This window comes from Streptomyces sp. NPDC001492 (assembly GCF_053597275.1).
This window is the reverse complement of the sequence record NZ_JBSFHW010000023.1, coordinates 55,037-102,921: the sequence shown is the minus strand read 5'-3', so window position 1 is coordinate 102,921 and position 47,885 is coordinate 55,037. Positions and strand designations below refer to the sequence as shown.

General features: G+C 69.5%; 84 protein-coding genes and 1 pseudogene (2 of these 85 running past the window's edge). 15 read left to right on the top strand and 70 right to left on the bottom strand.

All coding sequences use genetic code 11. The features are described 5' to 3' along the window. The 12 genes from ACWC1K_RS27915 to ACWC1K_RS27860 all read right to left on the bottom strand — a co-directional run. On the bottom strand, nt 1–78 hold the start of the coding sequence (locus ACWC1K_RS27915; protein WP_450835263.1) for a hypothetical protein. The gene continues 351 nt to the left of window position 1, outside the view; the window shows 78 of its 429 coding nt (coding positions 1–78); the start codon lies at nt 76–78; its stop codon lies beyond the left edge, outside the window. A 200-nt stretch (nt 79–278) separates the two neighbouring features. Then, entirely contained in the window at nt 279–2,456 is a 2,178-nt protein-coding gene (locus tag ACWC1K_RS27910) for a hypothetical protein (protein ID WP_450835261.1), read from the bottom strand. A 51-nt stretch (nt 2,457–2,507) separates the two neighbouring features. Continuing rightward, nucleotides 2,508–3,107, bottom strand: a complete 600-nt coding sequence (locus tag ACWC1K_RS27905) for a hypothetical protein (RefSeq protein WP_450835259.1) — start codon at nt 3,105–3,107, stop codon at nt 2,508–2,510. A 23-nt stretch (nt 3,108–3,130) separates the two neighbouring features. After that, the gene (locus ACWC1K_RS27900; protein WP_450835257.1) at nt 3,131–4,423 is read right to left on the bottom strand and encodes a hypothetical protein; all 1,293 of its coding nucleotides are present in this window, start codon (nt 4,421–4,423) and stop codon (nt 3,131–3,133) included. A gap of 56 nt (nt 4,424–4,479) precedes the next feature. Then, nucleotides 4,480–4,650, bottom strand: coding sequence for a hypothetical protein (locus tag ACWC1K_RS27895; RefSeq protein ID WP_450835255.1), 171 nt, complete (start codon nt 4,648–4,650; stop codon nt 4,480–4,482). Between the two features lie 5 nt (nt 4,651–4,655). Continuing rightward, nucleotides 4,656–4,841, bottom strand: a complete 186-nt coding sequence (locus ACWC1K_RS27890; protein WP_450835253.1) for a hypothetical protein — start codon at nt 4,839–4,841, stop codon at nt 4,656–4,658. Then, nucleotides 4,841–5,008 carry a hypothetical protein gene (locus ACWC1K_RS27885; protein ID WP_450835251.1) on the bottom strand — a complete coding sequence of 56 codons (168 nt, stop codon included), beginning with the start codon at nt 5,006–5,008 and terminating at the stop codon, nt 4,841–4,843. Before ACWC1K_RS27885 ends, ACWC1K_RS27890 begins: the two co-directional genes overlap by 1 nt. A gap of 33 nt (nt 5,009–5,041) precedes the next feature. Then, nucleotides 5,042–5,236 (bottom strand): pRL2-8, encoded by a 195-nt coding sequence (locus ACWC1K_RS27880; protein WP_450835249.1) that lies wholly within the window; start codon nt 5,234–5,236, stop codon nt 5,042–5,044. Further along, nucleotides 5,236–5,415 (bottom strand): hypothetical protein, encoded by a 180-nt coding sequence (locus tag ACWC1K_RS27875; protein ID WP_450835247.1) that lies wholly within the window; start codon nt 5,413–5,415, stop codon nt 5,236–5,238. Before ACWC1K_RS27875 ends, ACWC1K_RS27880 begins: the two co-directional genes overlap by 1 nt. Nucleotides 5,416–5,550: 135 nt before the next feature. Continuing rightward, nucleotides 5,551–5,763, bottom strand: coding sequence for a hypothetical protein (locus ACWC1K_RS27870; RefSeq protein WP_450835246.1), 213 nt, complete (start codon nt 5,761–5,763; stop codon nt 5,551–5,553). Nucleotides 5,764–5,941: 178 nt separating this feature from the next. Beyond that, entirely contained in the window at nt 5,942–6,193 is a 252-nt protein-coding gene (locus ACWC1K_RS27865; RefSeq protein ID WP_450835388.1) for a hypothetical protein, read from the bottom strand. Beyond that, the gene (locus ACWC1K_RS27860; protein ID WP_450835244.1) at nt 6,190–6,459 is read right to left on the bottom strand and encodes a hypothetical protein; all 270 of its coding nucleotides are present in this window, start codon (nt 6,457–6,459) and stop codon (nt 6,190–6,192) included. The genes ACWC1K_RS27865 and ACWC1K_RS27860 overlap by 4 nt, the downstream gene beginning before the upstream one ends. Nucleotides 6,460–6,738: 279 nt before the next feature. Between ACWC1K_RS27860 and ACWC1K_RS27855 the strand changes: the two genes are divergently transcribed. From ACWC1K_RS27855 to ACWC1K_RS27830, 6 genes are all read left to right on the top strand, one after another. After that, entirely contained in the window at nt 6,739–6,993 is a 255-nt protein-coding gene (locus ACWC1K_RS27855; protein ID WP_450835242.1) for a hypothetical protein, read from the top strand. Between the two features lie 150 nt (nt 6,994–7,143). Then, a complete protein-coding gene (locus tag ACWC1K_RS27850) occupies nt 7,144–7,782 on the top strand; it encodes an NUDIX domain-containing protein (protein WP_450835241.1) in 639 nt (212 codons plus the stop codon). Further along, the gene (locus tag ACWC1K_RS27845) at nt 7,779–8,189 is read left to right on the top strand and encodes an NUDIX hydrolase (protein WP_450835239.1); all 411 of its coding nucleotides are present in this window, start codon (nt 7,779–7,781) and stop codon (nt 8,187–8,189) included. Before ACWC1K_RS27850 ends, ACWC1K_RS27845 begins: the two co-directional genes overlap by 4 nt. 277 nt (nt 8,190–8,466) lie before the next feature. After that, nucleotides 8,467–8,769 carry a hypothetical protein gene (locus ACWC1K_RS27840; RefSeq protein ID WP_450835238.1) on the top strand — a complete coding sequence of 101 codons (303 nt, stop codon included), beginning with the start codon at nt 8,467–8,469 and terminating at the stop codon, nt 8,767–8,769. A gap of 208 nt (nt 8,770–8,977) precedes the next feature. Further along, nucleotides 8,978–9,364, top strand: a complete 387-nt coding sequence (locus tag ACWC1K_RS27835; protein WP_450835237.1) for a hypothetical protein — start codon at nt 8,978–8,980, stop codon at nt 9,362–9,364. A 241-nt stretch (nt 9,365–9,605) separates the two neighbouring features. Continuing rightward, nucleotides 9,606–9,851 (top strand): hypothetical protein, encoded by a 246-nt coding sequence (locus ACWC1K_RS27830; protein ID WP_450835236.1) that lies wholly within the window; start codon nt 9,606–9,608, stop codon nt 9,849–9,851. 47 nt (nt 9,852–9,898) lie between these two features. Here the strand turns inward: ACWC1K_RS27830 and ACWC1K_RS27825 are convergent, their stop codons facing one another. From ACWC1K_RS27825 to ACWC1K_RS27690, 28 genes are all read right to left on the bottom strand, one after another. Continuing rightward, nucleotides 9,899–10,228, bottom strand: a complete 330-nt coding sequence (locus tag ACWC1K_RS27825) for a hypothetical protein (RefSeq protein ID WP_450835234.1) — start codon at nt 10,226–10,228, stop codon at nt 9,899–9,901. Beyond that, nucleotides 10,228–10,719: a hypothetical protein gene (locus ACWC1K_RS27820; RefSeq protein WP_450835232.1), complete on the bottom strand. Its 492-nt coding sequence runs from the start codon at nt 10,717–10,719 to the stop codon at nt 10,228–10,230. Before ACWC1K_RS27820 ends, ACWC1K_RS27825 begins: the two co-directional genes overlap by 1 nt. After that, nucleotides 10,716–11,219: a hypothetical protein gene (locus ACWC1K_RS27815; RefSeq protein ID WP_450835230.1), complete on the bottom strand. Its 504-nt coding sequence runs from the start codon at nt 11,217–11,219 to the stop codon at nt 10,716–10,718. The genes ACWC1K_RS27820 and ACWC1K_RS27815 overlap by 4 nt, the downstream gene beginning before the upstream one ends. After that, nucleotides 11,216–11,521 (bottom strand): hypothetical protein, encoded by a 306-nt coding sequence (locus ACWC1K_RS27810; protein WP_450835228.1) that lies wholly within the window; start codon nt 11,519–11,521, stop codon nt 11,216–11,218. The genes ACWC1K_RS27815 and ACWC1K_RS27810 overlap by 4 nt, the downstream gene beginning before the upstream one ends. Continuing rightward, entirely contained in the window at nt 11,518–11,775 is a 258-nt protein-coding gene (locus ACWC1K_RS27805) for a hypothetical protein (protein WP_450835226.1), read from the bottom strand. The genes ACWC1K_RS27810 and ACWC1K_RS27805 overlap by 4 nt, the downstream gene beginning before the upstream one ends. Continuing rightward, nucleotides 11,772–12,092 (bottom strand): hypothetical protein, encoded by a 321-nt coding sequence (locus ACWC1K_RS27800; RefSeq protein ID WP_450835224.1) that lies wholly within the window; start codon nt 12,090–12,092, stop codon nt 11,772–11,774. The genes ACWC1K_RS27805 and ACWC1K_RS27800 overlap by 4 nt, the downstream gene beginning before the upstream one ends. Next, nucleotides 12,089–12,238: a hypothetical protein gene (locus tag ACWC1K_RS27795; protein ID WP_450835222.1), complete on the bottom strand. Its 150-nt coding sequence runs from the start codon at nt 12,236–12,238 to the stop codon at nt 12,089–12,091. The genes ACWC1K_RS27800 and ACWC1K_RS27795 overlap by 4 nt, the downstream gene beginning before the upstream one ends. Further along, the gene (locus tag ACWC1K_RS27790) at nt 12,235–12,378 is read right to left on the bottom strand and encodes a hypothetical protein (RefSeq protein WP_450835220.1); all 144 of its coding nucleotides are present in this window, start codon (nt 12,376–12,378) and stop codon (nt 12,235–12,237) included. The genes ACWC1K_RS27795 and ACWC1K_RS27790 overlap by 4 nt, the downstream gene beginning before the upstream one ends. A 51-nt stretch (nt 12,379–12,429) precedes the next feature. Then, complete coding sequence (locus tag ACWC1K_RS27785; protein ID WP_450835218.1) at nt 12,430–12,696, bottom strand: hypothetical protein; 267 nt, start codon at nt 12,694–12,696, stop codon at nt 12,430–12,432. Next, a complete protein-coding gene (locus tag ACWC1K_RS27780; protein ID WP_450835216.1) occupies nt 12,696–13,037 on the bottom strand; it encodes a hypothetical protein in 342 nt (113 codons plus the stop codon). The genes ACWC1K_RS27785 and ACWC1K_RS27780 overlap by 1 nt, the downstream gene beginning before the upstream one ends. Nucleotides 13,038–13,065: 28 nt before the next feature. Continuing rightward, complete coding sequence (locus ACWC1K_RS27775; RefSeq protein ID WP_450835214.1) at nt 13,066–13,368, bottom strand: hypothetical protein; 303 nt, start codon at nt 13,366–13,368, stop codon at nt 13,066–13,068. Then, nucleotides 13,365–13,685 carry a hypothetical protein gene (locus ACWC1K_RS27770; protein ID WP_450835212.1) on the bottom strand — a complete coding sequence of 107 codons (321 nt, stop codon included), beginning with the start codon at nt 13,683–13,685 and terminating at the stop codon, nt 13,365–13,367. The genes ACWC1K_RS27775 and ACWC1K_RS27770 overlap by 4 nt, the downstream gene beginning before the upstream one ends. Before the next feature lie 249 nt (nt 13,686–13,934). Continuing rightward, nucleotides 13,935–14,174: a hypothetical protein gene (locus ACWC1K_RS27765; RefSeq protein WP_450835210.1), complete on the bottom strand. Its 240-nt coding sequence runs from the start codon at nt 14,172–14,174 to the stop codon at nt 13,935–13,937. A gap of 3 nt (nt 14,175–14,177) precedes the next feature. Beyond that, nucleotides 14,178–15,092: a hypothetical protein gene (locus ACWC1K_RS27760; protein ID WP_450835209.1), complete on the bottom strand. Its 915-nt coding sequence runs from the start codon at nt 15,090–15,092 to the stop codon at nt 14,178–14,180. Nucleotides 15,093–15,094: 2 nt separating this feature from the next. After that, on the bottom strand, nt 15,095–15,277 hold the full coding sequence (locus ACWC1K_RS27755; RefSeq protein ID WP_450835207.1) for a hypothetical protein: 183 nt from the start codon (nt 15,275–15,277) through the stop codon (nt 15,095–15,097). A 76-nt stretch (nt 15,278–15,353) separates the two neighbouring features. Beyond that, complete coding sequence (locus tag ACWC1K_RS27750; RefSeq protein ID WP_450835205.1) at nt 15,354–15,614, bottom strand: hypothetical protein; 261 nt, start codon at nt 15,612–15,614, stop codon at nt 15,354–15,356. Between the two features lie 5 nt (nt 15,615–15,619). Continuing rightward, nucleotides 15,620–16,078, bottom strand: a complete 459-nt coding sequence (locus ACWC1K_RS27745) for a hypothetical protein (protein ID WP_450835203.1) — start codon at nt 16,076–16,078, stop codon at nt 15,620–15,622. Between the two features lie 140 nt (nt 16,079–16,218). Then, nucleotides 16,219–16,698 (bottom strand): ATP-binding protein, encoded by a 480-nt coding sequence (locus tag ACWC1K_RS27740; protein ID WP_450835202.1) that lies wholly within the window; start codon nt 16,696–16,698, stop codon nt 16,219–16,221. Then, nucleotides 16,685–17,416: a hypothetical protein gene (locus ACWC1K_RS27735; protein WP_450835201.1), complete on the bottom strand. Its 732-nt coding sequence runs from the start codon at nt 17,414–17,416 to the stop codon at nt 16,685–16,687. Before ACWC1K_RS27735 ends, ACWC1K_RS27740 begins: the two co-directional genes overlap by 14 nt. Nucleotides 17,417–17,539: 123 nt before the next feature. Then, nucleotides 17,540–18,091: a hypothetical protein gene (locus ACWC1K_RS27730; protein WP_450835199.1), complete on the bottom strand. Its 552-nt coding sequence runs from the start codon at nt 18,089–18,091 to the stop codon at nt 17,540–17,542. Continuing rightward, nucleotides 18,088–18,324, bottom strand: a complete 237-nt coding sequence (locus tag ACWC1K_RS27725) for a hypothetical protein (RefSeq protein ID WP_450835198.1) — start codon at nt 18,322–18,324, stop codon at nt 18,088–18,090. The genes ACWC1K_RS27730 and ACWC1K_RS27725 overlap by 4 nt, the downstream gene beginning before the upstream one ends. Next, entirely contained in the window at nt 18,321–18,614 is a 294-nt protein-coding gene (locus ACWC1K_RS27720; protein ID WP_450835196.1) for a hypothetical protein, read from the bottom strand. The genes ACWC1K_RS27725 and ACWC1K_RS27720 overlap by 4 nt, the downstream gene beginning before the upstream one ends. After that, nucleotides 18,611–18,994: a hypothetical protein gene (locus ACWC1K_RS27715; protein ID WP_450835194.1), complete on the bottom strand. Its 384-nt coding sequence runs from the start codon at nt 18,992–18,994 to the stop codon at nt 18,611–18,613. The genes ACWC1K_RS27720 and ACWC1K_RS27715 overlap by 4 nt, the downstream gene beginning before the upstream one ends. Further along, nucleotides 18,991–19,161 (bottom strand): hypothetical protein, encoded by a 171-nt coding sequence (locus tag ACWC1K_RS27710; RefSeq protein WP_450835192.1) that lies wholly within the window; start codon nt 19,159–19,161, stop codon nt 18,991–18,993. The genes ACWC1K_RS27715 and ACWC1K_RS27710 overlap by 4 nt, the downstream gene beginning before the upstream one ends. 26 nt (nt 19,162–19,187) lie before the next feature. Next, a complete protein-coding gene (dnaB, locus tag ACWC1K_RS27705; protein ID WP_450835190.1) occupies nt 19,188–20,549 on the bottom strand; it encodes a replicative DNA helicase in 1,362 nt (453 codons plus the stop codon). Further along, entirely contained in the window at nt 20,546–21,130 is a 585-nt protein-coding gene (locus tag ACWC1K_RS27700; protein WP_450835189.1) for an ATP-binding protein, read from the bottom strand. Before ACWC1K_RS27700 ends, dnaB begins: the two co-directional genes overlap by 4 nt. Continuing rightward, the gene (locus ACWC1K_RS27695) at nt 21,130–22,080 is read right to left on the bottom strand and encodes a mucin-2 (RefSeq protein ID WP_450835188.1); all 951 of its coding nucleotides are present in this window, start codon (nt 22,078–22,080) and stop codon (nt 21,130–21,132) included. The genes ACWC1K_RS27700 and ACWC1K_RS27695 overlap by 1 nt, the downstream gene beginning before the upstream one ends. Beyond that, nucleotides 22,080–23,402, bottom strand: coding sequence for an HNH endonuclease (locus ACWC1K_RS27690; protein WP_450835186.1), 1,323 nt, complete (start codon nt 23,400–23,402; stop codon nt 22,080–22,082). The genes ACWC1K_RS27695 and ACWC1K_RS27690 overlap by 1 nt, the downstream gene beginning before the upstream one ends. A 168-nt stretch (nt 23,403–23,570) precedes the next feature. Between ACWC1K_RS27690 and ACWC1K_RS27685 the strand changes: the two genes are divergently transcribed. Further along, a complete protein-coding gene (locus ACWC1K_RS27685) occupies nt 23,571–23,753 on the top strand; it encodes a hypothetical protein (protein ID WP_450835185.1) in 183 nt (60 codons plus the stop codon). A gap of 77 nt (nt 23,754–23,830) precedes the next feature. Here the strand turns inward: ACWC1K_RS27685 and ACWC1K_RS27680 are convergent, their stop codons facing one another. The 21 genes from ACWC1K_RS27680 to ACWC1K_RS27580 form a co-directional block, all read right to left on the bottom strand. Beyond that, nucleotides 23,831–24,145 carry a hypothetical protein gene (locus tag ACWC1K_RS27680; RefSeq protein ID WP_450835183.1) on the bottom strand — a complete coding sequence of 105 codons (315 nt, stop codon included), beginning with the start codon at nt 24,143–24,145 and terminating at the stop codon, nt 23,831–23,833. 28 nt (nt 24,146–24,173) lie between these two features. Next, entirely contained in the window at nt 24,174–25,025 is an 852-nt protein-coding gene (locus tag ACWC1K_RS27675; protein ID WP_450835182.1) for a hypothetical protein, read from the bottom strand. Further along, the gene (locus ACWC1K_RS27670; protein ID WP_450835180.1) at nt 25,022–25,246 is read right to left on the bottom strand and encodes a hypothetical protein; all 225 of its coding nucleotides are present in this window, start codon (nt 25,244–25,246) and stop codon (nt 25,022–25,024) included. Before ACWC1K_RS27670 ends, ACWC1K_RS27675 begins: the two co-directional genes overlap by 4 nt. Before the next feature lie 100 nt (nt 25,247–25,346). Continuing rightward, on the bottom strand, nt 25,347–26,099 hold the full coding sequence (locus ACWC1K_RS27665; RefSeq protein WP_450835384.1) for a DNA-methyltransferase: 753 nt from the start codon (nt 26,097–26,099) through the stop codon (nt 25,347–25,349). Next, on the bottom strand, nt 26,099–26,485 hold the full coding sequence (locus ACWC1K_RS27660; RefSeq protein WP_450835178.1) for a hypothetical protein: 387 nt from the start codon (nt 26,483–26,485) through the stop codon (nt 26,099–26,101). The genes ACWC1K_RS27665 and ACWC1K_RS27660 overlap by 1 nt, the downstream gene beginning before the upstream one ends. Further along, nucleotides 26,482–27,243, bottom strand: a complete 762-nt coding sequence (locus tag ACWC1K_RS27655) for a hypothetical protein (protein ID WP_450835176.1) — start codon at nt 27,241–27,243, stop codon at nt 26,482–26,484. The genes ACWC1K_RS27660 and ACWC1K_RS27655 overlap by 4 nt, the downstream gene beginning before the upstream one ends. Nucleotides 27,244–27,311: 68 nt before the next feature. Further along, complete coding sequence (locus ACWC1K_RS27650) at nt 27,312–28,100, bottom strand: ATP-binding protein (RefSeq protein ID WP_450835172.1); 789 nt, start codon at nt 28,098–28,100, stop codon at nt 27,312–27,314. 10 nt (nt 28,101–28,110) lie between these two features. Further along, the gene (locus tag ACWC1K_RS27645; RefSeq protein WP_450835170.1) at nt 28,111–28,953 is read right to left on the bottom strand and encodes a PD-(D/E)XK nuclease-like domain-containing protein; all 843 of its coding nucleotides are present in this window, start codon (nt 28,951–28,953) and stop codon (nt 28,111–28,113) included. Then, nucleotides 28,950–29,639: a 3'-5' exonuclease gene (locus ACWC1K_RS27640; RefSeq protein ID WP_450835168.1), complete on the bottom strand. Its 690-nt coding sequence runs from the start codon at nt 29,637–29,639 to the stop codon at nt 28,950–28,952. Before ACWC1K_RS27640 ends, ACWC1K_RS27645 begins: the two co-directional genes overlap by 4 nt. A gap of 175 nt (nt 29,640–29,814) precedes the next feature. Next, nucleotides 29,815–30,270 carry a hypothetical protein gene (locus tag ACWC1K_RS27635; protein WP_450835166.1) on the bottom strand — a complete coding sequence of 152 codons (456 nt, stop codon included), beginning with the start codon at nt 30,268–30,270 and terminating at the stop codon, nt 29,815–29,817. After that, nucleotides 30,267–30,521 (bottom strand): hypothetical protein, encoded by a 255-nt coding sequence (locus ACWC1K_RS27630; RefSeq protein ID WP_450835164.1) that lies wholly within the window; start codon nt 30,519–30,521, stop codon nt 30,267–30,269. Before ACWC1K_RS27630 ends, ACWC1K_RS27635 begins: the two co-directional genes overlap by 4 nt. Beyond that, complete coding sequence (locus ACWC1K_RS27625) at nt 30,514–30,735, bottom strand: hypothetical protein (RefSeq protein WP_450835162.1); 222 nt, start codon at nt 30,733–30,735, stop codon at nt 30,514–30,516. Before ACWC1K_RS27625 ends, ACWC1K_RS27630 begins: the two co-directional genes overlap by 8 nt. Then, nucleotides 30,732–31,031, bottom strand: a complete 300-nt coding sequence (locus ACWC1K_RS27620; protein ID WP_450835160.1) for a hypothetical protein — start codon at nt 31,029–31,031, stop codon at nt 30,732–30,734. Before ACWC1K_RS27620 ends, ACWC1K_RS27625 begins: the two co-directional genes overlap by 4 nt. Beyond that, the gene (locus tag ACWC1K_RS27615; protein ID WP_450835158.1) at nt 31,031–31,231 is read right to left on the bottom strand and encodes a hypothetical protein; all 201 of its coding nucleotides are present in this window, start codon (nt 31,229–31,231) and stop codon (nt 31,031–31,033) included. Before ACWC1K_RS27615 ends, ACWC1K_RS27620 begins: the two co-directional genes overlap by 1 nt. Next, nucleotides 31,231–31,548 (bottom strand): hypothetical protein, encoded by a 318-nt coding sequence (locus tag ACWC1K_RS27610; RefSeq protein WP_450835156.1) that lies wholly within the window; start codon nt 31,546–31,548, stop codon nt 31,231–31,233. The genes ACWC1K_RS27615 and ACWC1K_RS27610 overlap by 1 nt, the downstream gene beginning before the upstream one ends. Continuing rightward, nucleotides 31,545–31,778, bottom strand: a complete 234-nt coding sequence (locus ACWC1K_RS27605; protein ID WP_450835154.1) for a hypothetical protein — start codon at nt 31,776–31,778, stop codon at nt 31,545–31,547. The genes ACWC1K_RS27610 and ACWC1K_RS27605 overlap by 4 nt, the downstream gene beginning before the upstream one ends. Next, nucleotides 31,775–32,140 carry a hypothetical protein gene (locus ACWC1K_RS27600; RefSeq protein ID WP_450835152.1) on the bottom strand — a complete coding sequence of 122 codons (366 nt, stop codon included), beginning with the start codon at nt 32,138–32,140 and terminating at the stop codon, nt 31,775–31,777. The genes ACWC1K_RS27605 and ACWC1K_RS27600 overlap by 4 nt, the downstream gene beginning before the upstream one ends. Next, nucleotides 32,137–32,730, bottom strand: a complete 594-nt coding sequence (locus ACWC1K_RS27595; protein ID WP_450835150.1) for a hypothetical protein — start codon at nt 32,728–32,730, stop codon at nt 32,137–32,139. The genes ACWC1K_RS27600 and ACWC1K_RS27595 overlap by 4 nt, the downstream gene beginning before the upstream one ends. Next, complete coding sequence (locus tag ACWC1K_RS27590) at nt 32,727–32,975, bottom strand: hypothetical protein (protein WP_450835148.1); 249 nt, start codon at nt 32,973–32,975, stop codon at nt 32,727–32,729. Before ACWC1K_RS27590 ends, ACWC1K_RS27595 begins: the two co-directional genes overlap by 4 nt. 255 nt (nt 32,976–33,230) lie before the next feature. After that, complete coding sequence (locus ACWC1K_RS27585) at nt 33,231–33,515, bottom strand: hypothetical protein (RefSeq protein WP_450835146.1); 285 nt, start codon at nt 33,513–33,515, stop codon at nt 33,231–33,233. A gap of 2 nt (nt 33,516–33,517) precedes the next feature. Continuing rightward, nucleotides 33,518–33,760 (bottom strand): helix-turn-helix domain-containing protein, encoded by a 243-nt coding sequence (locus ACWC1K_RS27580; RefSeq protein ID WP_450835144.1) that lies wholly within the window; start codon nt 33,758–33,760, stop codon nt 33,518–33,520. A gap of 176 nt (nt 33,761–33,936) precedes the next feature. Here ACWC1K_RS27580 and ACWC1K_RS27575 point away from each other — a divergent pair, with 176 nt between their 5' ends. The 4 genes and pseudogenes from ACWC1K_RS27575 (at nt 33,937) to ACWC1K_RS27560 (ending at nt 36,678) form a co-directional block, all read left to right on the top strand. Continuing rightward, complete coding sequence (locus ACWC1K_RS27575) at nt 33,937–34,380, top strand: hypothetical protein (RefSeq protein ID WP_450835142.1); 444 nt, start codon at nt 33,937–33,939, stop codon at nt 34,378–34,380. A 426-nt stretch (nt 34,381–34,806) separates the two neighbouring features. Continuing rightward, nucleotides 34,807–36,201, top strand: coding sequence for an integrase (locus ACWC1K_RS27570; protein ID WP_450835140.1), 1,395 nt, complete (start codon nt 34,807–34,809; stop codon nt 36,199–36,201). A 5-nt stretch (nt 36,202–36,206) separates the two neighbouring features. Beyond that, nucleotides 36,207–36,338 (top strand): annotated as a pseudogene (locus ACWC1K_RS27565) (undecaprenyl-diphosphatase); the annotation flags it as partial. 160 nt (nt 36,339–36,498) lie between these two features. Continuing rightward, the gene (locus ACWC1K_RS27560; protein ID WP_099927297.1) at nt 36,499–36,678 is read left to right on the top strand and encodes a hypothetical protein; all 180 of its coding nucleotides are present in this window, start codon (nt 36,499–36,501) and stop codon (nt 36,676–36,678) included. 24 nt (nt 36,679–36,702) lie between these two features. Here ACWC1K_RS27560 and ACWC1K_RS27555 read toward each other — a convergent pair whose 3' ends face one another. Then, the gene (locus ACWC1K_RS27555) at nt 36,703–37,683 is read right to left on the bottom strand and encodes an LLM class flavin-dependent oxidoreductase (protein WP_450835138.1); all 981 of its coding nucleotides are present in this window, start codon (nt 37,681–37,683) and stop codon (nt 36,703–36,705) included. Between the two features lie 155 nt (nt 37,684–37,838). On the opposite strand from ACWC1K_RS27555, the gene ACWC1K_RS27550 reads away from it, so the two are divergent. Then, nucleotides 37,839–38,324: a nuclear transport factor 2 family protein gene (locus ACWC1K_RS27550; protein ID WP_450835136.1), complete on the top strand. Its 486-nt coding sequence runs from the start codon at nt 37,839–37,841 to the stop codon at nt 38,322–38,324. A gap of 70 nt (nt 38,325–38,394) precedes the next feature. Continuing rightward, on the top strand, nt 38,395–39,984 hold the full coding sequence (gene lnt / locus ACWC1K_RS27545; RefSeq protein WP_450835134.1) for an apolipoprotein N-acyltransferase: 1,590 nt from the start codon (nt 38,395–38,397) through the stop codon (nt 39,982–39,984). Here lnt and ACWC1K_RS27540 read toward each other — a convergent pair. Continuing rightward, entirely contained in the window at nt 39,902–40,813 is a 912-nt protein-coding gene (locus tag ACWC1K_RS27540; protein WP_450835132.1) for a Gfo/Idh/MocA family protein, read from the bottom strand. The two genes, lnt and ACWC1K_RS27540, sit on opposite strands and share 83 nt — an antisense overlap. A gap of 351 nt (nt 40,814–41,164) precedes the next feature. On the opposite strand from ACWC1K_RS27540, the gene ACWC1K_RS27535 reads away from it, so the two are divergent. Continuing rightward, nucleotides 41,165–41,677 carry a DinB family protein gene (locus ACWC1K_RS27535; RefSeq protein ID WP_450835131.1) on the top strand — a complete coding sequence of 171 codons (513 nt, stop codon included), beginning with the start codon at nt 41,165–41,167 and terminating at the stop codon, nt 41,675–41,677. A gap of 112 nt (nt 41,678–41,789) precedes the next feature. Further along, on the top strand, nt 41,790–42,260 hold the full coding sequence (locus tag ACWC1K_RS27530; RefSeq protein ID WP_450835129.1) for a hypothetical protein: 471 nt from the start codon (nt 41,790–41,792) through the stop codon (nt 42,258–42,260). 27 nt (nt 42,261–42,287) lie between these two features. On the opposite strand, the gene ACWC1K_RS27525 is transcribed toward ACWC1K_RS27530, so the two are convergent. From ACWC1K_RS27525 to ACWC1K_RS27495, 7 genes are all read right to left on the bottom strand, one after another. Continuing rightward, nucleotides 42,288–42,809 (bottom strand): hypothetical protein, encoded by a 522-nt coding sequence (locus ACWC1K_RS27525; protein ID WP_450835127.1) that lies wholly within the window; start codon nt 42,807–42,809, stop codon nt 42,288–42,290. Nucleotides 42,810–42,931: 122 nt separating this feature from the next. Beyond that, a complete protein-coding gene (ung, locus tag ACWC1K_RS27520) occupies nt 42,932–43,615 on the bottom strand; it encodes a uracil-DNA glycosylase (protein WP_450835125.1) in 684 nt (227 codons plus the stop codon). 104 nt (nt 43,616–43,719) lie between these two features. Beyond that, the gene (locus tag ACWC1K_RS27515; protein WP_450835123.1) at nt 43,720–45,303 is read right to left on the bottom strand and encodes an ABC transporter substrate-binding protein; all 1,584 of its coding nucleotides are present in this window, start codon (nt 45,301–45,303) and stop codon (nt 43,720–43,722) included. A 212-nt stretch (nt 45,304–45,515) separates the two neighbouring features. Next, on the bottom strand, nt 45,516–46,277 hold the full coding sequence (locus ACWC1K_RS27510; RefSeq protein ID WP_450835121.1) for an SDR family oxidoreductase: 762 nt from the start codon (nt 46,275–46,277) through the stop codon (nt 45,516–45,518). Nucleotides 46,278–46,290: 13 nt separating this feature from the next. Then, entirely contained in the window at nt 46,291–47,052 is a 762-nt protein-coding gene (gene fabG / locus ACWC1K_RS27505) for a 3-oxoacyl-ACP reductase FabG (RefSeq protein WP_450835119.1), read from the bottom strand. Nucleotides 47,053–47,208: 156 nt separating this feature from the next. Continuing rightward, complete coding sequence (locus ACWC1K_RS27500) at nt 47,209–47,658, bottom strand: DUF3037 domain-containing protein (RefSeq protein ID WP_450835117.1); 450 nt, start codon at nt 47,656–47,658, stop codon at nt 47,209–47,211. After that, nucleotides 47,655–47,885: the 3' portion of a HipA family kinase gene (locus ACWC1K_RS27495; RefSeq protein WP_450835116.1), read on the bottom strand. It continues 534 nt past the right edge of the window; the window shows 231 of its 765 coding nt (coding positions 535–765); its start codon lies beyond the right edge, outside the window; the stop codon is at nt 47,655–47,657. Before ACWC1K_RS27495 ends, ACWC1K_RS27500 begins: the two co-directional genes overlap by 4 nt.

The window sequence follows — 47,885 nt, the reverse complement described above, 5'->3', positions numbered from 1 at the left end:
GCCCTTGCCGCCGTTCTGTGTGATCCAGCGGTTGAGGTCGCGGGCGCCGCTCCTGCCGGGCTGCCAGGTCTGAGGCATGAGGTGATCTCCAATTCTGGTTTGTTGTGGCTTGTAAGGGTGGACATGGGATGGTTTGCCCCGGACTGCGCCCCTGGACAGGCTGGACGGGGGTTGGACATCGTCCGGACGGTGTCCGGGTGCCGTCCAGGCTGTCCGCCCGGACAGTCCGGGGCATTTCCGGCACTGTCCGGGCGACAGTCCTGGGCAAAGCTCACATTTCAGTTGCCTTGCAGGAGCTTCAGCGCGTCAGCGATGTCGGCTCGCTCGTAGCCGTTGACGCGCCCTCGGCCCTCGATGACGACCTTGACCACGCCACCCGCGCCGGCTGCACGCAGGAGCTCACCGAGGCGCATCGAAGTCATGCCGCCGCCGATGAACTCGGCCATCTCCTCCAGCTGGGCGACGTCGCGGTCGAAGTCGTCCATGGCCTTCAGGCAGCCGTGCAGCGCCTCCATCTGCATGCGCTGCTCGGGCGTGTGGTTGATGACGTTCCGGCCCGGGACGCCGTCACGCTTCGGCCCGCCGGCCGCCGACGACAGGCCGGTGGCGTTGAGGAGGTGCTTCTCGATCGGGTCCTCCCACTGCCCGGCCAGCCGGCCCGCCTTCTCGCGGAGGGCGGCGGCCTTGCCCAGCAGCATGGTGATCTCGTCCCGCTCGTCCTCGTCGAGGTCGAAGCTGCGGGCGAGGTCGGTGACCCCGGCGAACGGGTTGACGAGCCAGCCGAAGCCCGGCCGCGGCGGGTCGAACTTGGACGCGTCACGGCCGGCACCGGCCTGTCCGGCGCCGAGGATCGCGTTGGACTGCGTGGCGTTCTCGACCCGCATCGCCCACCGGGCGCCGCAGTTCATGGCCAGGGCCTGCGGGATGACGTCGACCTCCGGGTACTGGGTGATCAGCACCATGAGGATTCCGGCGCCCGCGGCTACGGCGGACAGCTCGATCAGGGCTTCGAGGATCTCGTCGCGCAGCGGTTTCCCGGGTCGGGTGTAGGTGGCGAGCTCATCGATGACCAGCAGCTCGATGCCGCCGACTTTCTCAATGACGGGCGCGACCATCTTGGACTTGCCGAGCGCGCCCAGGTCCCGCTCGCGGCGGTCCTTGTCTGCCAGGAGCGCCTGCAGCAGCGCCAGCAGCCGGTCCGGGCTGGGCTTGAAGTACGTGCTGGCGGCCCCGGTCTTGGCATAGGGGTCCCACTCGCCGTTGTTCTTTCCGGCGACGATCCGCAGGTTGATCCGCGGATCGAAGGACGCGCCGACGATCAGGTTGGAGGCGCCAACCCCCTTGCCGGAGCGGGTCATGCCGGCAATGACATACGACGCGTTGTTGATCGGCAGGTAGATCGCGGCGCCGCGTTTGTTCCACCCGACAGGTACGCCGTCCTTCCACGCGTCGAGCTGGCTGGGCTTCTTCAGCAGCGGGGAAGGCCGGGTGCCCTCGAACGGGTCCTGATCGGTGAGCCACAGGGAGGTGCGCACCTCGGTACCGGCCTTGTCGATGTCGACCATGGAGGCGTCGCGGCCGAGGGCGCCGGCCAGCTTGGGCAGATCCTTCTTCAGCTCGGCGACGGTGACGCGAGGGGGCAGGTCGAACACGACGGTGGTGTTGCCGTCTGCGCCGCGCTGAGGCACAGCGAGGATCTTGATTTCTTCGTCCGGCTTGATCTTGCGGATGTTGCGGAGCGCCTCCTCCAGCTCCTTAACCGTGAGCGCGGGCGGCGGCGGGGCGTTGAAGTCCCTCACCCCAGGCTGTTCCACCTTCACCATGTCGACGGGGGCGGCCAGCTGCTCCGGAATCGGGGCAGGTGCAGGCTGGCCGTCGACGAAAGGGCGCGATACGAGGTACCAGCCGTATCCGGCCGCGGTGCCGAGCACGGCGAGGATCATCGGCTGGCCGTTGAGGGTCTGCTCGATGGCTGCGCCGGTGAGCGGCAACGCGGCGAGACCACCGCCGGCGAGGGTCAGCGCACGGGCGGCCCGCTTGCCGTGCCGGGTGTTGTCGATCTCACGGTCGGTGGGCGGGAGTACGGGCTGCGCCTGCATCGACGCCAGCTTCGATTCGGCCTGGGCCACCTGCCCGGCGAGCGCCGACAGCAGACTGGTGTTGCCGTCCCGCTCACCCAGTTCGACCCGCGACTTGGCGACGTGGAGGCGAGCGTGGAGCCGGGCAACGTGCGCCTCCTGGAGAGCGAGCTGGTCGGCCCGCTTGCGCTCCTTGCGCTCGGTGGCGATCTGGATGACGTCGACGTGGTCGAGGTCGCCGCCGGCCAACCAGTCCTTGACGCGGGCGCCGGCGTGCCCAGACTGCGTCTTGAATGCGGCCTTCACGCGGTCGCCGCGGGTGGGCTCGTCTGCCGGCTGCTCGATCTCGATGACGTCAGGCTCGATCTCGGTGGCCACTGGCCTTGTCCTTTCGGTTCGGGGGGGGCCGGGATGGGCCCCGCTGCAGGGCTAGAGGCTGCCGAAGACTCCGCCGAGGGAGCCGATGAGCGAGTTGGTGATCTGGTGGCCCATCGTTCCGACGACGGTTCCGGCGAGAGAGATACCGAGGAGACCGACGAGGACGGCGTCGAGCGCCTTGATGTGGCCGTGCTTGACCTTGAAGAACACGATGATGCCGAGGACGAGGATCGCCACCACGCCAGCTGCGATGTAGCCGCCGGACGACTGGGTGGTGATCTGCTGGTTGTAGCCGGTCTGGGTGCCGTTGACGGGGCTGGTGATGGCGGCTCCGGCGCCGCCGTCGGGGGTGAGGCCGGTGCCGACGCCGCCGCCCGCGCCGGGCGGGGTGGTCGCCGTGTCGGCCCTGAAACTGGCGACGGTGGCGACGTGGTCGCGGGTGGCCCGGTGGCCGTAGCCGCTCATGCCGGTGATCCGGATGGTGCGACCGTCGGGCAGGGTGACCGGCGCGGTGACGGCGCGGTGCGCAACAGTCTGCATCTCGACGGCGGAGGCGGTCGGCGCGGACGCGACTCCGATCGCTGCGGCGCCGCCGAGGAGGGCTACGGCCGCGCTGCCCGAGACGGCAATCTGACGGAAGGTGACGCTCATGACTGATCTCTCCTGTGAGTGGGTTAGTTGTCGTTCGGGCGGTCGTTCCTGGCGGCAGCCTTGGCCGCAAGGGAGGCCTGCCGGCGGGCTGCCGCGACGTACTGCTGGGTGTCGCCTGGCTGCCTTGCCGGGGGCTTGCGCGCGGGGCCCCGCTGGGTGCGGGGCATTTGGTTTGCACGCTGCGCGTTTGTGGTCTCGCTGACGGTGTTCACGGGGGTGCCGGTGAGGGCTGATTCGGCGCGCTTCTCGGCGGTGCGGCGGGAACTGATGGACTCGATGGACTCGCCCGGATCGCAGCCCTTGATGTTGCGGTAGGCGCGCGGCCACACGGCCGGGTCTTCGGGGTCCTTCCCGAGCGCCGCACCGATCTTCACGGCCTCATCCCACACGTCCTTGAAGACGGTCTGCCGGATCCCGCGCAGCTCCAGCCGGGCGGCTTCGGCGGCCTGGTCCGCGGCCTCCTTCTCGGCGCGCTTCCGCGCCTCCTCCGCCGCCTTCACCGCAGCCGCCTTGCGTGCCTCCTTCGCTTCCGCGCGGCGCTGCCGCCACGACGTCTTGCCGTCCCGCTTGCGGATGCGGCCGTGCTCGTGGAGGTCCCACATGCCGGGGCCAGCGATCGAGGCGAGCGCGGTCCCGAACGCGGTGGCAGCGTCGTACTCGGCGAGCCCGTGCACGATGTTGATCGAGGCCGCGGTGAGCGCGCCCGCCCAGGCCACGATCCGGTAGTGCCAGTGCGGCCGACCCGCCGTCACCGCCGCGGCGGCGCCGACGAGCGCCACGAGGGCGATCACCTCGATGAACACGGGCGCGATGAGCAGGTACTTGGCGTCCGGGTTGTAGAAGGCGGCCATCTGAACCGGGAGAGCAACGGCGGCGCATAGGACGTAGAAGCTCATGGCGACGCGCCGCCACCGCTTGCTGGCCTTCTCTACGGACACGGCCTGCCGGGTCTCGGCCTGCTGCTGCTGCTCGTCATCGCGGCGGGCGCTCTTGCGGGCGCGCTCGATGTCTTCGCGCTTCTTCTCCGCTTCGGCGATCTTCGTGTTCTGTTCCGCCTGCTCGCGCTTGAAGCGCAGTGCGGCCCGTTCGTTGGCGAGGGCCTGCTTCTCGTTCTCCAGCTCAAGCGCCTTCGCCTGCTCGGCGGCCAGGATTTTCTCGGCCTCGGCCTTCGCCTGGGCTTCGATGCGCTTGGCTTCGGCGTCGGCGGCGGCGCGGGTCCGGACGGCCTCCGCTTCGGCCAGGGCGACCGGGTCGAACCGGGGCTCGGGCGAGGCCACGGAGGTGCCGTTGACCTTCTTCTCGACGGAGGTGGTCACGGTGATCGGTGTCCTTCCTGGACTAGGTGGGGGTACGGGGTGGCTTGCCGTGGGGGCTAGTCGATGGGGTCGACGGTGACGATCAGGTCGCGCGGGTCGTTCTTCGCGGCGGCGATCCGCCGGTCGAGGTCGGCTCGGTCGTAGACGGTGATCGAGTCGGACGGGGCGCCGGTGATCTCGTTGACGGGCTGCCCGGTCCGCGACGTCGCGGTGAAGATCCACGTCACGGCGGTCACCTCGTGTCGGCGCGGAAGCCGCCGCCCGCGCCACGAATCGTGAAGCCGAGCCCGGACACCTGCGCCGAAACAGCGCCCGGTGCGATCCGGGCGGCCTCGTTCAGCAAGTCGGCGATCTGGCGGCCGATCTCCTGGCTACGGCGCTCCTTCTCCCGGAGCTCGTCGGCGGAACCTGTGTGCATCACCGGCCGCCCTCCAACTCGGCGGTCAGCTGGGCCTCAGCACCCTTCAGCTCTGCGGTGCTGTACTGGCTGGCCATGCGGCGGGCGACCTCGCGCACCTCCGACTCCGGCTTACCGTTCGCACGGGCCAAGCGGATGGCGAGAACGATCTCGTCAGCGGCGCTCATGGATGGTCTCCTTTCTCGGGTGCGGTCTAGCCGTCACCACCAGTTGGCGTTCTTCTTCGGGTTGGACACCGGAACCCCACTGGGTCCCATCACGGTCGGGCAGCCGTTGATCCGGTGGTCGTCGCACCCGGGGCAGTCGGCTTCCTTGGCCAGGCCGAGCAGGTTCTTGTGGATCTCGGCGTGCTGCCAGCACTGCCGGCAATCGCCCCTCCTGGGGCCGCGGGCCATCAGTCCTCGAACTGGATGTTGGTGGCGTCCGTCTGCCACTCGTCGTAGAAGCGCTTGACGCTCTCCTCGGCCCGGGCCTTGTTCCACGTGCCCTCCTGCGTGACGTCCCCGGAAAGCCTCTGGACCTTGCCGGATTCGCGGTCGACGCCGTCGGTCGTGAACTTCTTCCTGATGGCCATGTCTGGTCCTCTCGGTTCGGGTTTCGGGTTGGTGTGCTGGTCGTGCAGGGGGCCGCACCGGTGATGCGGCCTCCAGCCAGACCGGCCGGGGTGCCGCCTCCCCGCAGGGGAGTCGAGGAGGCGGCCGACAGGGGGTCAGGCGGCGGCCGGGTAGTCGAAGCCCTCGAGCTCGGCCAGCAGCTGAGGGTCGGCGGCGAGGCGGATCTCCGCACGCCGGGCCCGGCTGGCTGCCGCGTACTCGGCGAACAGGTCGGAGATCGACAGCGGCGGCTGGACCATGGCGGCGGCGCGGGCCTTGCGGCCCAACTCGGTGGCGCCCAGGTCGGCGTCGAACAGGAACGGAGACATGACGGATCCAATCGGGATCAAGAAAGAGGGATGGGGTGGGGTGGGGATTGGATGCCGCGGGCGCGAGACGGGGGGATTGTCGGATCGCGCCCGCGGCGGCTTGTGGGGCTACTTCGGCCGGGTCTCGGAGCGCCGGTTCGCGTCAGCGACCTTGCGGCTGAGCTCGGCGCGCTGGGCGTCAGTCACGGCGCTCACCGCCCGGCACGACCACGAGGTACGCGTCGTTGGCCAGGTCCATGACCACGTCCGCGGGGATGCCCTCGCGGCGACGCTGATGCGCGAACTCCTCGGCCGGCCACGAGCCGCGCGGGCCGCCAGCCTGGAACTTCGCCAGCACGCGGCGCTGCGGCTTCGGGGCGGGAGTGGAGCGGACCGGGCCCTGCGCGGCCAGATGCGCGGCGGCATCCAAGGCTTCGATCGTCGTCGTCATGACGCCACCTCGATCAGGTCGAGGCGGCCGGCGGCCTCCAGGATCGCCAGCGACTCCAGCACGGTGTCCTGTGCGAACTCCAGCTCGTCGAACTCGGCGACCGTCAGACTGCGATAGTCCGTGATCGCGCAGAGCTCCGCCGTGGTGGCCGACGCATTCTGGTAGCGGACGACCGCCTTGCGGATCTCCAGCGGCAGGGACGCCAGGGCCTCGACGGCCGGAGCGGGAAGCGGGGCGGTGGGGGTGTGATCGACACGCTCACGCATGCCGCTAAGCTGCTGGGTAGCCACAGGGTCTCCTTGTCAGAACCTGGTGGTCAGGGCCGGCCCGCGGTGTAGGAGTCGCGGTGTCCGGCCCGTCTTCATTTGTGGGGTGCCGCCCTCGGACTGGGTCCGGTAGGAGTGGGCAGCGCTGCCGCTCTCAAGCCGGGGCTTGAGGTGGCGACTGATACGACCGTAGAGGGCCCGCTGCGGCGAGTCAAGCACCCAACTGAACTTCTCCAGCTGAGTCTTGAGCGACCGTCGGATCGCCCGTACTCTCACGTCATGGCCGACTCCCCTGACGCTCCATTCGCCCCCTACGACGAGCAGCTGCGCGCGATCCCAGACCTCCATGAGCGCTGGACCGCATTCGTCGAGCTCGCCAAGCACCTGGAGCGCGAGCTGGAGTTGTTCCGGCGCCGACACCGCCAGGAGATCGCCGTCGGATTCAAGGCGCAGGAGAAGACCTGGAAGGAGGTCGGAGAACTCATGGGCGGCGTCACGTACCAGCGAGCCCACCAATTCAGCAGGGGCGAGTGACCGGAATGTCATGGGGTCGAGTCAACGCGTGCGCGCGCACTCAGGCCATGAAGACCCCATGCAGCAACATGCAGTGATCATGCAGCGGACATGCAGGCACCATGCAGACCCGCCGCGAGAAGGCCCACGACAGCGGCGCAGGAGCCGATAGTGGCACTCGTACACCAGTGGACCGGGCAGAAAGCGGCCTGGCTCCAAGAAGCATTCGACATGACCCAAGAGGAGTTCGCGGGACGCCTCGGAGTTTCAGTGCGCAGCGTCGCCTCATGGCACGCCACACCGAACATGATTCCGCAGCGCGAAACACAACGAATCCTGGACACGGCATACGAACAGGCGGGTGAGGCGGTGCATCGACGGTTCGCGCTTCTGCTGCGCCCCGCCGAGCCGCGCATGGAAGCGCAGGCCCTGCGGGTAGCGATAGCCGTCGTGCTGCGAGGAGACGATGTGCTGTTGGTATGTCGACGCGGAGATGACGGCATCCGGTGGGGCTTCCCGGCCGGCGTGGTCAAGCCGGGCGTCACCGCTGACACCGTCGCCGTGCAGGAGACCCATGGAGAGACGGGCGTTCACTGCACGGTCCGCCAGCATCTCGGTGAGCGCATCCACCCGGTAACCGGGGTGATCGCCGAATATCACCTCTGCGATTTCCTCGCCGGTGACGCAACGAATCGCGATCCGCTGGAGAACGTAGACGTGACGTGGGTTCCCCGCGCCGCGGTCACACGCTTCATTCCGCATGACCAGATCTACCCGCCAATTCTGAGCGCCTTGGAGGCAGCAGCATGACCGAGACGACGACTGAGAAGCCGGGCATTTCCGCCGCCATCATCGTGCAGGAGCAGCGCGTTCTCATGGTCAGGCGCCGCGTCTCCGAAGGCGAATTGATGTGGCAGTTCCCGGCTGGCGCGATCGAGCCGGGCGAGGCCGCGGTGGACGCGGCGGTTCGCGAGACCGACGAGGAGACCGGCCTGACCGTGAAGGCGCTGCGCCTTCTGGGCGAGCGCGTGCACCCGAAGACGGGCCGGCTGATGTCGTACACCGCCTGCGAGGTCGTGTCCGGGGAGGCGCGGGTCGCCGACGACGAGGAGCTCGACGCGATCGCCTGGGTCGCCCTCGACGAGATCCCGAAGTACGTCCCCTACGGCCTGTACGAGCCGGTGCAGGTCTACCTGGACGAGGCGCTGACGCAGTGATTCTCGGCCAGCCCTGCGGCCGTGGCGGTTTGTCCGCGCTGAGGGGAGGGAGGCGCGACGAATCCTATCCGAACCGTCAAACCGTTCATTGCCGCAGATCAGAGAGCTTCTGGAGCATCGTCCTGATCTCTCTGCGGGCACAGCGGCTGCGACTGATTCTGGCCTAGCGTGTGCCCCACAAAGCGAACGGCCGAGGTGCGCTAACACCCCGGCCGATTCGACCAGCGAGCGCGAACTCGCTGATCAACAACCCACTCCCCGCAAAGAGAGAGGTCTCATGACCACCTTAGCGCTTGACGCCGCGATGACGCCTGCGGCTTCCGTCACGCCCGAGCTCGTCCTGGACGCGCCGCTCGACGTCCTGCTCGCCGAGACGGGCGTCGAGATCGTCGACAGCTCGATCACTGACCGCGAGTTCTTCGGCGCCGTCGTGCAGCGCAAGAGCGGCGAAACGTACCTGGCGATGCCCATCGGTCGCAGCGAACGGGAGCACGACACGATCGCCCGCTACCTGATCGCGCAGGCCTTCCGCGTCGACCTGCCGCGGCTGCCGGAGCCGTTCGAGACGACGGAGATCTAACGGTGAATTCCCAGGCGGAATAGGCCACTTCAGACACAGTGGTCAACTAGAATTGCCGGTAAACGGCGACGGCCGGAGGGGGCTCAATCCCTCCGGCCGTTTCGCTTAAGCGGGTCATCACCCCGCTGCAGTCCGTACCCATCACCAAGTAAGGCACTGCTATGACCATACCGATGACGCCGTCATGTCGCCACCTGGCGGTGGCCGCGTGCTGATAGTTGAGCGGTCGAAGCCGAAGAAGAACTTCACGCAGATCCCGAACCAGACCATCTTCGATGGGCGGCTCAGCCGACTCGCCCGCCAGGTCCTGTCCGAGCTGATCGCACGGCCACCCGGGTGGCAGGCGACGGCGGACTCGATGGCCGACGACGGGAAGAGGGAGCGCGGCCCCAGGGCGGAGAGTCGACGGGCGCTGCGTGCCGCGTTCGCCGAGCTGGAGGAGTGCGGCTACATGGTCCGCACTCGTTCCCGGATCCCCAAAGGGCAGCCGAACGGCGGCGGATTCATGACGACCCTGACCGTCTACGACGTCCCGCAAAACGGACAAAACCAGGGCGGCAGGAATGGAGGGGTTGGTCAATGGGTGGACTCGTAGCCCAGAGGGCTCGCGACAGGCGTGTCTTCTACAAGACGGGTCACTTAATACGGCTGGCAAACACTTCGGCTCCCGCCTCCTGCTAAATACGCGGGGCCGAAGGCCCGGCCTTAGTGCGTGCGCGCGAGGCTTGATCGCGGACAGTGCTGCGCGTGCGCCCCCATCTGCGCCCTTGCTGGACCGCTCGACTCCGGTGACCGTGACCTGACAGCGGGGCGGTGCTCGACGTGAGGGGGATTGCGTGGCGAGCAAGTTCGACGACGCGGCCGGCCGACTGCTGTTGCGCTGGGCGGTGTTTCTGCACCGGACGGTCGCGGGCCGGTCTGCCCGGGAGCGGCAGGTGGCCCGACGGGATGCGGCGATCCGGGCCGCGTACCGGCGCGGTGTGCCAGTCGAGCAGCTGGCGGCCCAGATGCGGTTGACGCCGAGCTGGATTCGCCAGGTGCTGAACGGGAAGCGTCCGCCGGAGGTGGAGGAGGCCGCGTAGCCGGTGCAGCAGTTCGGCGCCCACCCCATCCGGGGTGGGCGCCTTCGTCATGCGGCGGCCCGCTTGGGCAGGGTTTCGCGTAGCCACTGCGCGTGCATTTCGATGGCGGTCTCGGCTCCGGTTTCGGTTTTCTCTTCGGCTTCGTAGCCGCAGTGGCAGGTGGCGCGTCCGCGCTGTTCGTCCTCGTTCCAGCTGGGGCGGAGTTCGACCATGCCGTGGTGCTGGTCGAAGACGTCGACGAGGTGGCGGCAGGCTTCGCGCAGGGCGGCTCGCTGGCTGAAGAGGCCGATGCCGACCCAGCCGCAGTTGTCGTTGTTGCAGCGCCAGACCCACTGGCCCATGGACTTGCGGATGGTGATCGCAGGGAAGTCGAGCATCACTCGCCCTCCTGCTGCAACGGCCAGAGCCGGTCTGCCGCGGCGCATTCGGCGACGCTGGGCCCGTCGTCGTGGGCGGCCGGCTTGGGTCCGGAGGATTGGATGCGCTGCACGGCCTGCCGGTAGGCGTCACTGGCGCGGTTGCGGGCTTCCTCGTCGGTGAACTCGGCCTCGGCTGCAGCGAGTGCTTCTTCGTCGGGATGGTCGATCTGCTGAACGAACTCGGTTCCCACGTCGCTGCGAGCTCCGGACCATCCGGGCCGGTTGCTGGGCCACTTGTCGGGTTCGGCCATGAAGGCGTGCGCCCAGTCCTGCCGGTAGTCGCAGTAGGTGGCCGGGCAGTGCCAGCCGTCCTCGCGGGCTTCGAGAGTCGGATTGTTGTGGCGGTGCTTCCCGCCGCAGGTGAACGGGTGCATGCCGCCGTACTGCTGGAAGCGGTTGAGGACGGCCACCTGCTCCGGCGTCCACGGCGGACGGATCATGTCGGTCATGCGGGGTCCTTGTGTGCGGGGGCGGGCTGGGGGTTGCCGAGGCCGACGGCCCGTTCGGGGCCGCAGGCGTCGAAGAGGGCGCAGATCTTCCGCCATGCGTCGTGGGTCTTTGTCGGGTAGGCGGCGCCTTGCGGTCTGGTTTGCCGCTGCCGGGCCGCGTACAGCTCGGCGGCGTAGTCCTCGCCGCCCACGGCCTTGAGGTCGGCGTAGGCCTGTTCCAGTGCCGGGAGCGTGTCGGACGTGATGGGTTCGACGTCGGCGCCGCCCCACGCGAAGACGTCGTTGACGTTGGCGTAGAGCCTGAGCTGGCCTTCGTCGACACGCCAGAACAGGCTGGCGTCGTAGGTGTCGGCGTGCGACAGGGAGAACAGCTCCATCACGCGGATGATGAACGCGAGCTGCTGCTCGGCGCGTTCACCGTCGGCGAGGTGCTGGTTGATCGAGTCGTAGAGCGGGCGGCCCAGTTGGGCGGCGAGCGCGCTGTCGAGGAAGTCGGTCATGCGGCTGCCTCCTGTTGCTGGTTGGGGAGTTGTTCAACGAGCTCTTCGAGCCGCTGTATCTCCGCATCGGCGGCGGCCCGGTGGCGTTCCAGCGCGCGGGTGGTGGCGGCGAGGGACTGCCGGGTCTTGTCGGCGTTGCGACGTTCGGCCTGCACGTACTCGGCGAGGAGTGCGGCTTCGGGGATCGTCAACACCCCGCGGAGGGCCCGGCCGATGAGGTTGTCGATGACGGCCTGCCGGTTGGCGCGGTCGTGCTGGTTCGGCTTCGGGGCGCGGACGGCCGGCTTCGGGTGAGTGGTCACGGCTGCCTCCCGGCTTTGCGTGCGGCTCGCTGGTCGGCGGTGGCCATGCGCTTCAACGCGCGTTCGATGACGGCGGCGGGAACCTGCCCGGGGTAGTGCTGGGCGAGGATGCGTTCCGCGGCGACGGTCAGGTATTTGCGGGTGCTGCCGGAACGGCGCGGCTTCTGCGGCGGCGTGGCGGCGAGCGCGGGCGGCTTGGGCTGCTTGACGCGGCCCTGGCGGTCGAAGGTGAAACGGGTCGGCTTCTTGGTCACGGCTGACCCCCGTTGATGGCGCGGGCGACGTTCACGGCGTGGTGGCTGATCGTCCCGAACGGCTCGGCGTTGCGGGCCGTCTCGTCCAACCAGTCGGCGAGCGCGAGCCCGACAGCGGGGTGCATGGCGGCGATGTGGTCGGCGTCGGCGCGGCCCTTCTCGCTGTCCTCGGTCTCGGCAATGAACACATCCGGGGTGTCGACGCTCCAGCCGTAGTCGCCGATGCCGGACTGTCGCCATGGCCCTGGCGTGGCATCCCCGGCGAGGGTGCGCAGCTTGTCGGCGGCGGTGCGGAGTTCTTCGGCGGGCGTGGTCACAGGAGGTCTCCGTTCACGGTCACGGTGTCGGTGTTGCTGCGTTGTTCGGGGAGCAGGCCGGGGGTGGGGCGGCACCAGGGCCCGTCGTCGTCGGGGGTGGGCTCGGGGTCGCGCGAGTCGGACCAGACGGGGGCGGGGGTGGTCATCGCTGGCTCCGTCGTTCGTTGTCGGCGGCTGCTTCGAGGCGCCGTTCCGCCTCGGCGAGGCATGCGGTGTACGGCTTGCCGGTCTCGGCCTGGATCTCGCGGGCGAGCTTCTGGGCTGGTGAGCGCTTCTTCTTGGTCATTGCGGGTCCGATCGGTGCGGGCCGCCCCCGGATTGGGGGCGGCGGGGTGGGTTACGGCTTGGTGATGTGCAGTCGGCGTCGTCCGCCGCCGGGCTGCTGGTCGGGGACGACGTGGAATCCGGCGGCCTGCAGCTCCAGCCGGTAGACCTCAAGGCCGTCGACTTCGCCGGGCCCGTCGTGGAAGACGTTGACCTGACGTCGGCCGTCCTGGGCTACGCGGTAGCCGGGCTCCCAGTCGCTGCCGGTCCACTCGGACGGCTCGTAGCCGTTGTAGGCCAGCACGGCGTCGACGTCGCGGGCGCGGATGAGGCGCGGCATCAGGCAGCCTCGACCTTCGCTGCGGTACGGCGGTCGATGCACTCGATCCACGCGACAGCCACGGCTCCAACCTGGACCAACTCGGCCCGCAACTTGGCCGCGTCGGATTCGGCGAGAGCCTCACGCACCTCCTCGAAGAGGACGTGCGCCCAGTCGCCGCATCCTTCGGCGAACACCTGCTGGCACATGGCCCGCGCGTTGTCGGCGAGCTTGCGCTGCTCCGGAGAGATGCCGGTGCCGTCGGGGTGGTTCTGCTCACCCCACTTGGCGTCCTGCTGGATGCGTTCGGCGAGGACTTCCTGGAGGACGCGGTCGGTGGTGATGCTCGGGTTCGTGGTCATCGGGTTTCTCCTTGATCGGTTCGATTGGTTAGGCGGCTGCCTGCCAGCTGGGGCAGTGGGAGATCGGGAAGGTGGCGCCTGCTGGTGCGGCATCGACGTCGCAGGCCTCGGGGTATTCGCCGCACGCGCACCACTCGCCGGGATTGCAGTACTCCTCGCTCCGCGTGGCGGGCAGGTGGTGTTCGCAGGTCTTGCAGTTCCGCAGTGCCGGGTTCTTCCAGCAGCGCGTCATGTGGTCCTCGACGGCTTTGGCGCTGGCGCGGGTGTGGCGACGGCAGAACGGGCACTGGTGGCGGGTCACGACCAGCGGGGTCGGCAAGTCGACGGTCACGACTTCCCCTCGCTGTCGGTCCGTCGGGTGTGGCAGACCGTGCAGCCGTCCGGGTCGGGCAGGCCGAGGACGGCGTGGGCGATGCGGGCGGCAACGCGCCAGGGCCGGTAGCCGCCTTCGTGGTCGCGATACGGGGCAAGCCACGCCATCTCGTTGGCGGTCTTGTCGAGCCACTCGGCGACGGGATCGGCATAGCCGCGGAGGTCGGAATGGATCTCGGGTACGACGTCTCGGAGTTGATCAGCGGCCTGCTGAAGGTGCTGGGCGGCGGGCCACTTGGAGCGGGTCGGCGGGGTGCGGTCTTCGGTGTCGGTCATTCGGGCCTCTTCTCGGCTCTGTGCGGGCGTGTGGCGGGCGTTGGGCGGTGGTGCGGGGCTCGGGAGGGTCGGGTGCGGTTGGAGGGCTCAGGCGGGCGCTCAACCGATTCGGGGTGCGCCAGGAAGCCGTAGGCGGCTCTCAGAGGCCCTGGAAGCGTCCCGGTGGCCCCGAGGGGTCCGGAACGCCTCCCAGGCCGTCCAGCAACGAATGAGAGGGCGGGAAACGGCATCGGCGGGGGCGTTGGTGCCTCACGCTGCCCGCTGCTCGGTCGCGAACTCGATGACGATCTCCTCGTCCCGCACGTGGAACCGGAGCGCGTCGTCATGCAGCGGGCGCTCGTCGGGGATCTCGAAGTGCTCCCGGTACGCGCGCTCGGCGACCGCCCACGCCTTGCCGATCTCGGCTGCTGCTGCGCCCCACGGCTCGGCAGCCGGGACGATCCAGCGGCGGATCGTGCGGGTCACCGTCTCGGACGTGAAGTCAGCCACGACTCACACCTCCTCGGTGAAGCTGAAACCAGGGCAGCCGCCGTGTGGTTCGTGGGGGCGGCTGAGGATGGCTCGGCTGCACCGGACGACACGCGCCTCCTCGCCGCTGCCGTCTGCCGCGGGCTGCACCGGGACGGCGGGCGCGTCGAGGACCTCGCACATGCCGCACTTGAACGCGGGTGATGGGGCCCCGCCTTGCGCCCACGGGCACGTCTCGCGGTGCATGTCCCGGGCACGCTTCAGCTTGTCGGTGAGCGCGGACGCCCCGTGGCCGTACTCGTCGACCATGAGGCTGAGGCGCTTCACCTGCTGCTGGGCTTCCCCGAGGGCGGCCTCGTGGCTGCACTCGATCGGGTCGGGGCAGCCGTCGGTGTCGGGCTGCTGCGCCTCGGCGGCCAGACGGCGCAGCAGCGCGGTCGGTTCGCCGCGCTCGATCCGTGCCGCGTTCAGCTCCAGCGAGCGCGCCGCGTCCTCGGTCCACGTGTCCGAGTACCTATCGCGGAGGTGCGCAGCACAGGCACGCGCGGTCGCCGCGATCACGGCGGCCCGGTCGGCGGGCGGCGGCAGCACAGCCAGCACCGGGACGGCGGCCTCGCCTGCATTGATCCTCGCGGTCTCCCAGTCCGAGAAGTTCGCGAAGTACGGCGCCAGCGCCTCGGCGATGCGGGCACGGAGGTCGGTCTGGTCCGGCGGCGGGGACGACGCCGGGACAGCGGGCGGCTGCTCGTCGCCGCCGTCCTCGATTCGCTGGATCACCGCCCGCATCTCGTCCGCCCAGTCGGCGGGCACGTGGATGGGCACGTTGTCGCTGCGGCAGGCCGTGGTGGCGAGGTGGCCGTGGTTGTCGCCGCGCCAGCACCACCAGCCGACATGCTCGAACGGGTCTTCGTCGGACTGCGGGGTCGGGTTGTCGGTCACGATCACAGTTCCCCTCGGTGCTGAAGCTCGGTTCGGAAGAGGCCGACGACGGCGGGCAGTTCGTCTCCCGGCTGCGCGGGACGGAACCGGGCGGCTTGGTCGGCGTGGGTGGCGGCGAGACCGAGGGCGGCTTGCAGCACCTCGGTGGGTTCGTCGCGGAACGGGCGGTCGGTCGGGTCGGTCATGGTCAACTCCAGTCGTTCGGTGGGACAGTGGCCGCAGACCTCGCGCCGCTACCGACGGCGCGAGGTCGCTTCGTGGTCACGGGGTGGCGGTCAGGGCGCGCGCCACAGCCAGGGCGGCGGACAGATCGCAGGTCTCCGGCGAACACCAGCTGGAGCACTCCTCGTGGCCGTCCTCCAGAGCGTTGGAGGCCACGGCATCCAGCAGCAGGGCGAGCGGCTCACGGGCCCGGACGAGCGCGGCTACAGCGGGCGTTGCGGTCATCGCCCCGCGGAACGTGGCGCCGCGCAGGAACTCGACAGCGGCCTGAAGCTCCGCGCGGGGCGTGGTGTCGGTCATGGCGGTCACTCGCTCTCGGTGGCAGCCCACGCGGCGACCGCCCGCTTCACGGCGTCGGCCTCGTGCCAGTACGGCGCGTGCCCCTCAGGCACCGGGTCACCGGCGAGGAGGGCACTCACCGTCGCCACGACCGATCCGGGGTGGGCGTAGCGGCCGAGTGCGGGCAAGAACTGCGGCTCCTCATTGCCGCCCCCGGCGCGCCGTTCGGCGTACTGCCACTGCTCGGCCGGGTGATCCCACAGCAGGAGCATTCCGTCCGGGGCGACCGCGTCGGCGATGGCGGTGTGGTCGCCGCTCCACAGGAGGACGGCGTTCAGCATCGTGGCACCGTCGTCGTCGGTGCGGTACGGGTCGGTCTCGGCGTCGGACGTCCACCAGCCGTCGGGCTCCAGGCCTGCGGCGGTCAGGGCGATGACGACGGCGCGGATGTACGGGTCGTGCGGGAGTTCACGGGTCTCGGTCATGGTCAATTCCTCCTGGTTTGCGGTGGGTTGGAACGGTACGGGGTGGCACTGACAGCGGGACTCGGTTCGGATCGCGAGGCCGCAGAACCGGCTTGAGAGGCGCTGGGAGTGTCCGGAAGCTCCCGGGCGACCCGGAACGGCTACGGGACGCTCCTAGGCGCTCTCAGGCGCCCGGACGGGGCAAGCCAGCGGCGGTGGAGGTCTCGAATCCCGTCCGCACCCACCCGGGTTGTGTCGGGCCGGGCAGCATCCCGGGCAATGCACGTCGCCAGCGGCACGGCGGTCAGGTCGTGGATCAGCAGCCGGGCGTGCGGGGCAATCACCCGCAGCCGGGCCAGGTCGCGCGGGTCGACGTTCGTCCTGTCGACGATCACGTCCCGGCCCGCGGCCAGCACCGCGGCCACCTCCGCCTCGTAGACCCGCTGCACCCGCAACCCCCGGCCCGAATGCGGATCCCACACCGGCGGGCAGTCCGGCCACACCCGGCGGCGGACGTCGTCCAGGTCGACGTGGACGGCGCCCGTCTCGGCGGCGATCAGGCGGGACAGTGTCGACTTACCGGACGCCTGCACGCCCATCGGGGCGTGGATCGTGGCCTGGCGGCCGTCAACGCGCGGCACCGGGGGCCTCCACGGCGGGCTGGCAGGCGCTGCACGGCACGGGGACCTCTCGGACGACGTCGCCGCAGTCCTCGGACTCCGCGTGCTCGGGGTCGACGCCGGAGCCCTTGCATCGGTCGCACTCGGCGGTCGCCTGGTCGGCCAGCAGATACAGCAGGTTGACCGCGTCGTCGTCGCGGTCCGTTGCCTCCAGCGTCTCGGCGGCCCGGCGCAGGACTTCGGCGTCATGCCGGGCGAGCGCGGCAGCCGCGTCGTCCTTCGGCGCCTCGACGCCGACGGTGGCCCGCGACAGGAGGAACAGCGCACCGAGCGCATTGCTGCCGGGGTCTTCGAGGTCGTAGCAGAGCGCGGCCAGCGCGGCACGGGCCTCGACCGCCGGGCCTTCCAGCTCGGCGATGCGGGCACGGAGATGGTTCAGCTCGGCCTGCTCGGCGTCGGCGAACCGCCGGGCGACCGCAGTAGCCGTGCCCGCGATGTTGCGCGGATCATCGACGACAAGGCTCGTGCCCTCGGTGCCGCAGTGCTCCCACACCGCGGCGGCGATCGCCTCCATCAGCTCGTCGTTGCCCACCCACGCCCCGGGAACGGCGTCGTGCCCGTCGGCGGGATGCGTGTCGTGGGCCCACCATCCGCCGGTCGGGGCGTCGATGTAGGCGATGGGGGTCACGCAGGTGCGGCAGAGAGTCCGCGGCTCGGATGCGGCGGTCGTGTCGGTCACAGGTGTCTCCTCGGGTCGGGTGCGGGTGGTGGCGTGGTGCGGCAGACGGGTGGGGCGGTCATGCGGCGGCTGGGTAGGGTTCGGGCAGACCCGGGCGGCTAGACCCCGCCCGGGTCGCTGCGTTCATCGGCTGCGGGCGGCGAGACGCTGCCGGCCGGCGTCGGTCACGGACACGCGCTTGCCGCCGGCGAACCCGTACTCGATGTGGATCAAGTCGGCGCCGCTCAGGGCTAGCCACGTGTCGACGGATGCGCGGTAGCCGTCGTGCGAGCCGAGGCTCCACACCCGGCGCCCGCGGCTGTCGGAGTAGATCAGCGCCGGCTCGGCGTTCTTCGCGATCTCCCGCAGTAGCCGCAGCGCCGTCGGGCCGTCCGCGTTCGGCTTCGGCCGGGCCTTCTTCGCGGCCTGCTGCGCTGTGGCTACTGCGTCCAGTTCGCCAGCGAGCTTCCGGCCGGCCTCGGTGAGGCTTAGCGGACCGTCGTCGTCGTGCTCGTCCCAGCCGGTCACGAGGTCGTTCTCGAACAGGGGCGGGAATGTGCGGCGGTTGAAGTCGATGGTGCTGCCGTCGAGGTGCCAGCGTCCGCGGCCGGCGTACCGGACGGCAACACCGTCGCCCTTGTCGTGGCGGGCGAGCTCCCGCAGGAGCTTCTGCGAGGCGGGGGTGAGGTCGGTCATCGGTTCTCCTTTGCGGGGATCGTGGCCAGCGACGACCACCAGGTCTCGCAGGTCTCGGGGTTGTCGGGTCCGGGCCGGCGACTGAAGTCCTCCGTCGCCCAGACCCGGTACTCGTAGGTGCCGTCAGGCCATGGGCCCTTGATCTCGCGGATGGTCGCGGTGCCGGCTCGGGCTGCCGGCCACTGCTGGCCGTAGTGCCGGACGCGGGCGCCGATGGGGAGCGGATGGCTCATCCGGTCACCTCCGCGGGCCATGCGAGCTGCCGGCGGTGTCGGGTGCCGGCGATCGGGGCCATGCACCAGTGGTCGCCGCCGTGGCCGCGCTCGCGTTCGCAGAGCTGGCCGGCGTGCATGTCGTCGCCGGGAAACAGGGCCGGGCAAAGCTGGTCGTCGTCGAGCTGGCTGGTGTCGCCAGGCGTGACGAGGTGCGCGCCGTCGTGGCCAGCCGGCTTGATGCAACCGGCGCCAGGAGCACGGTCCTCGCCGAAAGTGCACATGCCGTTGACGTAAGAGTCGGTGGTCATGCTGCGGTTCCTTCCTGGTGGTGGGGTTGGGTGGCCGGCTCGACGTCCGGCAGGGGCACGTCGTCGACGGCGGGCTCGGGGAAGATCGCGGCGAGTTCGGCGTCCAGCCACGCCCGGTACTCGGCGCGCGTGTACCGGCCCGCCTCAACCCAGGCGCGCTTCGCCTCGGCGATCGCGTCCTTGCGCCAGCCCGGACGGAACGGGCGCTCGAGGCGCTCCCCGCACGACCATGAATCGCCACAGCCCAAGCAGGTGACCATCGGCCCGTAGTAGGGCCCGTGATCGTGGCCGGCCATACGGCGACGGCGGCCCTCCGTCGGGCAGGCGAGGATGCGGCGGATCGGGAACGACGGCGGACGGCAGATGATCGGGGTGGTCATGCGGCGTAGTCCTCCTGTGCGGCCCATCCGCAGGTCCAGGTGTCGCCGCAGTCGGGGCAGCGATAGGTGGCGAGGAGCCCGCCGGGTCCGCTGGGGACGAGGCTGATCGGCGATATGGCGGGGCTGTCTTCGGTGAGGCAGCGGTCGCAGGTGTCGAGGTAGAGCATGTGGTTCCTCCTGTCGGATAGATGGGTCAGGTCTGGGCCATGTCGACAAACCGGGCATAGTGCCCCTGAAAAGCGACGGTGATCGTGGCGGTGGGGCCGTTGCGGTGCTTGGCGACGATCAGGTCCGCCTCGCCGGCGCGCGGGGTTTCCTTGTCGTAGGCGTCCTCGCGGTGCAGGAGGATCACGATGTCCGCGTCCTGCTCGAGGGATCCCGACTCGCGCAGGTCGGAGACCATCGGCTTCTTGTCCTGCCGCTGCTCCGGTCCACGGTTCAGCTGCGACAGGGCGATGACCGGGACCTGCAGGTCCATGGCGAGCGTCTTGAGGCCGCGGCTGATCCGGGAGACCTCCTGCTGCCGGTTGTCGTTGCGGCCCTGGGATTCGCCGCTCATCAGCTGCAGGTAGTCGATGACGATCAGGCCGAGACCGTGCTGCCGCTGCACGCGACGACAGTGCGAGCGAATCTTGGCGAGGGTGATGCCGGTATCGGCGACGATGAACAGCGGCGACGACTGCATGTCCTTGCCGGCCTCGACCAGCTTCATGACCTTGCCGTCGTCGACGGGCCCCTTGGCCTTCATCCAGTGCAGCGGGTAGGTGGCCTGCGCGGACAGGAACCGCTTCTCGAGTTCCTTGCGGCCCATCTCCAGCGAGAAGAACGCGGTGGGGATGTCGTTGCGGATCGCGGTGTAGCGGGCGAAGTCGCCGGCGAGCACGGACTTGCCCATGGCGGGCCGGGCGGCGATCAGGATGAACTGGCCGGGCTGCAGGCCGCCGGTGAGGGCGTCGAAGTCCATGAAGCCGGTGAGCAGGCCGAGCTTGGGGCCGTTCTCGCGGATGTCGACGACCTCGGCAACGGTCTCCATGATGTCGACGCCGATGGACAGGTCTTCGTCGCCGGCGTCGGTCAGGCCGGCGAGGCCTTCGAGGGTGTCGTAGGCGTTCTGGATGATCTCGTCGGGGCTGTACGCGCCGCTTCGGGCTTCCTGCGTCATGCCGCTGCCCGCGGCGAGGATCTTCCGCAGGACGGCCTTCTCGCGGACGACCCCGGCGTAGTACTCGGCGTCCGCGACGGACGGCAGGGCCTGGACGAGGGTGAACGGGTAGCCGTGACCGCCGCAGCGGGCCAGGTCGCCGTCCCGCTCAAGGCGGTTGGTGAGGGCGATCTGGTCGTGGGGGGCGCCTTCGTTGTGGAGATCAACGAGGGCCCGGTAGATCGTCTCGTGGTTGGGGCGGTAGAAGTGTCCGGGCTCGAGGATCTCGACGACTTCCTCAATCACCCGACTGGAGATGATCATTGCGCCGAGGACGGCGCGCTCGGCATCCAAGTCGATCGGCGGGATGTCCTTGAACTCGCCCTGCTCGTCGTAGTCGTGGTCGTGGGTCATGAGGCCTTCCTGAAGTCGGTGCCGGTGAAGGTGGCGAACGTGGATCCGCCATCGGCGAAGCGAGACTGAGTGCGCGGGCCGAGCGGCTCGAGCGTCGGCAGGTTGGTGGAGATCAACGTGGGCAGCTGGTTCTGCCAGCGCGCGTCGATCAGCTGGGCGATCGCGTCGACCGTCCACGGGTACAACTGCGTGGCACCCAAGTCGTCGAGGGCGATCAGCGGCGCCTCGCGCCACGTCTGCAGCCGTTCATGGTTGACGGGCCGGTCTGCGGCGGCCTTGAACTCGAAGTCGGACACCAGGTAGTAGCGGCCGAACCAGCCGCGACGGATCAGCAGTTCGCCGATCTTCCACAGATGCCAGGTCTTCCCGGTGCCGGGCTCACCCATCAGCAGCAGTGAGGCGTGCGAGCCGGCCAGGAAGTCGCTGATCCACTTCTCGATCTCGGGCCGCACCGGGTGATCCTCGGTGAAGGACTTCGGGCGGCGGGCCAGGTAGCGGTCGAGGGTCTGCGCGCGGATCTCGTTGCGGGCGGCGGCCTGCATCGCGTCATGGCGAGCACGCCGCTCTTCGGCAGAGGTCATCAGAAGGGCCTCGCGTTCTTGTAGTCATCGGCAGTGGGCGTGGGCGCAGCGGCGCCGGTGGCGGGGTGAGGGCGGTTCGGGCCGGTCCAGCCGCCAGAGACGGCACGGAGTTGAGGTCGTCCGGCCGGCTCGGGCTGAAGCGATTCCCAGCGGCCAATCCAGGCGACGACGCTGTCCGGCTCACCGCGCTGCTGTGCGGCGTTGGTGGCGGAACGGACCATGAGGTCGACCCCGAGGCGCTCGACCTGGATGCGGATGCGCTCCCAGTCGCTGAACTTCTTGATGTCCCAGGCGACGGCTCCGAGTCCGGCTGCTGCCAGCTCTTGCGCGAGGGGCTGAAGCGCGTCCGGGAATCCGTTCTTGCGGTCGGCCCAGCTAGCAGCAGTAGCTACGTCAGTAGCTACTGCTTGGGTCGGGGCGGGCCGGGACGCGCGCGCGTGAGGCGGCTCGGAGTCCCCATGGGACATAGAGTTCTGACCTGCGCCTTTACCTGAAACTGGCGAAGAAAAACCGTCGAAAAACTCAGGTTTTTCTTCAGTTTTTCCGCCGAAATCCGAGCCGTTTTGGTGCCCATTTCGCGGCGGAGGCGTCCCGTCCGGCTGTCCGCCAGCCCGCTGAGCCCGCTTCTTCTCCGCCTCCCGCTCGCGCTCGGCGAGCACCCTTGCGCGGCTCGGGTTGTAGCGGAGGTAGTCGTGCATCACGAAGTCGCCAGGCATCGGCTGGGCGCAACGACTGCAGCCGTGGCCGTGCTCGTGCCACAGGCCAGCCTTCAAGAGCTTGGCGATTTGTGTCTGAGTGCCCTCGGCCGCCGTCTCGGCGGGGACAACGCCGTCAGTGAGATAGGCGGCGGCATAGGACCCGCACATCACCCACAGGCCGATGGCGGACTTGCCGGCCCGGCGCATCTTCGGGTGCGCGTGCGCCGTGTCGTCGACCTTGAACCAGGGCATCAGCTCTCCCCGGCAAGCGGCTGCGCGGCAATTTCCAGCGCGGAAAGATGCCGGGGCAGGCAGGTAGTCAGGTCGGTGTCCTGGTAGGCCCCGGCCGTGACGGCGGCGACGAGGACGTCGTTGAGGTAGAAGTCGGCGTCGGCGGCCACGCGGTTGTAATGGGCCAGGAAGGCGGCCCGCTCTTCGGCCTCGGGCCAGCGGTTAGCGCCCGCACGGAAACTGCGCGACCACAGGTCAGCGGCTCGCTGCCGGAAAGCGTCAACTCCCGTGTGCTCGATCTCGTTCGCTCGCAGACCCTGGTGCAGCTCCGACGAGTGGTGGAAGCCGGCCAGTACAGCCGCACGCCTGATCCGCCCCAGTGCCACGCCTGCATCCGCGAGATCGTCGACCTGACTCTGGACGACGGTGTAGAGGAAGCCCTCGGGTGGCGCCGTGTACGTGGCTGCCCCATCGAGGTCGGACCACGCGTCGCACCAATCGATGACGATGTCCGCCCGTTCCTGATCGGCGGCGCCAGCCATCGCGTCTTCGATGGTTGAGAAGCCGGCGGACCCCCCGTGCGAGGCTGCGGCGATGAGTCGCTCCGGATCCACCCAGTCGGTGTTGGCCTCGATCTGCGAGAGGCTCCGCACGAATGCGGCATGTTCCTCATCTGAGGGCGCCGCTTCAAGGTCTGACGTCCAGTTGTGGACCCAGATGTCGAGCGCCGCCTGTCCGACGGAGCTGAGGACGCTGGCGGGCCTCTTGACCTGCGGGGCGACGATCTCGCGCGCCCGTTCCTGTAGGTCTTTGATCATGCGCCAGGCGATTCCGCAGGCGTAGCGGAAGGTGTTGTCGACCCTGACCGTCGGATTGGTCATGGCCTTCTCGATGATGTCGGGCAACACCTCCTTGGGTAGGCCGGCCTCATAGAAGGTGTCGAGGCTGCTCTTCCAGCTGTCCGGCAGTTCGACGCGCACGGTCTTCCAGCCGTCTTCTCGAGTCCACTTGCTCCAGGACTTTTCGAAGTGCTTGCGGTAGGCGATCTTCGGCGCCAGCGTGTCGCGCAGGTCGCCAGCGGCCTGCTTCATGGCTGCGGCCCATCGCAGGGCATCGTCTGCGACGTCGGCGACGAGCGGCGCGTCCGGACTCGTGGACGTCTTCCCGCTGTTGCAGTCGTGGCAACTGGTGGCGAGGTTGGTCGGTTCGTCGCCGCCACCAAGCGCGACCGGGGTGACGTGGTCAACGCGCAGCGGAACTTCCGGGGCGGATCGCCCGCAGTACCGGCAGGTGTACGAGTCCCGCCGGAGGATCTCGTACCGGAGGCGCTTGGAGACGGCCATGAAGTGGTGTCCTTTGATCGTTCTGTACAGCGGTGTCTGCGAGCGCGAAAAGCCGCACGGGGACTGAGAATTAACGCTCCCGTGTACGTACACGACCCTACCCCTCGTGTACGTACACGGCAACGTTCTATCTGGCGTTCGTGTGCATACACGCGCTACGCTCGGGCTATGGCAGAGAAGGAGACCCACACCCGAGCGCGCCCCGTCCGAATCCCCAAAGAGGACTGGGACGAGCTCGGCGCGCTCGTGGGTGAGCGGGAGAGGTCGCGGCTCATCCGCGAGTTCGTCTCCTGGTACCTGCGTCGGCCCAAGTCCGTTCTGCCGAAGCGGCCCGATTCGCCGAAGTCCTAGCTGCTCCACGTCCCCACTCCCTTCCGTCTCCCTGGGCCCCGCTTGGCGGGGCCCTTCTCGTGCGCCCTAGGCGCTGGTCAGCTCACGTCGGGGATGACGAGCCAGGCCGGCTCGCCCTTCGGAGTCACGCCCAACGCCTCGGCTGCGGCGGCCAGTTGGGCGTTCCACATCTGGTACTCGTCGCTGCTGGTGGCCTGCGGGTCGACGGCCTTGTAGCCGCCGAGGCGGGTCTCGGTGCACTTGGTGACGAGGAAGGTCTTGTCGCGGTCGTAGCTGCCGGCGAAGAGGTGTCCGACTTCGGTGCCGCCGGGGATGCCGCGGTCGAGGGTGTCTTCGTCGGTGTCGGGGATCTCGATGCCGTATGCGAAGTAGGCGGAATGGAAGAAGCCCATGTCGGGTGGTCCTTTCGGTAGTTGGGGCCTAGGCGGCGAGCGCTGTCTCGGTGGCGGCCGGCGCTGGGTGCCGGACGAGTTCCTGCTGCAGGTGCTGCTTGGTGACGCCGAGTCGGGCGGCGGCCTGTTCGACGGTCACGCCGTAGGCGAAGAGCTCGCGGGCGTCGGAGGCGAGGAGTTCGCCGCGGCCGACGCCGTAGAGCGGCTCGAAGTGCGGGTCGTCGATGTCGTCCATGCGGTCGGCCCAGTACTTGGGTGGCGCCCACCGGTTGGTCTTGGCCCATTCGCGGGCTTGGCGGGCTTTGTGCCGGGGGACACCGTTGCGTTCGGGCCGGAGTTCGGCGAGGCGCGGGTAGCCGGCGGTGATGCGGTCGCGGGTGAAGGCGTAGATGCGTTCGGTGCGGAGGATCTGTTCGGCCCGCTGCCGGTTCATGTCGAGTTGCCGGCCGATGTGGAGGAGGGGCCAGCCGTGGGCCACGAGGGCTTGGATGCGCCGGTGGGCGCCGGTGGCGTCGACACGGGACGGGGATGCGGCGGCCGGTTTGATGGCGAGGACTTTCGCGGCGAATTCGGCGGAGGTGCGGTGGCGCAGGCCGCGGCGGGTGCCCCGGCCCTGGATGAGGTCGGTGATGTTTTCGCGGTCGGTTCCGACGAGGTCGGCGATGCGCCACGGGGTGAGGCCGGCGGCGATAAGGCGCTGTACGTGTTCGCGGACGGGTGCGGCGTCTTCGAGGGGCTGCCAGGTTCCGGCGCGGAGGGCGTTGGCGCGCTCGCGGGCCCACGCGTTCTTGCGCTCGACGCATTCGGGGAGGCGGCAGCCGTAGTTGGTGTAGCAGGTGAGGGTGTTGTGGTGGGGGGCTTCGCGGACGGCGGTGGTCACGGCTTCTCCTTCCGGGTCTGGGCGGTTGCCGGCAGTTCGTCGGCGAGGATCTGGTCGACCTTCTTGCTGGCCTGTCGGAGCGACCGTCGGATGGACCAGGCGGCGAATGCGGCGGCGGCCACGGCGGGCACGAGCCACCCCCAGTTCCCGGCCAGCCACGCGCCGACGGGCTGCAGGTTGTCCCCGGCGGTGAGCCAGGCGCCGTACAGGTCGGGGTTCACGTCCGCCTCCCGGATGCGCGGCGGACGATGAGCGCGTACACGACGGCGGCGACGCCGACGGTGAGACCCAGGCAGGCGAGGAAGACAGCGGCGGGGGCGCTCATGCGGCGCCTCCGCCGAGAGTGAGCCGCGCGGAGTCGAGGCGTCGGGCTGCGGCTTCGGCGTAGGGCTCGTGCCGCTCGACGCCGATGGCCTTTCGCCCGGCCCGCCTGGCGGCGTCCAGGGTGCTGCCGGATCCGAAGAACGGGTCAACGACGAGGCCGCCTTCGGGGCAGCCGTAACGGATCAGCAGGTCGAGGAGTTCGACGGGCTTCTCGGTGGGGTGGCGGCGCTGGTAGCGGACGGCCCCGGTTCGTATGACGGAGCGGGCCAGGCGGGTGCCGTTGTCGACGTAGACGTGAGCGCCGATCTTCCCGGTGTGGGGGGTGCGGGAGTCTCGGCCGCGCGCCGACTTGTCGGGTCCGCTGTAGGCGGTGCGTGGAGTGTCGGCGTGGATGCTGGACCAGGGTCCGCGGTACCAGTGAGTGACGTGTTCGTGGACGCGGCGGAAGCGGTCACGGGCGAAGCCGGAGCCGTTGCTTTTCTCCCAGACGATGTCCTGGGACATCTTCCAGTCGCTGAAGTCTGCGGCACGCTCGATGAGCATGCGCATGGAGCCGAAGCACCACATGCTGCTGGCCGCGGTCGCGGCGAGGGTGGGCCAGGCGTCGGGCCAGCGGTCCCACGCGAGGCTCGTGGACTCGTAGGGCGGGTCGGCGACGATCAGGTCAGCGGTGACGCCGAGCGCGGGCAGGATCTCCCGCATGTCGCCGAGGTACAGCTGAACGGTGTCGTCCTCGTAGAAGGCCTCCATCACGCAGCCGCCTTCCGCTGCTCGATGCGGGCGGCCTGCCGGTCCTCGATGAACTTCCGTCCGGCGCGGGTGAGGAGGTAGGTGTTGACGCGCTTTCCGCGGGCCTTCTCGTTGATCGAGACTTCTTCGCCGACTTTCCGCAGCAGCTGCGGCTCGTCGGGGTGCAGGGCGTCGTGGCCGGTGAGCTCGGCGAAGTACCGGGCGGCGCTGCGGCATTCCTGCTCGGGGACGAGGAGGCGCAGGTCGTTGGAGCCGAACGGGGCCCCGGTGTCGGCGAGGTGGAGCACGGCCTGGTCGAGGACAGCTGTGGTCCAGTCGGAGACGGGGCCGAGGGCGCCGAGGATCTCGGCGATGCGGGCCCAGCCGACAAGCTGCGTGCGGATCATGAGGCGGACTCCTCGTCGGCGAAGAGGCTGGGCTGGGGGTCGTTGTTGCCGCGGGCTTCCCACTGGCGGCGGTAGCGGTCGGCTTCGCCAGAGCACTCCTGCCGGGCGTGGAAGACCGCAGAGTTTTCGGGGAGGTCGGGGCGCCACAGGTTCGGGCCAGGGAAGCGGGCGGCCTTCTGACGGCTGGTGATGTGCTCGCCGCAGCCGAGGCAGTGGCCGGGCGGGATGTCCATGAGGACGTCGGCGATTGCGGCCTGCCGGTCGGCTTCCTGTTCAGCCTGCTCGTGGCGGCAGGGCGGGAGTTCGCCGCAGGCGGCGCAGATCATGTAGTGCTCGGGCAGGACGTCCCAGGAGTGGTTGGCCGGGCCGATGAGGTGGACGGGCTTCTCGTGGGGCTTGCCGTCGGGCTGGAGGACGAACACGTAAGGGCGTCCGCTCCAGGTGGCCTTCTCGGGCCGCTCGCCGCGCTTGCCGCCGATCTCCCAGTGTTCGAGGGCGGTCGCGTACCGCATCTCGTGCTTCTCGCCCCACAGGTCGAGCGGGCGCTCGGCGAGTTCGACGATGCGGTGCGGCTGCCGGTCCCAGATGACGAGTACGCCGGGCTTGAGCTGCACGTAGTTCGCCAGGATCTGCTTGTCGTGGACGCGCTGCTCCTGGCGGCGCATTGCGGATGAGTGCTCGCCGATCCGGTTGACGGTGGTGACAGGTGGGTGGGTGCCGCCCCGCTTGTAGTGCTGGCGTGGGTACCAACGCTTCATTAGGTGTGCTCTCCTTGTCGGGTGAACGGCCGGCCGCGCTGCCCGCGGCCGGCCTTCGCGTGTGCGGGCTACTGCGGGTCGAGCTCGTTGTTGGCGTCGGCCTGCGGCTCGGCGGCCAGCCAGGCGAGGAGCGGTCCGGCGATGTCGCGTGCTCCCTGCGGGCGCTTGATGACCTGGCGGGTCAGGGCGGGGCAGCGGGACTTGAGGACTTCGAGGGTGTTGTCGATGTCCATGGAGACGGCGACGTCGAACTCGTACTCGATGCCCTTGCGCTGCTCGGGCCGGGTTCCGACCCGCTGCGGCTTGCCGTTCTCCAGCACCCACTCGGTGTAGGAGCGCATCGAGGCGACGACGTGGCCGGGGTAGGCGAGGATCGCGGCGACCATGTCGTTCTGCATGGGGGTGCCGTCTTTCCAGCCGGCGAACTTGTTGCCGCCGTACTTCGCCTTGGCCTTCTCGACCTGGTCGAGGGTTCCGTCGGTGCCCTTCCAGAAGTGCGAGAGGCTGTCGACGAACACGGTCGGGTAGCCGGCCTCCGCAGCGGCGTCGAGGGCTCGGGCGAGGTCGCGGGGGTCGTAGCGGTCCATGGCGAGCGTGTCGAACTGGATGCCACCGATCCCGGCGTACAGGCTTGCGGCGCCCTTCTCGGTGTCGATGACGGCGAACTTGCGGCCCTCGGACAGGCCGTAGGCGATGCCGAGGCCGGTCCAGGTCTTGCCGGAGCCGGACATGCCCTGGATGGACAGGCGGGCCTTACGGCCGGCCTTGCTGGCGGGGCGGAACGCGAACTGGCTGTTGCTGCCGTTCTGTTCGGCGGCAGGGCGCCCGGTGCGGACGGGAGGCGGAAGCTGGGACATTCGATCTCTCCTAGGCGTACTGGCGCTCGACCCACGAGGGCAGCGCGGTCATCGGGTTGGGCAGGTAGCCGGGCCATTCGTCGTTCTGGCGGCAGATGGCGTAGGTGTTGAGGGCGACCTCGTTGAGGTGGCGGCCGATGCTGCGGGCCATCGGGTCGCAGGTCGTGACGACGACCAGGTAGGGCGGTTCCTTCTCCTGCAGCACGAACTGGAACGGCTTCTCCGGGTCGATCAGGTCGAGGGCCATGCCGGCGTCGAGGTACCACTCCTGTTGCTGCATGTAGCCGTGTTCGTTGAAGGCCTTCTCAAGGTCTTCGCGGCGGCAGGAGCGGGCGGTCTTGTAGTCGACGATTTGGCCGTCGTGGCGCAGCCAGTCGAAGCGGGCGCGCCGCCAGACGCCGTTGTCCTCCCAGAAGGCGGACTGTTCGGCGACTCCGGAGTCGGGCTCCAGGAGGTTGGAGGCTTCCGGGTCGAGTCGGACCGCGGCGACCATGGCTTTGACTTGCCTCAGCTCGGACGGCTTGAGCGGGGTCTTGCCTTCGGCGCGGATCGCGGCGACATCAGCCTTGACGGCGTTGGTGGTCCACTTCTCCGCGTCGACGACGACCAGTTCTGGGCCGTTGCCGAGGAGGAGGGTGTGCGCGGCGGTGCCGAGCTCGAACTCCTTCTTCGGCGGCTCGGGGTGCTCCGACCAGTACTTGAACTTGGCGGGGCAGTCCTTGACGAGCTTGCGGGCGCCTGTGGAGGAGAGGCTGCCGCCGGGTATCGGATCCTGGTGGTAGGTCTCGGCGTCGATGTCGTACAGGCCCGGCTCGACCTCGGCCGGCGCCTCCACCTCCACCGCGGCGGTCATGCGGCGTCTCCGCGCATGCGCGACAGGGCCTGGCCCGCCATCTCGCCGAGCTGGTCGTCGCTGGCCGTGTAGAAGGCGTCGGGAACAGTGATGGCGTCGTACAGGTCGCGCGCCCAGCGGGCGTCGCCGAGTGCCGTGTGCGCGACGTCGGCGGCAGGGCGGGGAACGCCGACCGCCTCGGAGGCGCTGTACGACTTCCACGGGAAGCCCAGCCGGGTACGGACCTTGCCGTAGGGGGCGGCGTCGCACGTCGCGTGCGTGACCCTTTCGGCCTGCCCGTACAGATAGCCGGCGGCGAGGGTGGCGATGTCGATGGGCCGGTAGTGCCAGGGCTTGGCGTCGTCGTAGTAGCGGGCGAACAAGTTGCGGATCATGTCGGCGTCGAAGCTGGGGTTGGAGCCGATGAGGACGGCGCCGTTCAGCAGCGAGTACATGCGGGTCGCGGCGGTGTGCGGGTCGTCCCACGTCCAGCCGTCGGCGGTGGTCCGCTCGTGGTAGCGGTTGATCTCCAGTGCCTTCGGGTCGGCGTTGCCGAGGTCGGGCCGGATGCGGAAGACGTGCTCGGTGTCGTGGCCGTCGCGGCGCACGATCAGCGCGAACTCCCACGCGTCGTGCATGAACGGGTCGAGACCGGTGGTCTCCGTGTCGCCGAACACGAGGAGTGTTGTGGGGCTGTTGGTGCTCATGTTTCCTGCTTTCGGGTAGGTGGTGCCTTGGCCGCCAGCCCCGACGGGGGGTGTGCGGGGCTGGCGGCCTCGGCTGGCCGCGGATCCCGCTTGGGGGAAGGCAGGCTCTACGCGGCCGTCTATGGGTGGTGTTGGGCGCCGCTTCGGCGGGAGGGTGCACCGCCGAAGCGGCGGGCTACTGGGTGATGCGGCCGGGGTCGAGCACGGGTCCGAGGAGTCCGGCGTCGCGGGCTTCCCAGAGGGCGGTCACGTTGATCGGGCCGGTGGCCTGGTCTTCGATCGCCGTGGTGTCGCGGACCATGGGCGGCACGGTGACCGCGGTGGCGTTGGCTTCGGCGGCGATTTGGGCGCCGAACCTGGCGCGCAGCCGCAGGGCTTCCGCCATCCACTCGTCGCGTTCCATCCGCATCTGCGCCGCAGCTTCTTCGGCCTCCCCGCGCAGCTGCTTCTCCTGCTCCCAGGCGGCGTTGGTGGTGGTGACGTCGTGCAGGAGGATCGCGAAGAAGTCGTCGGCGGCCATCTGCCGGGTGAGGAGCTTGCGGTTCTCCTCGCGCAGCTCGGTGACCTTGTCGACGGCACGTCGGCTACCGGGGCCGCGGAAGGAGGAGGGGATGAGGTCGTTGAGGGTCACGACGCCTCCGCCTTGCGCACCTCGGCGGCAGTGCGGCAGAACACGTCGGTGTCGTGGGCGACGCTCGACGCACTCTCGTCGTTGAAGGTGAACCGGACGAAGTTGACCGGCGCGTAGACGCGGAGGATGCCGGTGACGGTCAGCCACTCGGTGCTGTCGGTCTCGCCGTTAGTGATGAAGCGGATCTGCCAGCCCTCACGGACACGGTGGGCGGGGCGGTACTGGCCGATCTCAGCGGCGGTCTCAGGCATGGTGGGCCTCCTCCAGAAAGCTGCGGTCGATGTATCCGGCGGCCTCGCTGTCGGCGAAGTCGCGGGCGGTGCGGAGTGCGTGGGCGGTTTCGGTTTCGATGGCGATCAGCAGCCGCAGTTCGGTGATGCGTGCCGTCAGGCGGGCGTTCAGCAGCCGGACGAGGTGGTTGAACAGGCCCGCGGTCGGCGACAGGTACGGGGCCGGGGCGGTCACCACGTCACCGTCCGAGCGGCCTCCCGCAGTGCCTTGATGACGGCGGCCTGCGTGAGACCGGCGCCCCGCTCCCACTCGCCGGCCGGGCACGCGAGGTGGGCGGAGAGGGCGTCGAAGGCTTGGAGGGTGGCGTCTTCGGCGTCGGGGGCGCCTTTGCCGGGGACGAAGCCTGCGGCCTGGTCGATGGCGCGGATGATGGGTTGGCGGAGCGGGTCCCAGCCTTCGGCTTCGACCACGGCTGCCGCGTCGGCGAGGACGCCGGCGATCCGGGAGCGGGTCACGGACAGGGCGAACATCAGGCCACCACCTGTCCGTGGCGTCGCAGCCACTCGCGGCGCATCGCGTACTGGGCGTGCACGCGGTCGACGGCGTCCAGGTACTCCGGGATCGTCTGCGGCTTCATGCCGTGCGCACGGCGCCCCCACAGGGCCTCGACGGCGAGGACGGAGTCCATCTCCAGGTCGGCGAGTGGGCGGGGTTCGATTGCGGTCGCCATCACGCCACCGCCGCGGTGACGAGGGCCAGGTTGGGGGCGTAGCCGATGAGTTCGACGTGGGCGTCGGCGACGGTCGCGGCGGCGGTGAGGACCATGGTGGTGCCGCCGGACTGTGTGTTGTGGCGGACCGCCTCCGGGGAGATCCCCAGGGCCTCGCGCCAGGCTTCGAAGCCAGCGAGGTCGCCGTGAACGGACAGGGTGAGGCGGTTGGGGTAGTGCGGCGACACGCCCAGGTGCGGGGCGGGCAGGTTCGGGTGGTCGGAGGCCAGGAGGCGCATCAGCGCCATCGAGCCGGACAGGTCAGCGATGGTGGTCACAGCGCCTCCTTGGCGTTGCGGTTGCTGGCTTCGCGGGCGGCCACCCACTCGGCGAAGCCGGGGTACGAGTCGTTGGTGGCGAGGAGTTCGGGGTGGTGGACCATGCGGGCGTCCAGGTAGAAGGCCAGCCGGTCCGACTCGTCGGTGGCGTGTGCGGCGGCCTGGCGGAGGAAGGCGTCCGCCTCGACGACGGCGAGCTGGATGTCCAGGGCAGAAAGGTCGATGGTCATCGCTCACCGGCCCGGGCCATTGCGTCCGCCAGCGCGCGAACCTCTGCCGCCGTCTTGGCGTGCGCGGTGGCACCACCCGGGTACACCAGCTGGATCAGGGCCTTCGTCCGCTGCTCCTGCTCGTCCGCCCAGGCGTTCGCGGCCTGCATCCCCTGCGCCCGAAGGAGCCGAAGCCATTCGGCATTCCACTCCTCGGCGGTTCCGGAGACGGCCACGGACGCGAGGTAGTGCCCGTAGGAGACGGGGATGCCGACGTTGCCTGTGCGGGCGTCGTCCTCGTCCATCAGGTCAGCGAGGCGGCGAAGCGTGGCCGCCTCCACGACGGCCCGCGGCACGTCCAGGCGGAACAGGTCGACGGTCATGACACCGCCTCCGCCTGCTTGTCGTCGCCGAGCGCGGCACGCTGCACCGGGGCGACCCAGTCGGGGACCGGGATGGGGTTCTCCCAGCGCATCGCGTTCCGCTGCTCGCGGTCGCAGATGTCGAGGACAGCGGAGATTCGCGCCTCGGCGCTCTCGGCCCGCTCCCGCCACCGCTGCTTGCCGTCGATGTGGTGCTGGACCGTGCGACGCAGCTCCGGGAGCGTGGCCCTCTCCAGGAAGGCGAGCGCCTCCCGCGCCTCGTCGCGTTCGGCGCGGACCGCGGACAGCTCGGCGAGGAGAGCGCGGATGTCCTCGCGAGCGTTGAGGGTGAGAGCCCGGTCCGCCCCGGCGTCCTCCCCGTCACCGAAGTTCAGGGTTCCGACACCACGCAGGTACGAGCCCTGGAGGTAGGCGTAGAAGTGCTTGCCGTACTTCGGGTACTCCTCCCACGGACCGTCAGTTGCGGCCTCGGCACGGGCGGTGATCTCGGCTTCGCGCTCCGGCGACAGGCGGTTGGTGAGCGCCGCCTCCTCCTCAACGGAGATCTCCGGGACGCCTCGGTCATCCATCGACGCGAACGACTCGCTCATCGCGCACCGCCGATCCGGGCGACGAGCCGCGGGTTCCAGGCGCCGAGCACCTTGTTCGCGGCGGCGATCTCCGCCAGCGCCCACTGCCGGGCCTCCTCGTAGCGCGGGCCACGCGACAGGCGGAAGCAGTACGCCGCGTTCTCGGCGCGCTTCTCCGCCTCCAGGACACGGGCGGGAATCTGGGAGCCGACCTGCACGGCCACCGCGTCCGGGACCGGGACCGCGGGGAGATTCAAGGCGATCACGAGGCACCGCCCTGGGTGCCGTCGTTGTCCTCGGGGCAAGGGAACGGCTCGCAGTCGCCAGAGTGCGCAGAGACACGCTGGCACTCGTAGCCGGGACCAAGGTCCTCGCCGCAGGTGCTCGACGAGCTGGAGTTGACGGTCTGGGATGATGGCATTGGTCTGCCCTTCTGTTCATGGATGGTGTGGGTGGATCGCGCGACCTTCGGGTCGCAGGGCCCCGGCTGCCGCTCGCGACGGCGGTTGGGGCTTTCGCCGCTAGGCGGCGGCGCGGGCCGGCCGGGTCATGGAGCGGCGCAGGCGGGCGATCTTGGTGCGGTCGGCGGGGACTTCGCAGAGCTTGCGGATCTCGCGCATGTTGTCCTCGCTGAGCCACTTCGAGCGGCCCATGCGGGTGTGGGGGAAGCCGTGCTGGTTCAGGCCATCGAGGAGCCAGCGGTAGCCGCAGCCCATCTCGCGGGCGGCTTCCTTGGGGTCTCGGTATCCGTCGCGGCGCATCAGTGCGCCGATGTCGACGGTCGTGGGGGTGTTGGGGGCCGACATGTTCACCTCTCTTCTGTGAGCTCTTCTGGGGGTGAGAGCTGTTCGTCTGTTGCGCTGAGGGCTGTGCGGAGCCGGATGTAGCGCGGGGGTCCCATCCGCTCCCGGGTGCCGGTTTCCAGCCGCTGGAGGTAGCTGCGGGATATGCCAGCTCGGTCGGCGGCTTCTCGGACTGAGAGGCCCAGGCTCTTGCGCTGCTTGCGGAGCGAGGGCCCGTGCACCAGGTAGGTGGCTGGGGTTCTTGCCATGCACAGAATCTACGCGTTTCTACGAGTCTCCGCTACCGATACTTAGCGGTAACATGCAGAAACACGCAAGATCTTGGTTGCTAGACCAGAGCCCGAATGGGTCCGAGGGTTAAGGTTCCGGACAGAAACAGGGGTGTTCCTAGCTGTTCCTGAGAGCTCCTGCGATGATGTGCGTCATGGCACCCCCCTTTGACGAAAGTGCACTTCAGCGACTCGCCACGCTTGTCATCCAGCGACGCTCCAGCCTCGGGATGAACAAGATCGATGTCGCCCGCGCTGCCCAAATCCAGATCAACACCTACTCAAAGGTGGAAGAGGGCAAGTCGGTGCGACCCGTGACCTACGGGAAGATCGAACCTGTCATCGGCTGGGCAAAGAGCAGCTGTCTGGAGATCCTGCGAGGAGCGGCAGGCCCGACCCTGATCGAGCCTGGCCCGGCCGGTGCCGTCTTCTCCCCCGTCCGCAGCACCGACCTCGCCGACGACATCGCCGCCGCCGTACAGGACGCGGCCGTCTCCGTCAGTGACACCCTGACGGCAGCCGAGATCCGTGAGTTGAAGCAGCGGGTAGTGGAGGAGCTCATCAAGCGAGGGAGAATCTCCGAAAATGATCGAGATTGATCACTTCAGGCGTACAACCATTTGACTTTACGGTTTCGTTATAGCTTCACCCCCTGTCACTCAGGACGAAACCGGTCACAACACTGCGTCAACGTGGCAGCATCTACGAGTACTTGGGAGGTTCCCTCTCACCCGAAAGGGGGAGCCCATGCACGAACTGCTCGCCATCGATCTGGGGCCAGACTTCAACGGCTTCCGAGGTCTGGTAGATGGGAGAATCGTGTGTGTTGCGACGCCTCGGGTTGAACACGACGTAGAAGCCAGACGCGCCGTGCGAGACCTGATCACGCGTCAAGGAGGCGACTGCGCCGCCTGCCGGGCCTGCATCATCGGCCGGCACCCGGAATAGCAGCGCAGTCGCGGCGGAGGGGCCGGCGGCAGGGGTGCCAGCCGGCCCGCCCGCAACGGCACCCAGGGGAAAACAACATGGCCTACGTCGAGTGGCGCGGAAACACCTGCCGAGTCGTGTGGAACACACGCAAGAAAGACGAGCGCGGCAAGTGGATCTATGACCAGAAGGGCGGCTTCACCGACGAGGTGGTCGCCAAGAACTATGGACTCGACCGCGAAGCCGAGATCCGCAACGACGCCTACATCTCCCGCCGCGACGGCGCCATCACCATCGGCGAGTACGCCGCAACCTGGGTCGACACCCTCGATGTCGGGCACCTGAGGGAGAAGGCCATCCGGTCCATGCTGCGGCTGCACATCCTGCCGCGCTGGGGCGAGACCGCGATCGCAGACGTGCAGCCGTCGACCTACCGGGCCTGGAAGAAGCAGCTGAAGGCGCTGCCCAACGTGGGCGACAAGTACGGGGAAGAGATCCTCACCGTCTTCTCCATGCTCATGGATGATGCTGTGGACGACGAGCTCAGGAAGTCCTCCCCCGTGCCGAAGGGGAAGAAGCAGCGCCGCGGCCGATACAAGAAGAAGCCACGTGAGCGCAAGCGGGAGATGCGCATCGAGGACGTCCACCAGTTGGCGTGCAACGCGCTCGACTTCTGGGGCCTAGACGGCTTCGTGTTCGTGTGGACGATGTCGGCCACCGGCATGCGGCCGGCCGAGCTGTACGCGCTGCGCCGCGTCTACAGCCACCCCTTCTGGCCGGCCTCCGACCCGCTTGACGACCCGGACGAAGAGGACCGCGCCGAGCGGCACACCGAAGACCTTGAGCGGTACGGGCCCGAGCTGATGCCCGCGGTCCGCGTGCAGTGGCAGCACCAGCGGGAGAAGGGCGCACTGAAGGCGTTCCCGCCCAAGTACGAGAGCAGACGCAGCCTCGTCGTGCCGGGCTTCCTGGCCGAGCTTCTGGAGCTGCTCCTGAAGAGCCACGACGGCGAGTACGTGTTCCGGGCCATCAGTGGCGGTCTGCTGGCCAACGCCAACTTCACCTACCACTATTGGCGGCCGATCGCCGATGGGCGTCCCGCCTCGCAGGAGTTCGAGCGCACGCGACTGGGCCAGCAGCAGACGGTCACCTCGCGTCGGCCCGTGCCGGAGATCCCGGCGACCGCCTACGCCGGCAAACGGCTCTACCTCCTCAGGCACGGCCACAAGGAGTGGATTGACGAGGCGGGCGGCGAGCACTCCAGGATTGCGGTGGAGACTCGCATGGGCCATGAAGTCGCGGGCGTGGAGGGCTTGTACGCGAACGTGACAACGGCGATGGAGCGGCGGATGATGGATTCGTTGCAGGAGCGCTTCGCGTGCTTCGTGCGGGAGGCGGTGTGGGAGACGGCAATAAGTTCTCCCAGTTCTCTCCCAGATGGCCTGGCCGAGTGGTGGAACCGGCAGGTCAGAGCGGCCAGGGGTGCTGACTGATGTACTGGTTCATGAAGTTCATCTCGACCAAGAGCTTCATGCCCTTCGTCTGGTACCGCATCGCGCTGGGCATCGTCATCATCGCCCTGGTCACGGCGGGCGTCCTGAGCCCGCACGCTGCGGAGTCGGCGGGCTGACCAGGGCCTGTGCGCTGCGGCGGGGGGCGGACCTCAACGCTCGGCCGCCATACGGAAGTTGCAGCTCCGGGCGGCGGCGCGAAAATCCGTGACCAAAGACATACGGCATGGGTAGCCGCCCGGTAGCGCAGTGTCAGTGCTTGCCCCTAGGCTTGGGCGCATGTCCCCCCATTCCTCAACCCCTGGTTCCGTGCGCTCCGCCGCCGAGGTCAACGAGCAGATCCGTGCGCTGTGGATGCGCGCGGGCGGCTCCCTGTCGGCCCAGGAGCGCGCGGAGTACGAGCTGTTGGTGGTCGAGTGGGCGGCGGCGATCCAGAGCGACGTCATCGAGGCGGCCTGACCGGGAGCCGTCCTCCTTCGCGCCTCACACGGCCGGGGCGGCGAGCTGCCTGACGAGTTCGTACGAACGCAGGCGCGCGGCCAACGCGTAGACCGGCGTGACCAGTATGAGTTCGTCCGCGCGGGTCACCTCCACCAGGTCCGTCAACTGCTTCGCGACGATCTCCGGTGAGCCGTGCGCCTGTTGGGCACGAAAGCCCGTCAGGGCCCGCTCCTCCTCCGCGGTGAACGAGTGGGCGGCCGCCTCTTCGGGAGTGGGGAAGGGGATGTCTCCCCGCCCCTTGAGCAGACCGGCCTTGACCACATCCATCGGGCCCGCCAGCCGGGCCGCCTCCGCTTGCGTCTCGGCGCACACCGTTTCCACGCAGACCAGCACGCGGGGGCGCTCGCACCAGCGGGACGGCGAGAAATGCGCCCGGTAGTGATCGAGTGCGGCGAGGGTGTTGTCCGGGCGGATGTGGTGGGCGAAGGCGATCGGCAGTCCGAGTTCCGCGGCGAGCGCCGCACCGGCCGTACTCGACGCAAGCAGCCACGGCTCCGGGAGCGGGCCGAGCGCCACCTCGTCCAGCAGGAGACGCAGGGTCGCCGCCACGTCGTCGCGGTACTCCTCGTCCGTCGCCGGCCCGGCCCCGCGCCGCAGGGCCCGCGCCGTCGGCTCGTCGAACGTGCCCGGACCACGGCCGATGCCCAGGTCGATCCGGCCGGAGTGCAGCGCGGCCAGCGTGCCGAACTGTTCCGCCAGCATGATCGGGGCGTGGTTCGGGGCCAGTACGCCCCCGGAACCGAGGCGTATGGACGAGGTCAGCGCGGCCGCGTGCGCGGTCAGCACAACGGGCGGGAACGCCCCGATGGCCGGGGAGTGGTGGTGCTCGGCGTACCAGAGCCGCAGGTAGCCGAGGTCTTCGATGCGCCGGGCGAACTCGGCGGTGTCCCGTAACGTGTCCGCGGCCCGGGCGCCGGACTGGACCATCGCCACTTCGAGCGCGCCGATCGGAATGGTGATCATTCGGTCAGTATAGGAATCGCGGATCGGCATCCGGACGCGCCGGACGGCGAACGGCGGGCGCAGGCGAGGAAGTTGGCGGGAGGCGTTGACAACGAACTTGTGTCTTCGCCGCACTCCCCCTTGGCCCGGCACGTCCCATGCCCAACACTTGGCCGATGACGCAGCGCGTGGAGCTCGCGACCGTGATGGACCGGCTGGCCGTCGACGAAGTGGTCACCGACTACGCGGCGGCCGTGGACGACGGTGACTGGAAGGCGTACCGGGGGCTGTTCACACCCGACGGGCGCGCGGACTACCGCTCGGCCGGCGGCATCGAGGGAGGTGCCGGGCAGGTAGCCGCCTGGCTTGCCGAGAGCATGCTGCTGTTCCCGATGCGGCAGCATCTGATCGTCAACCGGCGGGTGCGGTTCGGGATGCTGGAGCAGGACATCGGCGACACCGCGCGCGTGCGCGCCGACTATGTCAATCCGATGCGGTTCACGGCGGACGGAGGAGGAACGGCCGCGCCCGACTTCGTGTGCGGCGGCCGGTACGCCTTCGGGTTGCTGCGGACGTCCGACGGCTGGCGGCTGCGCGAGGTCGTCGTGGAGGAGAAGTGGCGGCGCCTTCCCGAGCCGCGTGTGGCGCCCGCTGCCGAGTGATCCGGGGCCCTCTGTCCACGATCACCGAAAGAACGCACACTGGAGCCATCGCCGGGTAGGGAGATGCCGTATGAAGACCTTTGGTCAATGGCTCGACTCCCCGTGGCGGCGCTCGGCGATCGCCGCGCTGGCGGGCGCCCTGCCCGTGTTCGCCTTCCCCGCCCCGTCGCTGTGGTGGTTCGCCTACGTCGCCCTGGTCCCCTGGATCGTGCTGGTCCGCTCCGCGCCCACCGGGAAACGGGCGGCCTACGACGGCTGGTGCGGCGGGTTCGGCTACATGGTGGCCGTGCACCACTGGCTGCTGCCGAGCCTGAACGTGTTCATCTTCCTCATCGCCGCCCTGCTGGGCGCGCTCTGGGCGCCGTGGGGCCTGCTCGTTCGGCGTTTCCTGGGCGGGGTGCCCGGGTCGGGGCGCGCACTGGCTGCGCTCCTCGTGCTGCCGTCCGGCTGGCTGATGGTCGAGCTGGTGCGTTCCTGGCAGGGGCTGGGCGGCCCGTGGGGCATGCTCGGCTCCAGTCAGTGGCAGGTGGAACCGGCGCTGCGGCTCGCGTCGGTCGGCGGGGTGTGGCTGCTCAGCTTCCTGGTGATGGCCGTCAATGTCGCCGTTGCCGCGCTGGTGGGCGCGTGGGTCAGCGGTAGGTCACATCCCACCGTGGTCTGGGTTCCGGCCATGGCGGGCCTGGTCGCGACCGCCGCCGCGACCTCGGCCGCCTGGGTGTGGGCACCGCGTCCGGACGTCGACGGCCGGGTGCGGGTCGCCGTCGTGCAGCCGGGCGTCATCGACGGCGCCGACAAGCGCTTCGACCGCGAGGAACAGCTCACCCGGCAGCTCGCAGGGCAGCACCCGAACCTGATCGTGTGGGGCGAGAGCAGCGTCGGGTTCGACCTCGGCCAACGCCCCGACCTGGCAAAACGCCTCGCGGTCCTCTCCCGCCTGACGGGGTCCGACATCCTGGTCAACGTGGATGCCCGGCGCTCCGACAAACCCGGCATCTACAAGAGTTCGGTGCTCGTCGGCCCGGACGGTCTGACCGGCGACCGCTACGACAAGATGCGGCTCGTGCCCTTCGGCGAGTACATCCCGTTCCGTTCCGTGCTGGGCTGGGCGACCTCCGTCGGCAAGGCGGCAGGCGAGGACCGCAGGCGCGGCTCGGAACAGGTCCTCATGAACGTCGGACACGGCCTGCGCGTCGGCCCGATGATCTGCTTCGAGTCGGCGTTCCCCGACATGAGCCGCCGTCTCACACGGGACGGCGCCGAGGTGCTGATAGCGCAGTCGGCGACCTCGACCTTCCAGCAGAGCTGGGCACCCGAGCAGCACGCCTCGCTGGCCGCACTGCGCGCCGCGGAGACCGGGCGGCCGATGGTGCACGCGACGCTGACGGGGGTGTCGGCCGTGTACGGGGCGAGCGGGCAGCGGCTGGGGTCCTGGATGGGGACGAGCTCCAGCGCGGCAGCGCTGTATGACATTCCACTGGCCCACGGCACCACCCCGTACGTCCGCTACGGCGACTGGCCGGTGCACGGCGCCCTCCTGGTCCTCGCCGTATGGTGCGCCGCCGAGGGCGTACGGGCGGTCAGGCTGAGGCGGCCCGGTCCTCAACCGCACGTACCACCCGCTCGCACAGTTCGTGAGTCGCCAGTGCGTCCCGGGCGCTGAGCACCTTCCCCGCCCGTACGGCGTCGAGGAAGGCCAGCACCGCCTGCTCGATGCCGCGCTGCCGGGCCACCGGCACCCAGTCGCCGCGCCGCCGCACGGTCGGCTGGCCCTTGTGGTCGATCACCTCGGAAAGGTTGAGGACCTGCCGCTTGGTGTCCTGGCCGGACACCTCCAGGATCTCCTCCGCCGAACCGCTGAGCCGGTTCATCACCCCGAGCGCGGTGAACCCGTCCCCGGCCAGTTGCAGCACCACATGGTGCAGCAGACCGCCCTCCACGCGCGCGCGTACCGTCACGTCGTCGACGGGCCCCGGCACCAGGAAGCGCAGCGTGTCCACGACGTGGATGAAGTCGTCGAGGATCATCGAGCGCGGCTCTTCCGGCAGCCCGATGCGGTTCTTCTGCATGAGGATCAGCTCACGCGGGTGCTCGGCGCACTGTGTGTACCCGGGTGCGAAGCGCCGGTTGAAGCCGACCGCGAGCGAGACCTCGCGCTCCTCGGCGAGCGTCACCAGCCGCTCGGAGTCGGCGAGTTCGTAGGCGAGGGGTTTGTCGACATAGGTCGGCACGCCCGCCTCCAGCAGCCGGGTCACGATCTCCGGGTGGGTGATGGTGGGCGCGTGCACGAAGGCGGCGTCGAGGCCCTGGGCGAGCAACGCGTCCAGGGTGGTGTGCCGATGGTCCACCGGGAGGTGCAGGCTGTCGCCGACCCGGTCGAGCGTCGCGGGCGTACGGGTGTGCAGATGCGGTTCGATCCCGGGGAGGCCGGCGAGCACCGGAAGATAGGCCTTCTGCGCGATGTCGCCGAGTCCGATGCAGCCGACCTTCACGGGGTGATCTCCTCTGGCGTGTGCCTGCCGGGGTCCTGCCGGAAGCATACGGCTGCCGCGGCGGCGACCGGCGGGCGACGGAAACGGCTGGGCAGGAGGAGCGGACGGCACGTCCTGACCAGGGGGGCGGTCGCGGTGTTGCGTACGGCCGTTTTGGCCGGGCTGCTCCTCGTCGGTCCACGGCGGGCAGCAGCTCGGCGAGGTGGTGCGTGCCGTGCCGCCGGACCTCCTCGGCGCCGGTGACGACGCGGATCGACCGCGGCGCACCTCGGCGGAGTGAATCCCGTCCCCGCCGCGACCGCCGCGGAAAACTCGTCGCCGGTTCGGATGCCGTTGGGAAAGGATGCCGTCATGACGACCGAGCGCCGTGAACCCGCGACCACCGCCGACGAACGCGCCATGCTGGACGGCTGGCTGGACTACCACCGTCAGACCCTGGCCTGGAAGTGCGAGGGCCTGACCGACGAGCAGCTCAGGACCACCTCCGTGGAGCCGTCCACGCTGTCCCTGATGGGGCTGGTGCGGCACATGGCCGAGGTGGAGCGCTCCTGGTACCGCAGGGTCCTCGCGGACGAGGACACGGGTCCGATCTACTACAGCGACGAGGACCCGGACGGCGAGTTCCATCTCACCGAGGCCGACACCTGGGCGGAGGCGTACGCCACCTGGCAGGCCGAGATCGAGGCCGCACGGCGCACCGCGGCCCGCTTCGCCCTGGACGACACCTCCAAGGGCAGGCACCGGCGCACCGGCGAGCGCTTCAACCTGCGCTGGATCCACACCCACATGATCGAGGAGTACGCCCGCCACAACGGCCACGCCGACCTGCTCCGCGAACGCATCGACGGCAGCACGGGCGACTGACGTCACCCGGAGCGCACGCCCGGCCCCCGTACGGGGCGGGAGATCACCCGCGCGGGGCATCCTTCGCTCATACGCCGCCCCGGGGGCCACACGACCCGACATCGTTGCGCGGGTGCATCGAACGACGACCACCGCAACGCTCCTGGTCACCGTGGCCGTCTCGGCCCTCGCCGGCTGTGTGACGATCCAGCGCCCGCCCGCGTCCGGTCCGCCGCCGGCACCGTCCCCGCCGTCGGCGCCCTACCCGGACGACCAGGGGACTCCGCAGATCGTGCAGGCGCCGGTCCGTGAGGCGCTGGAGCGGACCGCCCCGTCCGGACGGCCGGAGCGCGAGCCACCCGAGCGGCAGGGGCCGCCGGACGCGCACCCGGCGGCGCCCCCTTCGCACCCGCGGCCCCGTCCCCGGCCACCGCACCCGGATCCCGGGCACCATGGGCGGCCGCACGTCGAGATCCCCGACATGCCCAAGCCGGTCCCGAAGAACGTGAAGAACACGGGCGTGTGCGCTCTCGGCCGGACGTACGGGGGCTGGCGGCCCGACAGCCCGGAGGCGGTCATCTGCAAGCAGGCGTACGGGGGTTGAGGCGGCCGTAGTCGCTCGGCACAGGCCCTACGGCCGCTGCCGCGGCGGCCCCCACCGGCCGTCGCCATCCGGGTCCCTCTCCCCCAGCCGCAGTTCCAGCCGCCCGATCGCCGCCCGCACCCCGTCCCCGTAGCTGTCGTCCGCCAGCGCCTCGGCCGCGCTGCGGGCATGGCGCAGATGGGTGCGGGCGGCGCCGCTGCGGTGCAGCTTCACATAGTCGGCCGCCAGGTTCAGATGCAGCGAGGGGTAGAGCGCGCGCACCGCCGGCGTTCCTTCGTGTTCCGCGAGGCGGTCGTCCGTGAGTTCCTCGGCCGCGGTCAAGGCCCGAAGGTCCCATGCCAGTTCGTCCGCGGGATCGTCCTGGGTGTCGGCCATGTAGTGGGCCAGCGTGCAGCGGTGCAGCGCGTCGCCGTGCTCGCCGATCTCCGCCCACAGCTGGAGGAAGCGGTGCCGGGCCTCCTCCCGGTCACCCGCGTGATGCAGCATGACCACCTGCCCGATCCGCGTCATCACGGCGTCCGGCGCCGCCTGCTCCTGCCCATTGGCCACCGCGTCCTCCGCACACACTCGTCGGCTGGTCGGCTGTCCCCACCGACGCTAACCGCCGCCCACGGCAATCCCGGTCAGGCGGCACCGGGCCGATCCGATGCGCAACCGGCCCGGCGGGGTGGTCAGCCCAGGTTCGGGATGGTCCAGTCGATCGGCTGGTGCCCCTGGAGGGCCACGGCCTGGTTGATCTGCGTGAACGGGCGGGAGCCGAAGAACTTCTTCGCGGACAGCGGGGAGGGGTGGGCGCCCTTGACCACCACGTGCCGGGTCTCGTCGATCAGCGGGAGCTTCTTCTGCGCGTAGTTGCCCCACAGCACGAAGACCGCCGGGTCGGGCCGGTCGGCCACCGCGCGGATCACGGCGTCGGTGAACTTCTCCCAGCCCCGGCCCTTGTGCGAGTTGGCCTCGCCGGCGCGCACCGTGAGCACCGCGTTGAGCAGCAGCACGCCCTGCCGGGCCCATGGCATCAGATAGCCGTTGTCCGGGACCGGGAGACCGAGCTCCTCCTTCATCTCCTTGTAGATGTTGCGCAGCGAGGGCGGGGTTTTGACGCCCGGACGGACCGAGAAGCACAGGCCGTGCCCCTGTCCCTCGCCGTGGTACGGGTCCTGGCCGAGGACCAGGACCTTCACCTGGTCGTACGGTGTGGCGTCCAGCGCGGCGAAGACCTCCTCGCGCGGCGGGTACACGGGACCCTTCGCCCGCTCCTCCTCGACGAACTCCGTGAGCTCCTTGAAGTAGGGCTGCTGCAGTTCGTCGCCCAGGACCCCGCGCCAGGACTCGGGCAGCATGGCGATGTCGGTCACGTCAACTTCCTTACGATGTGCGGTAAACCGGGTGCGGTCGCTTCCAGGATCAGAACCTACCGGCGACCACTGACAACGGCCCCGCGCTCCCCGAAAGGCACCGCCTACCAGCTGGTCTTTCGGGACAGCTCACCCATCAGCATGATCGTCGACGGGTCCAGCGCCTGCTCCGCGCCGGAGATGTCCTCGCTCGCGGCCACGTACTGCTTGCCCTGCCACAGCGGCAGCAGCCGGGCGTCGTGCACCAGGATCTGCTGGGCCTGCTCGAAGTCGGAGACCACGTTGGCGCGGTCGCTCTCGCTGCGCGAGCGGGGCAGCAGCTTCCCGGTGATCTCGGGCGCCGGATAGGGCGTGCCGAGCGCGTTCTGGTTGCCGACGAACGGTGCGATGAAGTTGTCCGGGTCCGGGAAGTCGGGGAACCAGCCGCGCCCGAAGACCGGGTACTCACCGTTCTGGTAGCCCTTCACGTACGTGTTCCAGGGGCGGCTCTTCAGGGTGATCGTGAACAGGCCGGAATCCTCCAGCTGACGCTTGATCTCCGCGAACTCCAGCTTGGTCGAGGAGCCGTAGCGGTCGGTGGTGTACCAGAGCGTGAGCGGGACGCGCTGGGTGATGCCGGCGCCGGCGAGGATCTTGCGGGCCTTGGAGGTGCTCGGGCTGCCGAAGTCGTCGAAGAAGTCGGTGGTGTGCCCGGTCAGGCCCTTGGGGACCATGGAGTACAGCGGCTCGACGGTGTCCTTGTAGACCTTGTGCGCGATCGCCCCGCGGTCGACGAGCTGGGCGATCGCCTTGCGGACGGGGAGCTTGCCCGCCCAGGAGTCCTTCGGGTTGAACACCAGGTAGTTGATCTCGATGCCGGAGCCCTCGATGAGCTGGAGGTTCCCGCTCGCGTCATGGCGCTGGAGATCGACGATGTCGTTCGCGTTGAGGCCCCGGAAGGCGACGTCGACCTGCTTGTCCTTCAGCGCGGTGACCATGGTGGACGAGTCCTGGAAGTAGCGGATGGTCACCGCGTCGTTCTTGCGCTCGGCGTAGCCCTTGTAGTTGTCGTTCTTGACGAGCTCGGCCTTCTTGCCGTCCTCGTACGACTGGAGTGTGTACGGCCCGGAGCCGTCGATGCTGTCGCCCTTGCGCAGGGATCTCTCGGGGTACTCCGCGGGGTCGACGATCGACATGGCGGGAGTGGCGAGCACGAACGGGAAGGTGGCGTCGGGCTTGTTGAGGTGGAAGACGACCTCCCGGTCGCCCAGCGCCTGCACCCGGGCGAGGCTGCCGAGCAGGCCGGCGGGTCCGCCGTTGACGTTGATCTTCAGGATCCGGTCGATGGAGTACTTGACGGCCTTGGCGTCGAGCGTGTGCCCGTCGGAGAACTTGAGCCCTTCACGCAGCTCGCACGAGTACGTCGTGTTCGAGCTGTCGGTGAAGCGGCAGCTTTCCGCCGCGTCCGGCTGCGGTGTGGTCGCTCCGGAGGGATAGCTGAGCAGCGTCTGGTAAATATTGCGGAACAGTTCCCAGGACTGGTCCCAGGAAGCCGCGGGATCCAGTGTGCTCGGCGCGCTGGTCGTGCCGACGACGATGGGGCCCTTGCTGTCGGAGGAGTCCGCGGAGAGCACTCCGCACCCCGCCACCAGCGACGATATGGACGCGATGGCTGCCGCCTGCCGCAGGCCTCGGTTCCGGTTGAACACGCGCTCGCTCCTCGATCTGCCGTACCAAGGGTCGGCAGACCATACCGCAGTGTCACGGGGGTTGAACCCGGTCGGTACACGGGCCTTGATCAGCTTCTTTATGACGACGTTGTCATTCCGCTGTGCCTCTCCCGTACGACGACAAGGGCGCCGTTTCCGTCAAGGAAACGGCGCCCTTGTGCACCCGATCGTTACGGTCGCAACCGCTTGCGTCAGGCGACACCGGCGTTGAGGAAGATGCCGCCGTCGACGACGAGCGTCTGCCCGGTGACCCAGGCGGACTGCTCGGAGGTGAGGAACGCGGCGGCGCCACCGATGTCGGAGGGCACGCCGAGCCGGGCCAGCGGGTAGGCGGCGGCCGCCTCCGCCTCCCGGCCCTCGTACAGGGCCTTGGCGAACTGGGTCTTCACGACGGCCGGGGCGATCGCGTTGACCCGCACCTTGGGCGCGAACTCGTGCGCCAGCTGCTGGGTCAGGTTGATCAGCGCGGCCTTGCTGACGCCGTACGCGGCGATGAAGGGCGAGGGCGCGAGGCCCGCGACGGAGGCGATGTTGACGATTGCTCCGCCGTTGTCCTTCTGCCAGGCGTGCCAGGTCTTCTGGGCGAAGCCGAGCGCGGAGATCACGTTGGTCTCGAAGACCTTGCGCGCGACGTCCAGGTCGAGGTCGGCGATCGGCCCGAACACCGGGTTCGTACCGGCGTTGTTGACCAGGAAGTCGACGCGGCCGAAGGCCTCCATGGTGCGGGCGACGGCCTCGGTCTGGTGGTCCAGGTCGTGTGCCTTGCCGGCGATGCCGATGACGCGGTCGGCGCCGAGCTTGTCGACGGCCTCCTTGAGAGCGTCCTCGTTGCGGCCGGTGATGGCGACGCGGTCACCGCGGGCGACGAGCGCCTCGGCGACGCCGTAGCCGATGCCGCGGCTGGCGCCCGTGACGAGGGCGACCTTGCCGGAGAGGGCGGGAAGTTCAGTCATGGTGCGTGATCTCCTAGTCGAGCGGTCCGCCGGCGACGTACAGCACCTGGCCGGAGACGAACCCGGCCGCCTCGCCCGTGAAGAAGGCGATGGCGTTGGCGATGTCGTCCGGCTCGCCGACCCGGGCCACCGGGATCTGGGTGGCGGCGGCGGCCTTGAACTCCTCGAAGCCCATGCCCACGCGCGCCGCGGTGGCTGCGGTCATGTCGGTGGCGATGAAGCCGGGGGCGACCGCGTTGGCGGTGATGCCGAACTTGCCGAGCTCGATGGCGAGGGTCTTGGTGAAGCCCTGCAGGCCGGCCTTGGCCGCGGAGTAGTTCACCTGGCCGCGGTTGCCGAGCGCCGAGGACGAGGACAGGTTGACGATCCGGCCGAAGCCCGCGTCGACCATGTGCTTCTGGACGGCCTTCGACATCAGGAAGGCGCCGCGCAGATGGACGTTCATGACGGTGTCCCAGTCGGAGACGCTCATCTTGAACAGCAGGTTGTCGCGCAGCACGCCCGCGTTGTTGACGAGGATCGTCGGCGCGCCCAGCTCCTCCGCGACCCGCGCGATCGCGGCCTCGACCTGCGCCTCGTCGGAGACGTCCGCGCCGACCGCGAGGGCCTTGCCGCCCGCCGCGGTGATCTTCTCCACGGTGTCCTTGCAGGCGGCCTCGTCGAGGTCGATCACGGCGACCGCACGGCCCTCGGCCGCCAGCCGTACGGCGGTGGCGGCGCCGATGCCGCGCGCTCCGCCGGTGACCACAGCGACCCGCTGCTCAGTGGTGGACATTGCTGCTTCTCCTCGCCCTCGAGAAAGTACGCCCGCTTGGAAGTACGTCCGTCGTCAGTACGCCCGCTTGGTGAGCGACCGCTTAGTACCCTTCGCTGTCGTGACGCTAGAAGGCCTGGCACGCGGTGTCAACGGCACGCGGCGCGGTGTGATCCATTACCTCACCAGCAGGTCGAGCAGGCGCGCCGTCTCGGCCGCCGGATCGGCGGTGAGCCCAGTGTGCACCGGCCCGGGCTGGAGGACCGTGGAACGCGGCGCGATCAGCCACCGGAAGCGCCGTCCGGCGTCGTCACCCGCGGCCTGCCCGGCCGCGTCCCCGCCGCCGCACACCCGCTCGACGGCCCCGAGGGCGGCCCGGATCCCGGCCACGTCCGCCGCCGGGTCGAGGGCCAGCAGCCGCGCCTCGTCGAGGTGGGTGCGGGCTCCGACGTAGGCCTTGGCGCGGCAGTAGACGAGCACTCCGGCGTTGATGCACTCGCCGCGCTCCACCCGCGGTACGACGCGCAGCAGGGCGTACTCGAAGACGTCCCGGTCGCCGCCCTGTCCGCCGCGGATGATGTGCCGCTCGACCACCGAGCCGGCCATGTGGATGTGGCGCTCGCTCACTTGCCCTCCTCGATTCCGGTGACACGCTCGTGGACGACGGCGGCCCGGGCCAGCAACGGCCGCGCGTAGGCCCGCCGGAGCTCGTCCGGGGTGTCGAAGCCGGGTTCACCGGCCAGCCAGGCGTCCGGGATCTCGGCGGTGACCTCGGTGAGGAGCTCCTCGGTGACGCGGGGCGCCAACTCGGCGGCGGCGCCCGCGAGATCGGGGGCGAAGCGGGCGAGGGCGTG

Coding starts and splice junctions, on each gene's coding strand:
- ACWC1K_RS27905 (WP_450835259.1), bottom strand. CDS start 3,107: ATGAGCGTCACCTTCCGTCAGATTGCCGTCTCGGGCAGCGCGGCCGTA.
- ACWC1K_RS27890 (WP_450835253.1), bottom strand. CDS start 4,841: ATGCACACAGGTTCCGCCGACGAGCTCCGGGAGAAGGAGCGCCGTAGC.
- ACWC1K_RS27885 (WP_450835251.1), bottom strand. CDS start 5,008: ATGAGCGCCGCTGACGAGATCGTTCTCGCCATCCGCTTGGCCCGTGCG.
- ACWC1K_RS27880 (WP_450835249.1), bottom strand. CDS start 5,236: ATGGCCCGCGGCCCCAGGAGGGGCGATTGCCGGCAGTGCTGGCAGCAC.
- ACWC1K_RS27875 (WP_450835247.1), bottom strand. CDS start 5,415: ATGGCCATCAGGAAGAAGTTCACGACCGACGGCGTCGACCGCGAATCC.
- ACWC1K_RS27870 (WP_450835246.1), bottom strand. CDS start 5,763: ATGTCTCCGTTCCTGTTCGACGCCGACCTGGGCGCCACCGAGTTGGGC.
- ACWC1K_RS27865 (WP_450835388.1), bottom strand. CDS start 6,193: ATGACGACGACGATCGAAGCCTTGGATGCCGCCGCGCATCTGGCCGCG.
- ACWC1K_RS27860 (WP_450835244.1), bottom strand. CDS start 6,459: ATGCGTGAGCGTGTCGATCACACCCCCACCGCCCCGCTTCCCGCTCCG.
- ACWC1K_RS27855 (WP_450835242.1), top strand. CDS start 6,739: ATGGCCGACTCCCCTGACGCTCCATTCGCCCCCTACGACGAGCAGCTG.
- ACWC1K_RS27845 (WP_450835239.1), top strand. CDS start 7,779: ATGACCGAGACGACGACTGAGAAGCCGGGCATTTCCGCCGCCATCATC.
- ACWC1K_RS27840 (WP_450835238.1), top strand. CDS start 8,467: ATGACCACCTTAGCGCTTGACGCCGCGATGACGCCTGCGGCTTCCGTC.
- ACWC1K_RS27825 (WP_450835234.1), bottom strand. CDS start 10,228: ATGCTCGACTTCCCTGCGATCACCATCCGCAAGTCCATGGGCCAGTGG.
- ACWC1K_RS27820 (WP_450835232.1), bottom strand. CDS start 10,719: ATGACCGACATGATCCGTCCGCCGTGGACGCCGGAGCAGGTGGCCGTC.
- ACWC1K_RS27815 (WP_450835230.1), bottom strand. CDS start 11,219: ATGACCGACTTCCTCGACAGCGCGCTCGCCGCCCAACTGGGCCGCCCG.
- ACWC1K_RS27795 (WP_450835222.1), bottom strand. CDS start 12,238: ATGACCACCCCCGCCCCCGTCTGGTCCGACTCGCGCGACCCCGAGCCC.
- ACWC1K_RS27790 (WP_450835220.1), bottom strand. CDS start 12,378: ATGACCAAGAAGAAGCGCTCACCAGCCCAGAAGCTCGCCCGCGAGATC.
- ACWC1K_RS27785 (WP_450835218.1), bottom strand. CDS start 12,696: ATGCCGCGCCTCATCCGCGCCCGCGACGTCGACGCCGTGCTGGCCTAC.
- ACWC1K_RS27780 (WP_450835216.1), bottom strand. CDS start 13,037: ATGACCACGAACCCGAGCATCACCACCGACCGCGTCCTCCAGGAAGTC.
- ACWC1K_RS27770 (WP_450835212.1), bottom strand. CDS start 13,685: ATGACCGACACCGAAGACCGCACCCCGCCGACCCGCTCCAAGTGGCCC.
- ACWC1K_RS27755 (WP_450835207.1), bottom strand. CDS start 15,277: ATGACCGACCCGACCGACCGCCCGTTCCGCGACGAACCCACCGAGGTG.
- ACWC1K_RS27750 (WP_450835205.1), bottom strand. CDS start 15,614: ATGACCGACACCACGCCCCGCGCGGAGCTTCAGGCCGCTGTCGAGTTC.
- ACWC1K_RS27745 (WP_450835203.1), bottom strand. CDS start 16,078: ATGACCGAGACCCGTGAACTCCCGCACGACCCGTACATCCGCGCCGTC.
- ACWC1K_RS27730 (WP_450835199.1), bottom strand. CDS start 18,091: ATGACCGACCTCACCCCCGCCTCGCAGAAGCTCCTGCGGGAGCTCGCC.
- ACWC1K_RS27725 (WP_450835198.1), bottom strand. CDS start 18,324: ATGAGCCATCCGCTCCCCATCGGCGCCCGCGTCCGGCACTACGGCCAG.
- ACWC1K_RS27720 (WP_450835196.1), bottom strand. CDS start 18,614: ATGACCACCGACTCTTACGTCAACGGCATGTGCACTTTCGGCGAGGAC.
- ACWC1K_RS27715 (WP_450835194.1), bottom strand. CDS start 18,994: ATGACCACCCCGATCATCTGCCGTCCGCCGTCGTTCCCGATCCGCCGC.
- ACWC1K_RS27710 (WP_450835192.1), bottom strand. CDS start 19,161: ATGCTCTACCTCGACACCTGCGACCGCTGCCTCACCGAAGACAGCCCC.
- dnaB (WP_450835190.1), bottom strand. CDS start 20,549: ATGACCCACGACCACGACTACGACGAGCAGGGCGAGTTCAAGGACATC.
- ACWC1K_RS27700 (WP_450835189.1), bottom strand. CDS start 21,130: ATGACCTCTGCCGAAGAGCGGCGTGCTCGCCATGACGCGATGCAGGCC.
- ACWC1K_RS27695 (WP_450835188.1), bottom strand. CDS start 22,080: ATGCCCTGGTTCAAGGTCGACGACACGGCGCACGCGCACCCGAAGATG.
- ACWC1K_RS27690 (WP_450835186.1), bottom strand. CDS start 23,402: ATGGCCGTCTCCAAGCGCCTCCGGTACGAGATCCTCCGGCGGGACTCG.
- ACWC1K_RS27685 (WP_450835185.1), top strand. CDS start 23,571: ATGGCAGAGAAGGAGACCCACACCCGAGCGCGCCCCGTCCGAATCCCC.
- ACWC1K_RS27680 (WP_450835183.1), bottom strand. CDS start 24,145: ATGGGCTTCTTCCATTCCGCCTACTTCGCATACGGCATCGAGATCCCC.
- ACWC1K_RS27665 (WP_450835384.1), bottom strand. CDS start 26,099: ATGGAGGCCTTCTACGAGGACGACACCGTTCAGCTGTACCTCGGCGAC.
- ACWC1K_RS27660 (WP_450835178.1), bottom strand. CDS start 26,485: ATGATCCGCACGCAGCTTGTCGGCTGGGCCCGCATCGCCGAGATCCTC.
- ACWC1K_RS27655 (WP_450835176.1), bottom strand. CDS start 27,243: ATGAAGCGTTGGTACCCACGCCAGCACTACAAGCGGGGCGGCACCCAC.
- ACWC1K_RS27650 (WP_450835172.1), bottom strand. CDS start 28,100: ATGTCCCAGCTTCCGCCTCCCGTCCGCACCGGGCGCCCTGCCGCCGAA.
- ACWC1K_RS27645 (WP_450835170.1), bottom strand. CDS start 28,953: ATGACCGCCGCGGTGGAGGTGGAGGCGCCGGCCGAGGTCGAGCCGGGC.
- ACWC1K_RS27640 (WP_450835168.1), bottom strand. CDS start 29,639: ATGAGCACCAACAGCCCCACAACACTCCTCGTGTTCGGCGACACGGAG.
- ACWC1K_RS27630 (WP_450835164.1), bottom strand. CDS start 30,521: ATGCCTGAGACCGCCGCTGAGATCGGCCAGTACCGCCCCGCCCACCGT.
- ACWC1K_RS27620 (WP_450835160.1), bottom strand. CDS start 31,031: ATGTTCGCCCTGTCCGTGACCCGCTCCCGGATCGCCGGCGTCCTCGCC.
- ACWC1K_RS27615 (WP_450835158.1), bottom strand. CDS start 31,231: ATGGCGACCGCAATCGAACCCCGCCCACTCGCCGACCTGGAGATGGAC.
- ACWC1K_RS27605 (WP_450835154.1), bottom strand. CDS start 31,778: ATGACCATCGACCTTTCTGCCCTGGACATCCAGCTCGCCGTCGTCGAG.
- ACWC1K_RS27600 (WP_450835152.1), bottom strand. CDS start 32,140: ATGACCGTCGACCTGTTCCGCCTGGACGTGCCGCGGGCCGTCGTGGAG.
- ACWC1K_RS27595 (WP_450835150.1), bottom strand. CDS start 32,730: ATGAGCGAGTCGTTCGCGTCGATGGATGACCGAGGCGTCCCGGAGATC.
- ACWC1K_RS27585 (WP_450835146.1), bottom strand. CDS start 33,515: ATGTCGGCCCCCAACACCCCCACGACCGTCGACATCGGCGCACTGATG.
- ACWC1K_RS27580 (WP_450835144.1), bottom strand. CDS start 33,760: ATGGCAAGAACCCCAGCCACCTACCTGGTGCACGGGCCCTCGCTCCGC.
- ACWC1K_RS27575 (WP_450835142.1), top strand. CDS start 33,937: ATGGCACCCCCCTTTGACGAAAGTGCACTTCAGCGACTCGCCACGCTT.
- ACWC1K_RS27570 (WP_450835140.1), top strand. CDS start 34,807: ATGGCCTACGTCGAGTGGCGCGGAAACACCTGCCGAGTCGTGTGGAAC.
- ACWC1K_RS27560 (WP_099927297.1), top strand. CDS start 36,499: ATGTCCCCCCATTCCTCAACCCCTGGTTCCGTGCGCTCCGCCGCCGAG.
- ACWC1K_RS27555 (WP_450835138.1), bottom strand. CDS start 37,683: ATGATCACCATTCCGATCGGCGCGCTCGAAGTGGCGATGGTCCAGTCC.
- ACWC1K_RS27550 (WP_450835136.1), top strand. CDS start 37,839: ATGACGCAGCGCGTGGAGCTCGCGACCGTGATGGACCGGCTGGCCGTC.
- lnt (WP_450835134.1), top strand. CDS start 38,395: ATGAAGACCTTTGGTCAATGGCTCGACTCCCCGTGGCGGCGCTCGGCG.
- ACWC1K_RS27535 (WP_450835131.1), top strand. CDS start 41,165: ATGACGACCGAGCGCCGTGAACCCGCGACCACCGCCGACGAACGCGCC.
- ACWC1K_RS27510 (WP_450835121.1), bottom strand. CDS start 46,277: ATGACTGAACTTCCCGCCCTCTCCGGCAAGGTCGCCCTCGTCACGGGC.
- fabG (WP_450835119.1), bottom strand. CDS start 47,052: ATGTCCACCACTGAGCAGCGGGTCGCTGTGGTCACCGGCGGAGCGCGC.